Below are 57,671 nucleotides of genomic sequence, written 5' to 3'. Positions count from 1 at the left end.
AATCCGCGTTCATCTAACTGAACACCAGCCTCTTGTAAGCCAAGCCCCTCCGTATACGGAGAACGTCCAGTAGCAATAAGCACAACATCAGCCTCTAAAGTTTCAGCTGCACCACCTTTTACGGCTTCAAAAGTCACCCGAGCAGTTGAGCCAGATTGTGTAACAGCTGTTACTTTTGTTCCCGTCTTATATTCTATCCCCTGTTTTTCCATTAATTTCTGAAATTGCCGTGAAACCTCACCATCCATGGAGCCCAAAACTTTATTAAGATACTCAATAATGGTAACTTTAGCACCTAAACGGCTCCAAACTGATCCAAGTTCTGAACCAATAACACCAGCACCTACTACAATCATATGCTCTGGTACTTTTTCAAGTGAAAGGGCTCCCGTAGAAGAAACAATAGTCTTTTCATCAATTTCAACATTCACCCCTGGAATGCCTGAACTCTCTGAGCCCGTAGCAATGATAATATTTTTTGTTTCAATTGTTTTTTTATTACCATCTCTGGCAATAACTTCCACATGACCCGCACTCAAAATTTTGGCTGTCCCTAAAAAAGTATCAACTTTATTTTTTTTCATCAAAAAAGAAACGCCACTTGTATTGGCTGTCACCACAGCTTTCTTATGAACCATCATTTGTTCAAGATTAAGCTTAGATTTACCAATAGAAATACCAAGCGTTTCAAAACCATGCTGGGTTTCAGAAAACACTTCTGAAGCATACAACAATGCTTTAGAAGGAATACAACCAACGTTGAGACATGTTCCTCCTAATGTTGTACGCTTTTCAATAATCGCTACTTTAAGCCCCAGTTGTGCAGCCTTTATTGCTGCTACATAACCTCCTGGACCTGCTCCGATCACAGCCACATCATAAGACATCCGTTTCTCCTTTCATCCTGAAAACTGTATTTTACAAATCAAGAACAAGGCGTTCCGGATCTTCTAAGCTTTCCTTAACACGCACAAGGAAAGTTACAGCTTCTTGCCCATCCACAATACGATGATCATAAGAAAGCGCTAAATACATCATGGGGCGGATCACAACTTGGCCCTCAACAACCATTGCTCGCTCTTTAATCGCATGCATTCCCAAAATACCAGACTGTGGTGCATTTAAAATCGGTGTTGACATCAACGATCCATACACACCACCATTGGTAATGGTAAAAGTTCCGCCTTGCATATCAGAAACGGCTAATTTTCCATCACGCGCAAGACGCCCCAAACGACCAATCTCTTTTTCAATCTCTGCCAATGACATTTGATCTGCATCTCGCACTACTGGAACAACAAGCCCTTTATCCGTTCCAACAGCAATTCCAACATTGACATAGTTTTTGTAAACAATATCTGTCCCATCAATCTCGGCATTAACAGCAGGAAGTTCTTTTAATGCATGACAAACAGCTTTGGTAAAAAAGCCCATAAAACCAAGTTTAACACCATGTTTCTTTTCAAAAAGGTCCTTATAACGCTTGCGCAAATCCATCACCGCTGACATATCAACCTCATTAAATGTGGTTAACATTGCTGCTACATTTTGTGCATCTTTAAGACGGCGAGCAATTGTTTGACGCAATTTCGTCATACGAACCCGCTCTTCACGTGTTTCTTGGACAGGAGCTGCCGAAGAACTCGTCGCAGAAGAAGAGGGTGTAGAGGCATTTGTACTTTGTTTTAATCCACCAAGAACATCTTCTTTAAGAATTTGTCCACGTTTTCCAGAACCTGAAATATCGCTTTTTGCAACATTATTTTCAGCCATCAATTTTGCTGCTGAAGGAGAAGGAGGCATTGTACTGCTCGAAGCAGGCTTCTCTGATTCAGATGAAGCCGCTGGAACAAGTGTAGCAGAAGGTGAAGATGATTGGGAGACACCAGCTTCTCCAGCTTCCACCACTCCTAAAAGAGCATTTACTTCAACCGTATCGCCTTCTTTCGCAATGACTTCAGATAATTTCCCCGCAACAGGAGAAGGAACTTCAACTGTTACCTTATCAGTTTCTAATTCAACCAAAGGCTCATCCATAGCGACAGCTTCGCCAAGTTTTTTAAACCATTTTCCAACCGTTGCTTCGGTAACCGATTCGCCCAAAGTAGGAACACGAATTTCAGTAGTCATAATATTTTTCCATACATCAGAGTAGTAATAAATTAAGAACCTAACGCGTCTTTAAGAAACGCAGCCAGTTGTTCAAGGTGTTTCACCATTAACCCAGAGGCCGGTGACGCACTCGCAGGACGTCCTGCATAACGAGCACGTGAATATTGCGCATTAATATGCGTCAAAACCCATTCCAAATAAGGCTCAATAAATGACCAAGCCCCCATGTTTTTTGGTTCCTCTTGGCACCAAAAAACTTCCGCCTGCAAAAAGCGCGACAACACATTCACCAAAACTTTAGCAGGGAAAGGATAAAGTTGTTCAACACGAAGGAGGTAAACATCATCAATACCCTTTTTTTCACGTTCTTCATAAAGGTCGTAATAAACCTTACCAGTACAAAGAACGACACGGCGAATTTTATTATCTTTCTGCAACTTAATGACAGAATCTTTGAGACATTCTGCATCATCAAGCAACACACGACAGAAACTTGTTTCCGGCCCCATTTCATTGAGAAGAGAAACAGCTCGCTTATGACGCAAAAGTGATTTCGGTGTCATCAAAATCAATGGCTTACGGAAATCACGCTTAATTTGTCGACGCAAAATATGAAAATAATTTGCAGGGGTTGTACAATTAGCAACCTGCATATTATCTTCCGCACAAAGTTGAAGAAACCGTTCTAAACGTGCAGAAGAATGCTCCGGCCCTTGCCCTTCAAAACCATGAGGCAATAAACACACAAGACCAGACATACGAAGCCACTTACGCTCCGCGGATGAAATAAATTGATCAAAAATGACCTGTGCACCATTAGAGAAATCACCAAATTGTGCTTCCCAAAGTGTTAATCCTCGTGGTTCAGCAAGAGAATATCCATATTCAAAACCAAGAACAGCTTCTTCAGAAAGCATAGAATTAACAACTTCATAAAGCGCTTGCCCTTTTTGTAAATGATTCAAAGGAATATAACGCGCCTCATTTTCTTGGTCATAAAGAACTGAATGACGTTGTGAAAAAGTTCCCCGTTCAACATCCTCACCGGAAAGACGAACTGGTGCTCCTTCCAAACAAAGTGAACCAAAAGCTAGAGCTTCAGCGGTTGCCCAGTCAACACCCTCACCGGTTTCAAAAATTTTAGCACGATTATTTAAAAAACGTTGAATGGTTTTGTGAACGTGAAAATCTGCCGGAATTTCGACAATTTTCTGACCAATTTCCTTTAAAATTTTTAATTCAACACCGGTTGTTCTAGAATGTTGTTCATCAGAACTACTAAAAGCTTTGAGTCCCGTCCAGCTTCCATCAAGCCAATCAGCCTTATTAGGCTTATAAGAAGCACTTGCTTCAAATTCACCTTCAAGCTTATCGCGCCATAATTTTTTTTGTTGCTCAATCTCTTCTAAAGAAATCACCCCTTCTGCTACCAATTGATCACTATAAAGTTGAAGTGTTGTTTTATGATTACGAATTGCCTTATACATAAGCGGCTGCGTAAAGGAAGGCTCATCACCTTCATTATGCCCATAACGGCGATAACAAAACATATCAATAACCACTGGTTTATGGAAAATTTGGCGAAACTCTGTTGCTATTTTGGCAACAAAAACAACCGCTTCAGGATCATCACCATTCACATGGAAAATTGGTGCATCAATCATTTTTGCAACATCTGATGGATAAGGCGAAGAACGTGAAAAACGTGGAGATGTTGTAAAACCAATCTGATTATTGATAATAACATGAAGTGAGCCTGCAACACGATAACCCTTAAGACCTGAAAGACCAAAAGTTTCTTGGATAACGCCTTGTCCTGCAAAAGCAGCATCACCATGAATAAGCAATGGCATCACTTTTGAACGCTCACTTAATGAGAGTAAATCAGTATGCGCAGGTCCCATAAGTTGATCTTGTTTAGCACGTGCTTTTCCCACAACAACCGGATCAACAATCTCAAGATGAGATGGATTGGCCAACAGCGATAAATGAACTTTTTTACCATCAAATTCAAGATCAGCTGAAGTTCCCAAATGATATTTGACATCACCGGATCCCTCCACATCATCAGGCTTATAAGATCCCCCTTTGAATTCATGAAAGATAGCCCTATGCGGCTTGGCAAGAACTTGTGAAAGAACGTTTAAACGACCACGATGTGCCATTCCTAAAATAACTTCCTGCACCCCTAAAGCACTACCACATTTGATAATCTGTTCAAGAGCGGGAATCAGCGCTTCACCACCATCGAGTCCAAAACGCTTTGTACCTTTATATTTAGTGTCTAAAAACTGTTCGAAACCTTCCGCCTGAATAAGCTTATTAAGGATAGCTTTCTTGTCTTGTTGTGTGAAAGAAATTTTTTCATCTCGCCCTTCAATGCGTTCTTGAAGCCATGCTTTCTGAACCGGATCAGAAACATGCATATATTCCACACCGATTGTTGAACAATAAGTACGGTTGAGAATTTCAAGCATTTGTGGAATAGTTGCATATTCCAACCCTAAAACATTATCAATAAAAATGGGACGCTCATAATCAGCTGGAGTAAAACCATAAGCCTCTGGAGAAAGTTCCTTATAATCTTCTTGTTTTTCGGCCAATTGAAGAGGATCAAGCCGCGCACGAAGATGCCCCCGTGCTCGAAACGCACGAATCATCATAATTGCATGAACGGAATCACGTGTTGCACGAATAATATCTTGCTCACTGGAAGTTTTTCCCTTTTGTGCAGCACCTGTTATTGCTTTTTCCTTTAATTTATCACCAAGATATTTTTCAAGAGAAGACCAATCACCATCAAGAGCGGAAACCAATTCTCCATTTGCCTTTACTGGCCAATGATCACTTTGCCATGTTGCCCCTTCAGCATTTCTGAGAACATCTTCCTTTTTATCATGAAGTCCTTCAAAAAAAGCACGCCACTGTGAATCAACACTGGTAGGATCTTTTTCATATTGAGCATAAAGTTGATCTATATAATCCGCATTGCCACCATAAAGAAATGATGTCTGTGCAAAAAGGCTATTTATTTCGTCCTGCCTTGCCATATACCTCTCCGGAACATCTATTCCGTCTCCTTATATCTCTTTTCGACCTTTAAATGCTTACAAAACAAGCAATGATTCGAACATTCAAAAAATTTACCTTTTTATACTCAAGTTTTTTCACCTGAATCTAAGAACTTTTTCTTATTCAAGTGAAATTTTCTTTTAGCCTTTCAAAACTGACATCAAAGTCTTACCTATCTGTGATGGTGAAGGAGACACTCGAATCCCTGCTGATTCCATTGCCGCAATTTTATCTTCTGCTCCACCTTTACCACCAGAAATAACAGCACCAGCATGCCCCATTGTACGTCCTGGAGGAGCTGTACGGCCAGCAATAAAGCCAACAACTGGTTTTTTACGACCTTTTCTTGCTTCATCTTGCAGAAACTGTGCTGCTTCTTCTTCAGCAGAACCACCAATCTCCCCAATCATAACAATAGACTGAGTTTCATCATCTGCTAAAAACATTTCCAACACATCAATAAATTCAGTGCCCTTAACAGGGTCGCCACCAATCCCTATCGCAGTTGTTTGCCCGAGACCTTCCTGACTCGTTTGAAAAACGGCTTCATAAGTTAAAGTTCCCGACCTCGAGACAACCCCAACAGAACCTTTTCTAAAAATAGAACCAGGCATAATACCAATTTTACATTCATTTGGTGTAAGAATACCGGGACAATTAGGACCAATAAGACGAGACTTTGAGTTTTCTAATCGCGCCTTCACTTTAACCATATCCATAACGGGAATACCTTCCGTAATACAGATAATTAAACGAACTTCAGCTTCAATAGCCTCTATAATAGCTGCCGCAGCCCCTGCAGGAGGAACATAAATAACAGAAGCATCTGCGCCTGTTTTTTCCTTTGCTTCTGCAACATTAGCAAAAATAGGAAGAGTTTCACCTTTTGAACCTTCCCATGTTTCTCCACCCTTTTTAGGATTAACACCCCCAACCATTTGCGTACCATGATAAGCAAGCGCCTGTTCTGTATGAAATGTTCCTGTTTTTCCTGTAAGCCCTTGAACTAGAACTTTTGTCTCTTTATTCACAAGAATCGACATAGCTTAAGCTCCCTTCACGGCTGCAACAATTTTTTGGGCAGCATCATCTAAATCATCAGCAGGAATAACATTCAAACCACTTTCATTGATAATTGCTTTACCCTGCTCAACATTAGTGCCTTCAAGACGAACAACCAAGGGAACCTTTAAACCAACCTCACGAACAGCAGCAACCACACCTTCAGCAATGACATCACAACGCATAATACCACCAAAAATGTTAACCAAAATGCCCTTAACATTTGGATCGGCCGTAATAATTTTAAAAGCAGCTGTCACCTTTTCTTTTGACGCTCCACCACCAACGTCAAGAAAATTTGCAGGTTCAGCTCCATAGAGTTTGATAATATCCATTGTTGCCATAGCAAGACCCGCACCATTAACCATGCAACCAATCGTACCCTCAAGAGCAACATAAGCAAGATCATGCTTTGATGCTTCAATTTCTTTTGGATCCTCTTCTGAAAGATCGCGTAATTCTAAAATATCTGGATGACGAAATAGAGCATTATTATCAAAAGAAACTTTTGCATCAAGAACACGCAAGTGACCATCTTTCATCACAATAAGCGGGTTGATTTCTAAAAGGCTCATATCTTTTTCACAAAATGCCTTATAGAGAATTGGAAAAAGCTTTTCACCATCTTCTCGCCCACTACTTTGTAGTTTCAACGCATCACAAAGTCTTGCACAATCAACCGAAGTAACACCCTCTACAGCATCAATGGGAAGCGTGAATATTTTTTCTGGTGTCTCTTCAGCAACCGTTTCAATATCCATTCCACCTTCTGTTGAAACAACAAAAGCAATTCGACCAACGCTACGATCAACCAAAAGTGAAAGATAAAGCTCCCTTTCAATATCAGCACCATCCTCAATGTAAAGACGATTGACCTGCTTACCCTCTGGACCCGTTTGTTTGGTTACCAAAGTTTTACCAAGCATTTCTTGAACATTTGCAATAACTTCTTCAACAGATTTTGCAAGCCGAACACCACCCTTTGCATCAGGACCAAGTTCTTTAAACTTACCCTTACCACGACCACCAGCGTGTATCTGACTTTTAACCACATAGAGAGGTCCGGGCAATTTTTCCGCCCATTTTTCAGCTTGCTCAACAGAATAAACAGCAACACCATTTGCAATTGGTGCTCCATATTCATGAAGCAGACGTTTGGCCTGATACTCATGGATATTCATGCATTTGTCCTTTTCTTTTATGGATCATTATTAATCCTAAAGTTTTAATATTCTAAATACTTAGTTTTAATGAATTAAATCTTGTTCAATTTACTTGAGACTAGGCACAAGAGCAATACAAGCTTCACAAAGCTTTTTAACTGCATTTACTGAATGATCAAAAGCATCTCTTTCTTCTTTATCAAAATCAATTTCAATGACTCGTTCAACACCACCTGCACCAATTACAACAGGAACACCAACGTAGGTATCATTAACCCCATATTCTCCTGAAAGATAAGCTGCAACAGGCACAACACGCTTAGTATCCTTTAAATAGGCCTCAGCCATAGAAACAGCAGAAGCTGCTGGTGCATAATAAGCAGAACCTGTTTTTAACAAACCAACAATTTCTGCACCGCCATCACGGGTGCGCTGGATAATTTGATCAATTCTTTCCTGTGTTGTCCAGCCCATCTTTACAAGATCAGGCAAAGAAATACCACCAACCGTTGAATAACGCACGAGAGGAACCATTGAATCACCGTGCCCACCTAAAACAAATGCCGTCACATCTTTAACAGAGACCTTAAATTCCTCAGATAAGAAATGACGAAAACGTGCTGAATCAAGAACACCAGCCATACCAACCACTTTATGTGTAGGGAGACCTGAAAATTTCTGCAATGCCCACACCATCGCATCAAGGGGATTGGTAATACAAATAACAAATGCTGAAGGCGCGTATTTTTTAATTCCAGCTCCAACTTGTTCCATCACCTTTAAATTAATTCCCAAAAGATCATCTCGGCTCATACCAGGTTTTCGCGCAACGCCTGCTGTTACAATAACAACATCAGCGCCTTCAATTGCCTCATAAGCATTAGCACCTTTTAGACTGATATCAAAACCGTCAACGGGAGAAGATTCGGCGATATCTAGAGCCTTACCTTGTGGCACACCTTCCGCAATATCAAATAAAACAACATCACCAAGTTCTTTAAGCCCAATAATATGTGCTAAAGTACCACCAATCATACCTGAACCAATGAGAGCTATTTTTTTTCGTGCCATTTTATTTTTTCCTAACTTTTAGATAATTCAGCGCACACCCATCAGCGTCCGTATACTGAATATTTTTGACTTCAACCATATTCAAACAATATCATAAAAAGGAGTAAAGAAATGAAATTTACAAATTTTTCTCCTTACAGAAACAACAACCCTCCGCTGAAACAACTATTAGAAAATTATCACGATGTATCGATAAAGTGAATTTTAAAAAAATACAACAGAATTATTACATTTCTTTAATTTCAAAGAGTTATTGTTTTTACAGTTTACGTAAAGGTAAAAGTATAATCAATGCTTCTTCTTCAAAAGAAAATGTTCTTCCCAAAGTTTTAAATAATCGTGGCTTTGCATTTCAAAAAGACGTGACTGTGTTCTTTGAAATTCAAATGTTTCCGTAATCTGCGCATGCCCTTTATACAAATCCCCCACCTCTGCCGCAGCCGACATAAATAACCGTATGTGGCGCTCATAAAGAATATCAATAAGCAAAATAAACCGTTTTGTTTCATTGCGACATGTATCATCCATGACCGGTACATTATCAATAAAAATCGTATGATAACGCTCCCCTAATACCAAATACTCAGCCGCTGCCAAAGGCTTTGCACATAAATCTCTATAATCAAAGCGTGCACATCCTGCACCAACACGCGGAATAGGAATAAGGCGCCCTTTTATAGAAAGCTCATCAGATATCTCCTTTTGTCCTTGCAATACAAGTGCCCATGCTTGATCCATGCATTCATCTGCTTTTTTCCCTAAAGGTGCTACATACACAGGCTGTAGATTTGATTTTTCAAGACGATAATCTGTTTTTGCATCAAGATTAACAACACGAACATATGCTTTCAAAACTTGAATAAAAGGCAAAAAGAGTTCACGATTTAAACCGTTATAATAAAGGTTATCCGGCGCCACATTTGAAGTCGCAATAAAAAAAATTCCTTTATCAAACAAAGCAGAAATAAGCCGCCCCAATACCATAGCATCAGCAATATCTGTTACACTAAACTCATCAAAACAAAGTACCTTTGCTTCTCGTGCAAGATCTTCAGCAACAGCTAAAATAGGATTATCTTGTTTAAACTTTTCACCCCCAGATGCTTGACGATAAAAATTAATACGCTCATGCACATCAGTCATAAAATCATTAAAATGAGCACGCTTTTTATGACCTTTAGGCAAACAAGAAAAGAACAAATCCATCAGCATGGTTTTGCCCCGTCCTACTTCACCAAAAACATACAATCCCTGAAAAGAGCCTTTTTCATCCCCTTTTTTTACAACACAAGAGATATTTTGTTTTTTCCTCTTAAATATTCTATTAAAGAAAGAGCAAAATATCCAAGTCCAAGGACGAGAGATGTTTTGTTCCGCAATTTTTTTTAATAAATGATCAAAATATTCTGTTATAGCTAATTGAGCGGGATCAAAACAAACCTCCCCTTTAGAGACAAGCTCTTTATAACGTGTTGAAACGAGAATCATCCAAATAACCTTTTCAAACCGTTCTCAATGAAAAATACAAATACTTTTCACAAATCTGCCCGTCTAGCTTAGTTTTTCATAAACGATCAAAAATGATTTAACGACTTAAAACAACGGGATGATCATCAAGTGTACGTCCCTCAAAACGATCAACATTTGAAGAGTAGAGAGCAAGGATAACACGTCCAGAGTTATTATAAAAATATAATCTTTTTCCTTTAACAGCCCACGATCTCACTTGGGAAGCAATTCCTGGACAGTGTAAAGGACCAGCACGGTACCCTTGTCCAAACTTTGTTTGCGGCGTTGCGATCCGGCAAACTTTACCCCCTATAGAAAGATTCCATACACCAGCAACACTTGCAGGAAATAAATCAGTAGCATTACTTGGCAATTCGAGACTAGCCATTCGTCCATCACTCTGAGAATCTCCTTTTTCATACATCGAAGCGTTTGCTGCCTCAGATATCGACGAAGAAGTAGATGACAGATCAGACACTTCCAATGTTGTCATTTGTTGAGATGGATAAAAAACTTCTAATGCGTTACTACCGTCATTACTGTCAAACCGTGTTGTTGAACATCCCCCTAAAAGCATTACAGTTGATAGTGCAACGAAAAACGAAATTTTTGAAAACGACATATCTGTACTCTCTCCCACGACAATAAATAAGTTCACAAAAAAATTAAGTGAATATTTGTTATAGTTACAAAGATAAATTAACAAATTAAAAAAAACAGGTTAAAATCACTTATTTTAAACGAAATAATTTATGTACCCAATTTTATATTTATTAAACACTAGAAATTTATAAGATTTTCAGTCATATATCTCTTTATAAGTAATTATTAGAAATAGAGAAGTTTCATGAAAACGCCATTTAGCAAAATGGACGGTCTTGGAAATCAAATTATTGTTGTTGATATGCGTGAAAGCACTCATGCTCTTACACCACAAGCAATCCTCGCTTTGTCGGCAGATCCCGAAATGCATTTTGATCAAATCATGGCTATCCACACACCAACCCAGAAAAAAGCCGACTTCCGCATCGAAATATGGAATGCCGACGGATCAATGGCTAAAGCTTGTGGCAATGGTACCCGCTGTGTCGTTGCATGGCTTAAAGATCATAATTTTGGTGAAAAATTTTGTTTAGAAACTCCCGCTAGAATTATTGAAGGAAAATATCAAACCGATAATCTCATTTCTGTCGATATGGGATGCCCAAATTTCAATGCAAAAGAGATGCCTGTTTCACGTGAAATAGTTGATACCAATCACGTAGAAATTACGACTGGTCCACTAAAAGATGCTTGTCTCATATCCATTGGCAATCTCCATGCTATCTTTTTTGTTGAAAATGATATTCAACATATTCCATTAGAAAAATATGGGCCAAAACTTGAACATGATCCTCTATTTCCCGAACAGTGCAATATTTCCATTGCTTGCATAACGTCAAAGAAAAGTCTAAATTTACGGACATGGGAGCGAGGAGCAGGATTAACACAAGCATGTGGGAGTGCTGCCTGTGCAAGTGCAGTGGCTGCTTATCGTCGTGGTCTTACACAACGCCATATTGATGTAAACTTACCAAAGGGAACACTTAATATTTTTTACCGAGAAGACGATCACGTTATTATGACAGGACCAATAAAATATCAATTTAGTGGTTTTTTAAGCCCTTTAACAGGGTGCTACAAAAAGGATCACTCCTGATGGCAATAGAAATTGTAACTTTTGGTTGTCGACTTAATAGCTACGAATCGGAAATCATTCGCAAAGAAAGTACTTCTTCAGGGCTAGATCAGCTTAAAGATGGTGCTATTATCTTTAATACCTGTGCTGTCACTGCCGAAGCCGTCCGACAAGCAAAACAAGCTATCCGCAAAGCACGACGTGAAAATCCTCACGCACGTATCATTGTAACAGGGTGTGCAGCCCAAACAGAAGCACAAAATTTTGCCTCAATGACAGAAGTGGATCTCGTTTTAGGAAACGAAGATAAACTTCACGCCCATTCTTATCGTCAACTTCCTGATTTTGGTATTAACCATTCCGAAAAGGTGCGTATCAATGACATTATGGAAGTACAAAAAATTGCTCCACATATGGTCAGTGCAATACAAGAGCGCACTCGCGCTTTTGTACAGGTACAAAATGGATGTGATCATCGCTGTACATTTTGCATTATTCCTTATGGACGAGGACCATCTCGCTCAGTTCCCATGGGGGCTGTCATAGAACAAATTAAAAAACTGATAGGTGAGGGTATCCAAGAAGTGGTCCTTACAGGTGTTGACCTTACAAGTTATGGCCACGATCTTCCTGGAAAAGCTACTCTAGGAAAATTAACTTCAGCAATTTTGCATCATGTCCCTGACTTAGCGCGATTACGCCTCTCATCTATTGACTCTATTGAAGTAGACGAAGAACTCATCAATCTTTTAGCTTATGAAACAAGGATCATGCCCCATTTGCATTTATCTTTGCAAGCAGGTGATAATATGATTTTAAAACGGATGAAACGGCGACACTTACGCGAACATGCCATTCAATTTTGCCAAGAATTGCGTGCCAAACGTCCTACAATGGTTTATGGTGCCGACTTAATTGCTGGTTTTCCTACAGAAACAGAAGAGATGTTTCAAAACAGTCTTGTTTTAATCAAAGATTGTAATTTAACCCATCTCCATGTCTTCCCCTTTAGTCCAAGAGAAGGAACACCTGCCGCACGTATGCCACAAATCAACCGTAAAATAGTTAAGATGCGTGCTGAAAAATTACGTAAAGCAGGTGAGGAGGCTTACCAAAAGCATCTTGCTCATTTGCAAAACAGTCTACAAACAGTTCTCATTGAAAAAGATGAAATCGGACGAACAGAAGATTATACTCTTGTACAAGTTAAAGGTGCAAAAGTAGGAACAATTGTTCAAGCCCTTATCGTTGATCATGATGGCGATAAATTGATTGCTGTCCTTCCAAAATTAAACGCTGCTTGAGCAGGAAAATTCTTATGACGAAATCTTTTATAAAAAAAATATTCTCTTTTAATAAATCTCAAGAGCAGGAAATGGAACAACAGATTTCTATTCCTGATAAAAGCGATATAATGGAAGAAAATAAAGACAAAAATGAAAGGACAAAAAATAACCAAATCTCTATAGACACAGAAAAAGAAGAACAAACAAAAAATCGAGAGTCAACACTTACAAAATATGATGAAAAATCTCCATTTCTAGAATCCCATTCTGATAAAATTCCTCTTTCTGGTAAAATTATTGTCACAGACGACATCCGTGAAAAAAAGAATGAAGAAATTTTATCTGAACCTTTTGTTGAACAAAAAAAGATAGCGTGGTTTGGGCGCCTTAAAAAAAGTCTATCTCTTTCTTCACAACGCCTGAGCGGATCAATTGGCGACCTCTTTGTTAAAAGAAAACTTGATGAAGATACATTGCAAGAGCTCGAAGATATCCTTATCCAAGCTGATCTTGGAGTAGAAACGGCGACACGCATCACAAATACTTTAGCTTCCAGTCGTTACGGAAAAGATCTTTCCCCAGACGATATTCATACTATTGTAGCTGATGAGGTCAAAAAAGTTCTGGAACCTGTTGCAATTCCATTAGAACTTGATCTCAGCTATAAACCTCATGTTATTTTGCTGGTAGGTGTAAATGGAACTGGAAAAACGACAACAATAGGAAAACTTGCAGCAAAATTAACAGCAGGGGGATTAAAAGTTATGCTTGCAGCTGGTGATACTTTCCGAGCCGCAGCTATTGAGCAATTGCATATTTGGGGTAAACGTACTGATTCTCCTGTTATTTCGACAAAATTGGGTGCAGATGCCGCCAGCTTAGCCTTTGATGCTTATGAAAAAGCAAAAAAAGCAAACAGCGATGTATTAATTATTGATACAGCAGGGCGTTTACAAAATAAATCTGAATTGATGGATGAGTTGGCAAAAATTATTCGTGTTTTAAAAAAACACACTCCCCAAGCACCCCATACAATCCTTCAAACGCTTGATGCAACTACCGGACAAAATGCACTCAACCAAGTGGAAATTTTCCGTGATATTGCTGGTGTTAATGGTTTAGTCATGACAAAGCTGGATGGGACCGCACGAGGAGGAATTCTTGTCGCTATAGCAGCAAAATATAAATTACCCGTTTATTTTATCGGTATAGGAGAAAATATTGAAGACCTTCAACCTTTTTCTGCTTCTGACTTTGCCGAAACTATCGCAGGAAAACATACATGAAACAGCCTTTATCTAACTCTAATTCACACAATAATTCTGAAAAAAATATAAATAACAATAAGAAAATCCCTCTCTCACCAACCATAAAATTTTTCTTGGAAATGGGGCCGTTAGTCGTCTTTTTTCTGGCCAATTATAAGGGCGAATGGTTGATAAAAAACATTGGATTTTTTCAAAATTTTAGTAAACCTATTTTCCCTGCAACAGCTATTTTTATGATAGCGATTATTATTTCTCTAAGCTTATCATGGATTCTTGCACGAAAAATTCCCATAATGCCTCTTATTTCAGGGATATTTGTTCTCGTCTTTGGATTTTTAACTCTTTGGCTTCATAATGATACTTTTATCAAAATGAAGCCGACAATCATTAACATTTTATTTGCTATTATTCTATTTGGTGGCATGTTTTTTAAAAAACCACTTTTACGTTATGCTCTTGATTCTACTTTAAAAATTGATGATTTAGGATGGAAAAAACTTACCTATCGCTGGGCATTATTTTTCGTTTTTCTTGCTCTTTTAAATGAAGTTGTTTGGCGTAATTTTAGCGACAATTTTTGGACCAGCTTTAAAGTATTTGGTGTTATGCCCCTAACGGTCCTCTTCATGCTTACCCAAATGCCCCTTATCCTTAAGCACTCGCAAAGACTTTTAACAGAAGAGGATAAATCTGATTCTTAAAAAAATTCACCGCTATATATTATTCTATAGATTCATCACCAAACACTGTTCAGGAGAAAAATATGTTGATTGAACAGTTTATTTGTCGAAAAAATAACTTTGGTGTACTCATTCATGATGAAAAAAGTGACCTCACAGCCGCAATTGATGCACCTGAAAGCAAAGCGATTCATAGGGTCCTCAAACGCCATAATTGGACACTTCAGACTATTTTTGTGACTCACCATCATCAGGATCACGTAGAAGCGCTAGCGGAGTTAAAGCAAGTTTACAAAACCTTGGTTGTTGGACCAGAAACAGAAAAAGAAAAGATTCGTTATCTTGACCAAACACTTCAACCCGATGAAAGCTTTTTCTTTGGAACACATCCGCTTTTAGCGCTTTCAACACCTGGTCATACTTTAGGCGCATTATCTTACTATTTTCCCGAAGAGAATTTACTCTTTGCTGGAGATACACTTTTCTCACTCGGCTGTGGACGTCTTTTCGAAGGAACACCGGCTCAAATGCTGAACTCTTTAAAAAAACTTCGTCAGCTTCCCGATGAAACACTCCTTTATTGTGGTCATGAATATACCAAGAGCAACGCTCTTTTTGCATTGACACTTGATCCACATAATCAAAAACTTCATAAAAGAGTAGAAGATGTTTTTTTATTACGCGCAAAAAACGCTATGACTTTACCTGTAACCTTAGGAGAAGAAAAAGCTATCAATCCTTTCCTTCGCTGGGATGATAGTACGTTACGAAGAAACCTTGCAATGGAAAAAGAAACAGACGAAGAAGTCTTTTCTGAAATCCGAAGAAGAAAGGATGAATTTTAACCATGTTTAAGCTTGTCTTGCGTTTGTTTTTCCTTTTTATTTTTGTAACATATGCTCAAGTAACAATGGCAAAAAAAACAGGCAATCAATTTGATTTCCCATATATCATTGCAAATTACTCCTTAACAGAAGATTTTCTTTCAAAAATAGAAGAAATTGGAAAAGAATGTGATAAAGACTTACTACCATCTCAAAAACCATATAATACTAAATATGACAATAGTATTGAAGGATTGATAGCTTCTATTTCGGCTAAACCAAAACTAAAGGATCTTTTAAGAAAACATAATCTTTCACCTAAAGAGTTTGTTATTGGTCTTACAGCACTTCAAGTAACATTAATAATACTTACCGATGGTATTGAGAATTTAAAAAAAGAAGGCTTTTCTTTTGATAAAAAAAATACTGTAGTTTCAGATAATTTGGAGTTTGGTAAAAAACATACCTATAGAATACTTAAAGTTCTTAGCAGCAGTTGTAAATAGAATCTGTGTTATTTTGAACAATTAATTAATTTTTCAGACGAAGAAGAAAGGATGAATTTTAGCCATGTTTAAACTTGTCTTGCGTTTATTTCTCTTTTTCTTTTTATAACATATATTCAAATAACAATGGCAAAGGGAACAGATAATCAATTTGTTTTGTCACCTAGAAGCAATCAAAATATCGTTGCAAATTATCCTTTAACAGAAGATTTCCTCTCAAAAAGAGAACAACTAAAAAGAGAAATTGAAGACTTACTTCCAGAGCCAGGGGCATCCAATACCAGAAATGATAACAGTATTGAAGGACTCACTGCCTCTATTTCGGCTATACTAAAACTAATGGATCTTTTAAGAAAACATAATCTCTCACCTAAAGATCAGGTTATCGGTCTCATAGCTCTTCAAGCAACTTTAGCTAATAATAGCCTTTGAAGATAAAAATTTTTCTTCAATGAAAAAAATACTATATCTTTAGATAATTTAAAGTTCGGTCAAAAATATATCAATAGAATTCATACTATTTTAGACAATTAATTAATTTTGCAAACGCCGGCAAATATCATCCAATTGTTCTAGTGAAGAGTAGCGTATTTTTAAATCACCACCTTTTTTGCCATGCCGAATAGTCACTTTCATTCCGATCACGTCTGCAAGTAATTTTTCTAAAGATTTTGTTTCTGTATCTTTCTCAACAACAGTTCGTTTTTTTACTTTTGGATTTGCCTGTTCATACGCAAGTATTTCCGTTTGGCGCACAGAAAGCCCTTCGCGAATAATTTTTTCGGCTAAATCCTGTGGATTCTCAACAGTGATAAGACAGCGTGCATGACCAGCGGAGAGCTGCCCATCGGTTAAGAATTGTTGTACTTTTGGTGGAAGTTTTAACAAACGAAGCGTATTAGCAACATGACTGCGACTTTTTCCAATAACTTGCGCTAAATCTGCCTGCGTATATCCATGTTCATTCAACAAAATTTCATATCCCATTGCTTCTTCGATAGGATTAAGATCGGCACGTTGAACATTTTCAATAATTGCTAATTCCAAAGCCGTTTTATCATCTACATCGCGAACAATAACCGGTAATTTATTTAAATTAGCTAGCTGTGCAGCACGCCAACGCCGTTCGCCAGCAATTAATTCAAACCGATGAGGATGATCACGTGATGGTCTTACAATAACAGGTTGAACAACACCGTGCTGGCGAATTGATTGTGCTAAATTATCAAGTTCTGAATCGGTAAAATGGCGTCGCGGATTATGTGGATTGCACGAAATAGATTCAAGTGGAACAAATCGTTCAGAAACAGGAGAAACTGTATTGGACTCTGTAAATTTTTCAGTATTTGATGAACGTGTAAGATCGCTGTTTAAACTAATATCCCCAATTAATGCCGCTAATCCACGACCCAGTCTTTTTTTTGATTGATCATCATTCATAATTTTGCTCTTTAAATTTTTAGTTGATTTCTTTAAGCAGCAGCACGTGCTTGTTTTTCACGTTGAATCATTTCTGATGCTAGACGCAAATAAGCTTGGCTCCCAGCACATTTGAGATCATAAAGCAATACAGGTTTGCCAAAAGAGGGTGCTTCTGATACCCTTACATTTCGTGGAATAACAGTACGATAAACCTTATCTCCCATAAAAGAACGTACATCTTCAACAACTTGATTTGAAAGATTATTACGTCCATCATACATTGTTAGAACTATACCTTGAATTTCTAAAGATGGATTAAGTACGGATCGCACTTGTTTTACTGTTTCAAGTAACTGACTTAAACCTTCAAGTGCTAAAAATTCACACTGCATAGGCACTAAAACAGAATCCGCAGCCCCCATAGCATTAAGTGTTAAAAGATTAAGGGAGGGAGGACAATCAATTAAAATATAATTGAATTTTTTTTCCATTTCCGGATCATCATAGAGAGCTTTACGTAAGCGTTGTATGCGATCTTGTGATGAAGAAATTTCCATTTCCACACCCAAAAGATCAAGTGTAGAGGGAACTATATAAAGATTTGGTACTGCTGTTTTTAAAGCTGCTTGTGTAATTGAGATTCCCGAAACCAAAACATCATAAGAAGATAAAGGACGGTTATTACGATCAATCCCTAAACCTGTACTAGCATTACCTTGTGGATCAACATCCATAATAAGGACATTTTCACCAATAGCCGCTAAAGCTGTTGCAAGATTAATTGCTGTGGTTGTTTTTCCGACTCCACCCTTTTGGTTTGCAATAGCGATAATTCGTGTTTCGCTCATTTTGCTCTACCCTCTATATGATCGAATATGAGAAATTTCCAAAATAACAGAATTTTCATCAACTTTACTTTTATGTTTTAACAGATCAAAGTGCCAATTGGCAGAGGCATTTTTTATTTCTGTAGCGTAATCCCGACCTTTTTGCAAAAGAGCTATTGTTTTTTCTGTTAATAAAGGAAAAATAAGCTGTAAAAGAGTATTGAGCGGTGCTAATCCGCGTGCCGTTATAATATCAGATATGGGAATTTTTTGATATACATCTTCAATTCTAGCGTGATAAACTGTTGCTGGAAGATTAAGTTGAGCAATAACTGTTCGCAAAAAAGAAACTTTTTTCCCATTACTTTCAACAAGATTAATATGTCCTACTTTTTTTTCTTTCAAAAAGATAGCAATCACAATTGCAGGAAAACCTCCTCCTGATCCTAAATCACACCAATGTAAAGAATGAGCATACAAAGGAAAAATTTGTGCTGAATCTAGAATATGCCGTGTCCATAGATCTGGTATTGTTGTAGAAGATATCAAATTAATATGTGCATTCCATTGAAGTATTAAAGACTCAAACTGTATTAAATTTTCCATCGTTTCACGTGAAACAGAAGGAACAATATTTAATAATTGTTGATATTTTTTTTCTGTAGAAAAATCCATTAAGCTGTTTTAGCCTTTTCACGTCGTTGACGTTGAATATATGTAATAATAAGCGATAACGCGGCGGGTGTCATGCCATCAATTTTTTGTGCATCAGCAATTGAACGCGGCGACACTTCTTGAATTTTTGATTTAAGTTCATTTGAAAGACCTGAAATTGCCTGAATATCAAGAGAAGAAGGAATTTCTAAACGCTCATCTCTTTGAAGAGAGGCAATATCTTGTGCTTGTTTATCTAAATAAACCGCATATTGTGCTTCAATTTCTAAAGATTCTGCTGTTTTAGAATCAATCGTTTGTAATTGTGGCCAAAAATCTGAAAGACGCTCTAAAGTCATATGAGGATATGCAAGAAAATCATAAGCAGAACGCCGAATTCCATCATGATTAACGTGTAATCCATGAGCAGAAGCTTCATTGGGTGTTAAAAAAAGATTTTGACATATTGATCGTGCTTGATCAAGGCGTTCTTGTTTTTTCTGATAACATTCCCAACGTATTTCACTCACAATACCCCATTTTTGTGCCAAAGGTGTTAAACGCGTATCAGCATTATCAGATCGTAAAGATAAACGAAATTCAGCACGTGATGTAAACATCCTATAAGGTTCACAAACACCACGTGAAACCAAATCATCAACCATAACACCAATATAAGCGGTAGAACGACTTATAAGTATTTCATCTAATTTACCTACTTTACGTGCCGCATTTAATCCAGCTAAAAGTCCTTGTGCTGCTGCTTCCTCATATCCTGTTGTACCATTAATTTGGCCTGCTAAGAACAAACCAGGTAAAGAACGTAATTCTAAGCTTCTCTTTAATTGTTGTGGATTAACAAAATCATATTCAATAGCATAACCAGGTTGCAAAACTATAGCATTTTCCAACCCTTCAATGGTTTTCAATAGAGAAATTTGTACATCTTCAGGAAGAGAAGTAGAAAGACCATTTGGATAAACAGTATCATCATTTAATCCTTCTGGTTCTAGAAAGATCTGATGTCCATCACGTTCTCCAAATTTCACAATTTTATCTTCAACAGAAGGACAATAACGTGGTCCTAACCCTTCAATATTTCCAGAATATAAAGCAGAACGATAAATATTTTCGCGAATAATTTGATGTGTTCTCTCATTTGTACGTGTTATTGCACATTCAATTTGTGGTTGTTCAATTTTCTCTGTTAAAAGAGAAAAGGGAATAGGGTTTTCATCTGCTTGTTGTTTTAGAAGATGATCCCAAGCAATCGTTTTTTTACTCAAACGAGCAGGGGTTCCCGTTTTTAATCGACCAAGTTTTATATGATAATTTTTTAAACGTTTAGCAAGTTGCACACTTGACTGATCTCCCATACGTCCAGCAGCCCATTTTTTATCACCAATATGAATAAAGCCATTTAAAAATGTCCCTGTTGTTAAAACAACAGCACCAGATAAAATTGTTCCTTGTTTTTTTAAAATAACACCTGATACACAATTATCTTTAACAACCAGATCAATAACTTCATCCTCAATAAGAGTAAGATTTTCTTGTTCTTTTAATAATTTTTGAATTGCTTTTTTATAAAGTTGTCTATCCGCCTGTGTCCGTGGTCCTCTTACTGCCGGTCCTTTACGTCTATTAAGTAGTCTAAACTGAATTCCAGCTGCATCTGCTGCTCTTCCCATGAGACCATCTAACGCATCTATTTCACGAACTAGATGCCCTTTTCCAAGTCCACCAATAGCAGGATTACACGACATTGTTCCCAGTACTGATATTTTATGTGTAACAAGCGCTGTTTTGGCTCCTACACGCGCTGAAGCTGAAGCCGCTTCACAGCCAGCATGACCACCACCAACAATAACAACATCATATGATTGCATTTTATTCATTCCGTAGAAAATATTCTAAGGTTTCACGTGAAACAGAATATAAATTACATAATCTTTATAATCTGTCTATGAAATAATCAATGTTTCACGTGAATCATTATTTACCAACACAAAACTCTGAAAAAATAATATCAAGCAAATCTTCAACATCAATATCTCCCGTAATTTTTCCAAGAAAATCACTTGCACAACGGAGATGTTCTGCACGTAAACTGAGATCAAGAGAATGATAATTAAGAGAATATTCAATCTCTTTAACAGCCTCCTTTAATAATTGAAGTTGTCTTTTACGCGCCGGAACAATATTTCCAATTTCAGAAGCACGATGATGACAAAATGATTCAAGTTCTTTTATAAAATAATCAAAATTTAAACCAGTTAATGCGGAAAATTGTATAGACCAATGCTGATCATTTTTTTCATAAAGATCAAGCTTATTGCCAACACACCATATTTCAGCCGATGTTTCTGGTAAATCAACTTGCTTAGGATTTCCTATATCATAAACCAAAATAACTAAATCAGCTTCCCTAACATGCTGTTTAGCAACTTCTATTCCCATTTGTTCTATTTTATTTTCTGTTTTTCTAAAACCAGCAGTATCCGTTAAAAAAATAGGTAAACCACCAAGAATAATTCTCATTTCTAAAGCATCACGGGTTGTTCCTGCTTCTTCCGTTACAATAGCAACAGATCTTCCTGAAAGACGATTCATAATGCTTGATTTTCCAGAATTTGGAGCACCAGCAATAACAATTTTTAATCCATCACGTAAAATACTAGCACGCTCTCCTTCAGTAATATATTCACGAATAGAAGTACAAAGATCCTCAACATCTTTCCAAACTTTATCAGATATTGCGTTGGGAATATCTGCTTCATCAACAAAATCAAGTTCTGCCTCAATAAAAGCACGCGCCTTCATAAGCTTATGACGCCAATCACGATAAAGTGTCGTTAAATGTCCACTTGTACCCATAACAGCTAAACGCCGTTGGCTTTCCGTTTCTGCTTCTATTAAATCAGCAAGACCTTCTGCTTGAACAAGATCTAATTTTCCTTCTATAAAAGCACGACGTGAAAATTCACCTGCTTCTGCAATACGGCATCCAGAAAATGTCGACAATTCATCGAGAAAACGACTAACAACGGCTTTTCCTCCATGTAAATGGAATTCTGCACAATCTTCCCCCGTAAAACTATGAGGAGCAGGAAAAAAAACAGTTAAACCAGAATCTAAAAAGCTCCCATCACGAGCAGTAAGATTTCCATAATGCATAAAACGTGCTTTAGGTAAACGACCACAAAGCGTTTTAACTATATCCACAACATGGGGACCAGAAAGCCGAATGACTGCAACCCCTGAAGGTAACAATCCACTCGAAACAGCAAAGATTGTATCCACAGGTTTTATCCTAATAAAAACTTTAATGACTCTACGTATTCATTGAATCAAAAAATTCACTATTGTTTTTTGTTTGCTTTAATTTATCAATCAAAAATTCAATTGCATCTGTTACATTCATAGATGCTAAAATACGACGAAGAACAAAAATTTTGTGCAAATCTTGTCGTTCTACTAGAAGTTCTTCCTTACGCGTTCCTGACTTTAAAATATCCATAGCAGGGAAAATACGCTTATCAGCAACTTTTCGATCAAGAACAATTTCCGAATTACCTGTTCCTTTAAATTCTTCAAAAATAACCTCATCCATACGACTTCCTGTATCAATCAAAGCCGTTGCAATAATGGTTAAAGATCCACCTTCTTCAATATTACGTGCTGCACCAAAAAAACGTTTTGGACGCTGGAGAGCATTTGCATCCACACCACCTGTTAAAACTTTACCCGAAGAAGGAACAACTGTATTATATGCACGCCCAAGACGTGTAATAGAATCAAGAAGAATAACAACATCGCGTCCATATTCAACGAGGCGTTTGGCTTTTTCAATGACCATTTCTGCCACTTGTACGTGACGTATTGCAGGTTCATCAAAAGTAGAAGAAACCACTTCTCCTTTTACTGAACGCTGCATATCTGTAACTTCTTCTGGTCGTTCATCAATTAAAAGAACAATAAGATAACATTCAGGATGATTAGTAGTAATAGAATGAGCAATATTTTGAAGTAAAACTGTTTTTCCTGTCCGAGGAGGAGCGACAATTAACCCTCTTTGTCCTTTTCCCAATGGAGATATCAAATCAATCACGCGTGATGACATATCTTTCTCTGTAGGATCTTGTATTTCCATTTGGAAACGCTCATTTGAATAAAGAGGTGTAAGATTATCAAAGTGAATTTTATAACGAATCTTTTCAGGTTTTTCGAAATTAATTGTATTAATTTTAAGGAGAGCAAAATAACGTTCTCCCTCTTTTGGACTGCGTATAGGACCTTCAATGGTATCGCCTGTTTTTAAAGAAAATGACTGTATTTGTGCTGGTGAAAGATAAATATCATCAGGACCAGGAAGATAATTAGCGTCAGCAGATCTTAAAAAACCAAATCCGTCTTGTAAAACTTCAACAACACCCTCTCCTATAATTTCTACATCTTGTAGAGCAAGTTTTTTCAAGATGGCAAACATTAATTCTTGTTTGCGCATAAGAGAGGCATTTTCAACTTCTAATGTTTCAGCAAAAGAAACAAGTTCAACGGGATTTTTGCTTTTAAGTTCTTGTAGTTTCATTTTTTGCATGAAATATGCTCTTTGTAATTAAGGAGAAGATTATCTTAAATAATTTATGGAAATTTATGAATGAAATATTCTTAAGAAGAAAAATATTTTACACTCAATTTTTTTAATCTGCAAGTACCATTTATATGAAATTTATCCCTGTAATATTAAGTAATTATATGAAAAACTTGAAAAAATATAAAAATACAAATAGTGTTTAATTTATTTTATAACAAAAATATGAGTTAGAGTTATAGCATTAATTAAATGCTATTCAAAAGTATTTTTTACAGAAATTTATATTAATAAATTTATATTAAAGAAGGGATTCTTCTTATTTATAACTGTGTTTAGTGTGGATTATTATTTATCCTCAATTTTATCCACAAAAGGGACTAAAAAAAAGAATAAAAATAACACTATCTTAAAGATATTATCCCCTCTTTTTTATAAGAGGTATAAAATTATCATAAGCATTTAATTTGTGTATAAAAACGAATAATTTTTCCTAAATTTTAGTTTTATAAAAAACGGTAAAGATATATACACATATCTTAACAAGGAGTTAAAATTTCTGTGACAAAAGAAAAAAAATTCTTTCATTTACACATGCTTTCTGATGCAACGGGAGAAACATTAATCTCTGTTGGAAGAGCTGTAGCATCGCAGTATACAATGAGTCAGGCAACAGAGCATATCTACCCTATGATTCGTAATAAAATACAGTTACAAAAAGCTCTTGATGAAATACAACAAGAGCCAGGTATTGTTCTTTACACAATGATTGATGAAGAATTTAAACTTCTCCTTCAAAAAAGGTGTAAAAAAATAAAAGTTCCTTGTATTGATATATTGCATCCTGTTTTAAATGCTTTTCAGTCTTACCTTGGAATGCCAACACATTTACGTGCGAGCGCACAACATGATCTTAATGCAGATTATTTTCGCCGTATTGAAGCACTGGATTTTACAATAGAACATGATGATGGACAGTCTTCCAGTAGCTTATCCGAAGCAGATGTAATCCTTGTTGGAATTTCAAGAACCTCTAAAACGCCAACAAGTATCTATTTAGCAAATCGCGGAATAAAAACGGCTAATGTTCCTCTTATTCCTAATATTGATTTGCCAGAATCCCTTTTAGAGGCAAAAAATTCTTTAATTATTGGTTTAATTGCTTCAGCTGAAAGAATCTCACATATTCGTCAAAATCGAGATTTGGGAGAAGGTTTTGCTCTTGATAGTTATACAAATCGTATCAACATAGCTGAAGAATTAATCTATGCAAAACGCATTTGCGAACGTTTTGGTTGGCCTATTATTGATGTCACAAGACGCTCTATTGAAGAAACTGCTGCTGCAATATTTGAACTTTTATCACGATTTCGTGAAGGAAAATGAGAGAAAATTCTCATGAACGCAGATACGTTAATATTAGCATCTCTTAGTTTTTATCGTGCAAAATTATTAAAAAAAGCAGGTTTAAATTTTTTCATTGAAGGAGCTTCTTTTGATGAAAGAGAAGTAGAAAAAAAAGCAAAAGAAAAAACACCTAAAGAACTCAGCTGTTTTCTTGCGGGTGCAAAAGCAAAAAATGTTTCAGATCGTTTTCCTGATGCTTTCGTTATTGGTTGTGATCAAGTGCTTGATTTGGAAGGTAAAGTTTTTCACAAAGCAACAAATATTAAGGAAGCACATCAACGTTTATGTGAGTTATCAGGAAAAACCCATTCTCTTCATAGTGCGGTAGCTTTATTTAAAAATGGTCAAAAAATTTGGGTTGAAGCTTTTAGTGCACATATGTCCGTCCGTTTGCTTTCATCAGAATTTATTGAACATTATTTAGCACGCGTAGGAAAAGAAGTTCTAAATAGCGTGGGAGTATATCAAATTGAAGGGGAAGGGATTCATCTCTTTGAAAAAATTGAAGGAGATTTTTTTACCATTGTTGGTTTACCTTTGCTGCCTCTACTCATAAAACTGCGTCATTTAGGAATTATTGATGGTTGACTTAACAATAAAAAAAATAAATTATCCGCGCGCTTTTGTTGTTGGTTCTCCAATTCATCATTCAAAATCGCCCAAAATTCACAATTTTTGGCTTAAACAATATGGTTTACAAGGAGAATATCTTGCACAAGAAGTAACATCTGAAGAATTCAGTCATTTTATTGCGTCTTTACAAAAAATAGGCTTTTGTGGAGGAAATGTTACTTTGCCTTACAAACAGGAAGCTTTTCGTTTAGCAGATTATAAAGATGAGAGAGCAACAATGATTGGTGCTGTTAATACACTTTGGTATGAAGGAAATAAGCTTTGTGCCACGAATAGCGATGCCTATGGTTTTAGCGCTAATCTTGATGATTTTGCATCTGATTGGGGAGGGGAAACAGCTCTTGTTTTTGGAGCAGGTGGTGCCGCACGCGCTATCATATATGCCTTAAAAAAACGCGGATTTGAACAGATTTATTTGGTTAACCGTACAAAACAACGCGCCGATAATTTAGCTAAGCATTTTGGAAAAACCATTAAAGTTTACGATTGGCATAAAATCCATGAAATACTCCATCAAGCTGATTTGATTGTTAATACAACCTCTATTGGTATAAAAAATCCAGAAGAAAAAAGTGATTCTTTTTTTTGTGATTTTCATAAAGCAAAAAAAACGGCGTTAGTAACAGATATTATTTATACACCTTTGATAACTCCTTTTTTACAACAGGCAAAGGCTTGTGATCTCAAGACGGTTGATGGGCTTGGGATGCTTCTACATCAGGCTGTTATAGGGTTTGAACAGTGGTTTGGAATAAGACCACAGGTAACAAAAGCGTTACGAACAGCCATTTTAGAGGATATGAGTGAAAAAATAGAATGAAGATCATAGGATTAACAGGATCAATTGCTATGGGAAAATCAACAGTTGCTGATTTTTTCAAGCAAGCGGGTATTTCTGTTTTTAGTGCTGATGAAGCAGTACAACAGCTTTATAAAAGTGAGCCAGCTTTGTCATTCATAGAGCGTATTTTTCCAGGTGTTGTTGAAAACGGTGAAGTTAACCGTTTGAAACTTTCTAAAATTTTGATTGATGATAAGGAAAAATTACAAACATTAGAAAAAATAATTCATCCTTTGGTGCAAGAAAAAGAAAGGGAATTTATTAATATAGCCCGTGAACAAGGGAAAAAATTAGTTATTCTTGATATTCCACTTCTATTTGAAAAAAATGGTGAAAGTCGTGTGGATAGCGTTATTGTTGTTTCTGCCCCACCAGAAATACAAAAAGAACGTGTAATGATTCGCAAAGGTATGAATGAAAAAAAATTTATCTTTATCAATGCTCAACAAATGCCGGATGAAAAAAAACGAGAACGTGCTGATTTTATTATTTATACAGGGAAAGATTTAGAGAATACACGTCAACAGGTTTTTGATGTGATAAAAAAATTAAAGAATTGAAGTCATGCGGGAAATTATTTTTGATACAGAAACAACAGGTTTAGATAAAGAAAAAGATCGCATAATCGAAATTGGTTGTGTAGAAATGGTTGATCGTTATCTTACGGGGCGCCAATTTCATGTTTATTTAAACCCTGAAGGCGTTATTATTCCTGATGAAGTTGTAGCAATTCACGGATTAACTAATGAACGCCTAAAAAACGAGAAAAGTTTTAGTGATATTGTTGATGAATTTTTGGAATTTATCAAAGGCGCGACAATGGTTGCGCATAATGCGAGTTTTGATATTGGTTTTATTAATGCAGAATTAAAACGCGTCAATAAACCGCTCATCAGTGTTGATAATATTCTTGATACGCTAGCTATGGCACGGCGTAAATTTCCTATGGGTCCTAATTCTCTTGATATTTTATGCAAACGTTTTGGAATTGATAATAGCCATCGTGTTCTTCATGGTGCTTTGCTTGATGCAGAGATTCTAGCCGATGTTTATATTGAACTGATCGGTGGAAAGCAAGGTGTATTGGGTTTTGATAATAGAAGGGGTGTTGATGAACATATCCAGAATGGTAAAGATACATTTTATGCAGTTAAAATTCGCCCACAGGCTTTACCTTCAAGATTGAGTACGCAAGAAAAAAGGTTGCACGCTGATTTTATCAACAAGATGGGTGAAAAAGCTCTGTGGAATAACTTCAAAATTCATGAATAACATCATCTTTTCTCTAAAAAAGTCACCATTTAAATCAAAGAATATAGATGTCAAAAAAAACGGTCGTTGTGGGGAGGGGAACACCACAACGACCCTGTCGCTACATCGTACCTCAGCTATCATAGGAGGAGCAAAATGAAAGCTATTAATCCTGTAACAGCAAAGAAAAGCTCTAGGTACTTAATATAAAGTGCAACGACTTCATGTATTATGAAAAGAAAAAATGGCTTTTTAGAGGCAAAGTGAAAAAATATATAAGGGTAATTTGCTTTTTTAACTGAAATGGAGAAATAAAATTGTCATGAAAGCAACAGATCATCTTTTTTTGGTTGACGGATCAGGCTATGTTTTTCGTGCTTATTATGCTTTGCCGCCTTTAAAACGTAAAAAGGATGGACTTCCTGTAGGAGCAGTAGCTGGTTTTTGCAATATGTTATGGAAATTACTTTGTGATGCTCGTAATACAGCGACTGGTATTGTTCCAACACATTTTGCTGTTATTTTTGATTATTCATCTGATACTTTTCGGAAACAAATTTATCCTAAATATAAAGCGAATCGCGCTGAACCTCCTGAAGATCTAATTCCTCAGTTCGCGCTAATACGCCAAGCAACGAAGGCTTTTAATTTGCCTTGTATTGAAAAGGAAGGCTTTGAAGCGGATGATTTGATTGCTACCTATGCAAAATTGGCAACAAAGGTTGGGGCAAAAACAACCATTATTTCTTCTGATAAGGATCTTATGCAACTCGTAAATACGCATGTATCTTTGTATGACGGAATGAAAGACAAGCATATAGGTATTTCAGAAGTTATAGAAAAATGGGGTGTTGCACCTGAAAAAATGATTGATTTACAAGCATTAATTGGAGATTCAACGGATAATGTACCGGGTATTCCAGGCATTGGTCCAAAAACTGCAGCTCAGTTGTTAGATCAGTTTGATTCTCTTGATCTTTTGTTGCAAAACGTAACAGAAATTAAACAAAAAAAACGACGTGAAAACATTCAAGCTTATAGAGAACAAGTTAAAATTTCTCGTGAACTTGTTAGGCTTAAAACAGATGTTCCTATAGATAATGATTTAGATGATTTTATTTTGGAGCCACAAGATGGTCCACGTTTAATTGCTTTTTTGAAAGCGATGGAATTTTCAACATTAACACGTCGCGTGGCAGAGGCAACGTCATGCGATGCAGCTGTTATTGATGCACTTGATATAGATGTTGAATGGGAAAAACTGAGCCATGGGCATAATTCTAATATCAATAATACTGAGCGCGCATCTCTTCATAATTTTTTTGAAAATTCTCCACAAGTTTTTGCGCAAAAACGTAAAGATCAAGCGCTGACTCAAAAAATTACAAGAGACGCTTATACAACAATTCTTGATGAGGAAATTTTAAAAGATTGGTTATCACAAGCACAAGAGCAGGGTTTTTTCGCTTTTAATACTGAAACAACATCTCTTAATCCGATGCAAGCAAAGCTTGTTGGCTTTTCACTCGCATTACAGCCAGAAAAAGCAGCTTATATACCTCTTGAACATTTTTATGAAGGAGAAGAGGACCTTTTGAGGGGCGGGCGCATTGCCTCGCAGATTGATACCCGAAAAGCTTTAGCACTTTTAAAACCGATATTAGAAGATTCATCGGTGTTAAAAATTGGTCAGAATATAAAATATGATTGGTTGGTGATAAAGCAATACGACATTATTATAAGCTCTTTTGATGATACCATGCTTTTATCATATGCTTTTGATGCTGGAACGTTAACCCATAATATGGATGATTTGTCTGAACGTTGGCTTGGGCATAAACCAATTTCCTATAAAGATTTAACGCATAACGGAAAAAAAATTACTTCTTTTTCACAAGTAGATTTAAAACAAGCAACCCTTTATGCGGCGGAATTTGCTGATATAACGATACGCCTTTGGCAAGTATTAAAACCGCAACTTGTTGCTCGTGGAATGACAAAAATTTATGAACGTCTTGATCGACCCCTTGTAGAAGTTCTTGCAAGAATGGAAGAACGTGGGATTCTTATTGATCGGCAGATTTTATTGCGTCTTTCAGGAGAATTGGCACAAGCTGCTTTGATTTTAGAAGAGGAAATTTACAAACAAGCTGATGAAAAGTTTAATCTTGCTTCGCCAAAGCAATTAGGGGATATCCTTTTTGGAAAAATGGGATTACCTGGAGGCGCTAAAACTAAGAGTGGACAATGGTCAACTTCTGTACAGACCTTAGAAGAGTTGGCTGCTGAAGGTCATGTTTTACCGCGTAAAATTATTGAGTGGCGTCAACTTGCAAAGCTAAAATCTACCTATACAGATGCCTTGCCTTCTTATATTTTTTCAAAAACAGGGCGAGTTCACACGAATTATTCTTTGGCAATAACATCAACAGGACGGTTATCATCATCAGAGCCAAATTTGCAAAATATTCCAGTGCGGACTGCTGAAGGACGTAAAATTCGAACAGCTTTTATTGCTCCCAAAGGACATGTGTTACTTTCTGCTGATTATAGTCAGATTGAGTTGCGCATTCTTGCACATATTGCGGATATAAAAGCATTAAAAGAAGCTTTTGCTAAAGGGCATGATATTCACGCTATAACGGCATCACAAATGTTTGGTGTTGCGATAGAAGGAATGCATTCAGATATACGACGGCGTGCAAAAGCGATTAATTTTGGTATTATTTATGGTATTTCAGCTTTTGGATTAGCCAATCAATTGGGAATTTCACGCCAAGAAGCGGGTCGTTATATTCAACTGTATTTTGAAAGATTTCCAGGAATTAAAGATTATATGGAGAAGACCAAAATCTTTGCACGTGAAAATGGTTATGTGGAAACAATTTTTGGACGTCGTATCCATTATCCAGAAATAAAAGCAAAGAATGTAAAAATTCGTTCTCTTAATGAGCGAGCAGCTATCAATGCTCCAATTCAAGGTTCTGCGGCTGATATTATTCGCCGCGCTATGATACAGATGGAAGATGCTTTAAAAGAAGAAAAACTATCAGCAAAAATGTTGCTGCAAGTGCATGATGAACTGATTTTTGAAGTACCAGAGGAAGAGAGTAAAAAAACCATGGCTGTTGTTAAAAATGTTATGGAAAATGCTACAATGCCGATTTTATCTTTATCTGTACCGCTTGAAGTAAAAGTCATGACGGCTCAAAATTGGGATGAGGCACATTAATTTTTTTATTTGTTTTTAAGAATGTTGATTGCGTTGGAAAGATTAAGATAGGCTTTGATAGGCAAATGATCTGAAGCAATGCGTGCAAGCGGTGAATGATGATTTTCAATACTTGTTACCAATTGGTGGGGAAAAGAAAAAACTCTATCAAGGGCTAAAAAAGGAAAACGAGAGGGAAAACTTGGTACAGCTTCAAAAGTGCTATCAAAATAGGGAGAAAAATGATTTAAAGATGAGCCTTTTCCCATCCGCCATTCATTAAAATCTCCTATGAGGAGTGTAGGCATAAGGGAGCGTTTTTGGAAAATTTCAAGGAGCATTTTTGTTTGTTGTTTACGAGAGTAACGTAATAAGCCAAAATGAGCCGCAATAATACGGATAGGGCCTGCTGCCATTTCCAACTCTACAATTACAGCCCCACGTGGTTCAATACTAGGCAGAGTGACTTGTAAAGTATCACGTACATATCCCTTTCGCAAAAAAAGAGCATTCCCATGCCAACCGTGTCCATGAGGTGACATAGTATTAAGAGGTACAGGAATCAAACCGGTTTCAGCTTTTAATAGCTGAAGATTAATCAAACCGATGCGTTCTCCAAAACGTCTATCTGCTTCTTGAAGAGCAAGGATATCGACTTGTAATTCAGTAATAACACGGACAATTCTTGTAGGATTAAAAATTTTATCAACACCTACACATTTATGCACATTATAGGAAGCAACGGTCAGATCATAATTACTATTTTGATTGATGATGTTTGATTGATGATGAGAACGGCTGTGAATTGCATTTAAAAGAGAGCTATGGAGTTTTTGTTGGATAAAACCGGTAAACCAAGGGAATTTTTGCTTATAAGGTATTTTTGTCATTTTGCGAAAAGAATAGTCCCTAAGAGGCAAAGGGTAAAGACTTACACTAAAAACAAAAGAACCTTGTCTCTTTTAGAAACAAGGTTCTTTAATTAAGTTATGATTTTTGCAATCAATCACGGTTTGAGCCAAGAAATTGTAGCAAGAAGACAAACATATTGATGAAATCAAGATAAAGATTCAACGCGCCCATAATAACTTTACGTCCTCTAGTGTCGCTTTCATCTCCTTCATAATACATCAACTTAATGCTTTGGGTATCGTAGGCTGTTAAACCAGCAAAGATAAAAACACCAATTACAGAGATAGCAAATTGCAAAGCGCTTGATCCAAGAAAAATGTTCACAATCATGGAAAGCAACAAGCCGATCAATCCGATGAATAGGAATGAACCGATTGCTGTGAGATCACGCTTTGTTGTGTATCCATAAAGTGAAAGAGCTCCAAAAGTTGCGGCGGAAATGACAAAGGTTTGCACAACACTTTCTGTCGTATAGCGCAAAACGATAGAAGACAGTGAAAGACCAACCAGAGCAGCATAACCAAAAAAGAGGCTACGAGCAGCATTTGTGCTCAATGTATTAATTTTGAAACTGAGGAATAAAACCGCTATGAGTGGTGCAAACATAACAATGTAAGAGAATGGCGATGTATAAAATGTTACTCCAAATGATGTTAAATAAACACTGCTATTGATTTGAGCTGCTGCTTGGCCCATATCTGTTGTCGTTGCTAATGATACAATTGCGTAAGCAGCAGCAGCTGTAATAAGCAAACCAATGGCCATTGTATTATAGACACCCAACATATAGTCGCGCAATCCCTGATCAATTGATGCATCGGCATGAGAAGTAGGTGCCGAACGTAAATTTTTAAAATTAGCCATAATATAAAATCCTTTAGCATATGTCCCGTCAGATATAGGGCTTTAAAAGTGTCTCTGTCATTACACAGATAAGCTTGGCATAAGCCTTAATTGGGCAAATACAAAAACCCTTAAGAATCACTGACAGAATTCCAGCATATTTGCTCTTATTATGGAGATTTATTTAAAAATTACAAGAGATTTATATGAAGAAGGAACCTTACAAATTGGTAAGGAAATGGTTCATTTTAATAAAAAATATTTCCATTTTTCGCCATATTTTTACAAGATAAAAAGACTAAACTAAAAAAATTTATTATTCACAGAAACTATGTAATACAATCCTTTATAAAATATCCACTATTTTTGCATTTTTAAGAAGAGAGGCAAGTATCTATAATACTATTTTTCAACCTTCAATATTGCACCTGTTTTGCACGGTTAGAAGAGCTATTGAATTGGATTTATATAACATATTGATATATAAGGATAAAATATCTTTTTGTATGCTAAATGATATTCCGAATATCGTAAGATTCTCTGGTTGCAAATCTGTTTATATTAAATCAATTAAGATTATTGATTTGCTTGTGTCTTGCAAGAGACATGCTTTTGATGGATTCAACATGAACAGATTCCAAATAAAAGAGATTTAGGCTATTAAGGGCTTTTATTCAAAATAAAAAAGGTAATTTATATTTATAATCAATAGGTTGCTTTAACAAGACACCATTGAAAATAGTTGAAAAAATGTTTTTTATTAAACAATATACAAAACAAAAAAGGAGAGTTTTTTAACGAAGCGCTTAAGAAAGGCTCTGTAAAAAAACAATACCTGTAAAAACTAAAAAACATATGAAAAGCAAATAATAGAACTTTAAATGCTGTAAAATATTTTCTCTCTATTTGAGTTCATTTCTTTTGCATTGACCAAGTGTAGAAGTGTAAAGTTGAAAAATAAGATTTTATAATTTTATGAAAAGAAACACGAAAAACAATTAGCTGCAAGAATTATCCAAGAAAAATCAATATATAATCAGGCTTATGATGGTTAATAATCTCTGTTTTCTAAGAAAATGAGCATATCAATGAGAAGATGTACTGTTAGAATGACGTTTTGCTTTCATCCAAGTGCGCAATTCTTCAATAAGGATGGCAATAACACCGAGAGTGATAAAACTATCTGCAAGGTTGAAAATAGCAAAATAAAAAATATCATCAATATGAAAGAGTATATAATCAGTGACATGATGAAAGCGAATACGATCAATGAGATTGCCCACGGCTCCCCCAATAATAAGAATAAGGCCAATGCGCATTAAAGACTTATTATGTTCAGTATTTTTCCATAGCCATAGAAGGAAGATAATCACAATGATTGTGATGGCGATGATTCCCCAGTGAGAAAAGGAAGAAAAAAACGAAAATGCAATGCCAGAATTACGCACATGATAAAGGGAAAGAAAAGGAATAAGCGAAATTTCTGTTCCTAAAGGCATATTGTGCATAACCCAGTATTTGACAGCTTGATCAAGTACTACTGTAAAAGCCAAGCCCAAGAGAAGAAAAGGGAGTGATTTACGCATCATGTTTTTCCTCACATGGTTCCAGTATTAAATAGGGGCGACGGATTTCATAAAGCATAACAGCTGTTGCTACAGCTAGATTAAGCGAGTCTGCACGTCCGCTTTGTGGAATACGCGCAAGTTTATCGCACCGATTTGTAAGAAGATCTGATAAACCCTGTTTTTCATTTCCCATTAAAAGGATAATAGGGCCATTTTTGAAATCAAGAGTGCGATAATCCAGAGATCCTTTGAGATGTGTTCCAACGATCATACCTTTAAAGTGAGCAGACCAGTTTAAAAAGGCGCTTTCATCAAGACGATAAAGTGGTACAGAGAAAATAGATCCCATGGTTGCACGGACCGTTTCAGGCGAGAAAGGGTCTGTTGTTTCGCCAATTAAAATAACACCTTTAGCACCTACAGCATCAGCAGTTCGAATAATGGTACCAAGATTTCCAGGATCACGTACACGATCAAGCGCGATGTAAACATCTTTAATCTGTTCTTTTATCATTTCAAGAGAGTGCCATTTTTGCTTGAAAATACCAATAACTGTTTGTGGATTATCGCGTCTGGTAAGTGATTCCATAACTTTTTGTGAGGCTTTAATAACAAAACCACCGTTGGCTACAGCACGTGCGGCAGTATTTTCGATAGCAGTATTACCGGTTTTACTTTTAGAAAAAATAAGCGTCTGTATTGTCCAGCCGAGATTGAGAGCATCAATGACCAATTTCAATCCTTCTGCCATGAAAAGGCCTTCTCTATTACGGTTTTTCTTTTGGCTAAGTGCTTTAAGATCTTTTATGATGGGGTTGCTAAGAGAGGTAATTTCTTTCACTCTACCAGTTTTGGGTCTACACATGTTCAAGCAATCCAACGGCTAAAAAGAGAAGTAGAAAGGGCACGTTCTGCAACTTCTTCACGCAAAATGAGTTCTCCTGATTCGACCGTACCACCAAGATTTACAAATGCATCACGCATTAAAGCATGAAGAGCAAAGAAGGAAGCACGAATAGAATAAGCTGTAAGGACAACAGAGAGCGGTTTATCAGAGAGAAGTTTACGACAATTTGTGATCATAGCGGGTAAATGATCAAACAGTTGCCAAATTTCACCATGGGGTCCACGCCCATAAGCAGGGGGATCAAGAAGAATCATATCATAGCTTTTCTTACGACGCAGTTCACGCTCGACAAATTTCATAGCATCATCGCAAATCCAGCGAATAGAATGATCTGGTAATCCTGCTTTTTCTTGATTAGCTTTTGCCCACGCAATGGCTTTTTTAGAAGCATCAACATGGGTAACATTCGCACCCGCTCGTGCCCCAATCAAAGAGGCAATACCTGTATAGCCAAAAAGATTCAACAATTTTATAGGACGCTCGGCTTTAACAATTTGCTCTTCCATAGAGCGCCAATGAGCATCTTGTTCAGGAAAAACCCCCACATGACGAAAGGAAGTAAAACGGCCTAGAAAAAACAATCCATTCCAAGAAAGAGTCCATGTTTCATCAAGTGGCTTTTTAGGAAAATGCCAACGACCAACCCCTTCTTCATCACGGTTTCCTGTGAAAACAGCATCAACATCAGCCCATTCTTTTCGTGGTAAAGCAGGTTTCCATAGTGCTTGACCTTCTGGTCGAATAATGCGGTAAGCTCCATAACGTTCTAGTTTTTGTCCATGACCAGAATCAATGAGAGCATAGTTTTCACTTATACCTGTTTCTAAAATAAGTGGTAACTTTTCCTGCGGATATCTATTGTTATGGGAGGGTTGAAAGCATTGTGCGGGCATGTTTTGTATCACGGTATATGAGGTATGAAAATATATTATAAAGCTCTTAAGTGTTTCGTAAAAGTGCAAAAGAGCTAAAGCCAATTAAAACATGTATGAAAAAAAGAAAAGAGCACTTTAAACTCTGTACTGAATATAAAATACAGAGAGAAAAGATTTAATTAAAATACCATTACACCAGATTTGTGATAGACGTTTTCAATTTCTCGATCTCTGCTTTACTTTTTTTGAGAGCTTTTTTGTATTTGTGATAGGAAAACCAACTGATCAGATTCCCTAATAAAATACCAAAACCAAAGGAAATAAAGAGCCATATAAAGAGGGGAGCATGATAAGTAAAACTTTCAGAATCTGCTCGAAAAGGATCAAGGGTTAACGGAACCATTTGACGATTAGCCACGATAAAAACAATCAAAAACGCTGCGAGAATCACACCGATACTTGTTAGAAGAATACGTTTAATTATCATAAGTTTCTCACTGATTAAGACGGTCGCGTAAATCCTTGCCAGTTTTAAAAAAAGGAATCCACTTTTCTTCAACAGAAACAGCTTCACCTGTTCGTGGATTACGTCCATTACGGGCTGAACGGCTTTTTACAGAAAAAGCTCCAAATCCACGAAGTTCAACGCGATTGCCATTTGCAAGTGCTGTTGAAATTTCCTCAAAAATAGCGTTTACAATATTCTCCACATCCCGTTGAAAAAGATGCGGGTTATGACGAGCGATAATTTGCACAAGCTCTGATTTTACCACAATAGCCTCACTTTCACACAAAAATTTTTTTGTAATTGTGCACTTCATGCATATTACAATATATAAACGGATAAAAGCAAAATAAAACCAAGAAAAAACAAATTGCAAGAAACAAAATTTGAAAATACCTTCTATAAAGGTTATACAGATTAAAAATGCGGAGTATTTAAGAGATTAGGAGAGTATGTCCGTACACAATAATTATGAAGCCTTTTCAACGCAATCATCTTTTGGAGATGTTTTTAAAAAAGCATCCCGTCATTCGCGTCGCATTAGCATATTAAAAATTTTTTTACCTCTCTTAGCGTTGATTTCAGCGCTGGTTTTTTGCTGGTTTACGTTTTTCTTGGTTCCCGTTACTTCTGATTCTATGCCTTTGAATAATGAAGAGAGTGGCGTGGTGAATTTGACGATGCTCAATCCAAAGTTAGAAGGGTATACGCGTGCTCATGAACCTTATTGGCTTAAAGCAGAAAAGGCATTTCAAGACCATACACACTCTGGAATGATTGGGTTGCAAAACATTACAGCTAAAGCATTTATGGGCCAACAAAAACAGGTTTTTCTCGCAGCACAAGGGGGGATTTACGATAACATTAATGGTTTTTTACAGTTGGACAAGCCATTCACCATTACGACGAATGATGGGATGATGGCACAATTTATGTCAGCAAGTATTAACTTATCCGAGGGACAGTTAAAAACAGATCAACGTGTTAATATTCAGCAAGCGGGTTTGCATCTTGCCGCAAATGCCTTACAAATTCGAGAAAAAGGAAAAAACATGTATTTCCATGGTGGTGTGCATTTAGTGCTTCAAAAGCAATGACGCAAGATCAATACGAATCTTCAAAGGATATTTATAAAGAGAAGTATGTGTATATACAAACAGAAGAATTGAAATAATGAAATCGTACAAAAGATGGATAGGTGTGACCTTGGCTTTTAGCATGGGAATATTAGGAGGAGGAGCAGTTTTAGGATATGCTGAAGTGGCCCATTTTGGAATAAGTTTATCAAGCGACAAAGAACCGGTAGAACTTCATGCAGATTCTTTGGAAATACGTGATAAAGAAGGGATAGCGCTTTTTAAAGGTGATGTTTCAGTGGTGCAAGGTGAACGTCTTTTAAGAACGGCAAAATTAGTTGTTTACTACGATAAAGCATATAAAGAAATTGATAAAAACAAGGAAGATACAAAGGCATCATCTGTTTCTTTATTTGGTTCGTCGGGTATACAAAAAATGGAAGCTTTAGGAAAAGTTTATATAAAAATTGCTACGCAAATTGCTACGGGTGATAAAGGCGTTTTTGATGGAAAGTCAAAAATGATGAGTTTGACAGGGAGTCATGTTGTGTTAACTGATGGTGACAATGTGGCCACGGGGTGCAAACTAACGGCAAATATGGAAAGCGGAAAGGCTTTTTTAGAAGGTTGTGAGACGCCTAAGAAAAAAGGTCGTGTTTCTATTATTTTAAAACAAAATCAAAAGAATGGCCGTTAAGATTTCATGTTTGGAATCAAAAGAAAAAAACAGACCGATAGGTATAATCTTGAAAGTGAAGCTTCAAAAAATCCCTTAAAAGGGACCTTGATTGCTAGTAACTTGATTAAAGTTTATCGAGGAAGACGAACTGTTAATGGTGTTTCTTTTGGCATTCGTACGGGAGAAGCCGTTGGCATTTTGGGGCCCAATGGGGCAGGTAAAACAACTTGTTTTTATATGGTTACGGGGCTCATAAAATCTGATGGAGGATCCATTAAAATTGATGGATTTGATATTACGCATCTTCCGATGTATCGACGTGCACGTTTAGGTATTGGATATCTTCCACAGGAGGCTTCTATTTTTCGTGGTCTTTCAGTAGAAAATAACATTAAAGCTGTTTTAGAGGTCGTTGAAAAAGATCGCCTTAAACAACGTGAAGAGTTAGATAGCCTTTTACATGAATTTAAAATTGATCATTTACGTAAAATGTCTGCACTTTCGTTATCTGGAGGTGAACGTCGGCGACTTGAAATTGCGCGCGCTTTAGCTTCTCGTCCCCATTTTATGTTACTTGATGAACCATTTGCAGGAATTGATCCTATCGCTATTTTCGATATTCAACAACTTATTCGTCATTTAACTAGGCGTGGCATTGGTGTTCTAATAACGGATCATAATGTACGTGAGACATTAGGGCTTGTCGATCGCGCTTATATTATTCATACAGGGCGGGTGTTAGTTCACGGTTGTCCTAATGATATTATCAACAACGTTGATGTACGCAGAATTTATTTGGGAAATCAGTTTTCTCTTTGATTTTACAACTTTCACGAGTTTTCATTTAAGTTTAACCAAACATTATTACTGAAAATCTCCTTATTTATGCCAAAACTTCTTTTATGACTATAACCTTAATGCTGTTATTGAGTGGTGAAAAAGGCTTCATCATTAGAGGGTTAGTTTGTTGTTTTATAAGTTTAGCTTGCTCATGATTGTATTATAGAAAGATATCACTAGATTAACTTGATAATGAGTGATAAACGAAGCTCTCAATAAATGCGTGCGTTATTGAAAGGTAAGAGATATTTATCATATTTTTCTCTGTCGAATCAAATAATATATCGATGATGCTGTTTTAGGTATTTTGATGGGAGCACTGGTTATATATTGCGGTTATTCAATAGGAGTTGTCGTATTTTATTGGTTTATATGGCCTATTTGAAAATAGGAGCTCGGCTAAAGATATCAGGATAAATCTATAAATCTCTAAAAACCTTTATATTCTTGTTATAAGGCGATGTTCAAGCTATACAGTAATTTTCAAAGTAAAGGTCCATTTTGCTCAGTATGCTTTTCATCTTAATTTAAGGGCTCATTTTTAAAGAAAGAAAAACTCTGATGGCGAATTATACATCAACTCTTATGACAAGTTTAATAAATTTATGAATAATGACCTTTTCTAGAGTCGTAAGGAAATTAACTTTATGAACAACTTCATTTCTTTGGTTTCTCATGCCGTTAATGATGATCCGAATACTATTTATTGTTGTGTTAGAAGTGATATGAGATGTATTGAGCCATCATCCATTATAAATTGAAAAGTAAAAACACATGCGATGTTGCGAAAAGTGAAAGAACATTAAGTATCTATACCATTTATAGGTTTATTGATGAGCATTTTAGCGTGTAAGAGGAAGATTAAAGTATGAATTTGAGTGAGTTAATAGCACCGGAAGCGATCATTCCGGCTCTTAAGGCTAATTCGAAAAAACAGGTTCTACAAATTTTAGCCGAAAAAGCTTCCAAGCTAACAGGTCTTAGTGAGCATGTGATTTTTGATGTTGTTTTACAGCGCGAGAAGCTTGGTTCAACGGGTTTGGGTGGAGGTATTGCGATTCCTCATGGAAAATTACCTGATATTAATCGGATCATTGGTATATTTGCACGTCTTGAAAGTCCTGTTGATTTTGAAGCTCTTGATGACGAACCTATAGATCTCGTTTTTCTCCTTTTAGCACCTGAAAATGCTGGTGCAGATCACTTAAAAGCTTTATCACAGATCGCACGTGTTTTGCGTCACACTGATGTTGTGCAAAAATTGCGCAATACGCATAATGCTAATGCGCTTTATACTTTACTGATTCAAACTTCAGAATCAAATGCAGCTTAGAAGATATTATGAGTGTATAAGTGGCAAAGTGTACACCACGGAACGTAGAAAATAATATAATTTTTATTTTAAAATACTGATAACAAAAGGTTATGTCGTGCAATTTTGAGAAATCGTTTCTAAGCGAACCTTCTTTTTAAAGAGCAAGTAACAAAAACGAAGTACTTGTCTTTTCTTGTTCTTGTATATTAAGGATCTAATCATTATGCTTCGTGGGTTCATTTATTCTGTTATACTGTAAAAAGCCATCATTTGAGGTGTGTAGAGATAAGGCATGTAAGTTTTCTTAATACATTAAATGCTTTTAGAATGTATGGTAAATATTCTTAAGCAGGACTTGTTTGGAGAGCTTTTGGTTAAGTAAATCACATAAGTGGGAAGACAAGAGGAGACCGCTCGACAAGAATCCAAACTTTTTCAGTCCAGATTGGATTAAGAATCTTCGTCCTTTGAAAGCGGGAAAGAAATCAACAGGAAAGCTTATTTGTGCATTGAATTTTTTCGTAAGTTGAGTTTGAGTGTTTAGGGATAATATTTTAATGCTCAAGAAGAAATAAGAGATATATTGTATTATCAGTATAGCAAGATATTGATTTATAAATATAATTCACTATTTCTCATGTTGGATGAGAGATGCGAATATTGTAAAATTCTCTCATTCCAAACTTGTTTATGTTGAATCAATCAAAACCATTTGCTTGCACGTTATAAACGGAATTAGCGTGTGGATAAAAACTGTACAAGAAAGGGGTAAAATGCCTCCTATGAATCGTCTCAAGTATCGAGGGTTGTAGCAAAACATTGGGAGCTGGAAAATAGTGTTATGGTACCGGTTTGCTTCTTCACAAGTGGAGAGATCAACTATTTTATAGGTATGATTTAGATGTCAGCTGTTGTATAGAGCTCATGCTAAAAAAACAATTTTGTACGGTAAAAATGAAAATTATAGCTTTAGGTTGGGTGAAAGAGCTTTGTGCATGGGAAGATTTATTCAGATCCACTTTAATTGATTAAAATGTTGTTAAAAAACGATAAGGTTAGAATTGCTGTAGAAAAAGGTTTTATATTTTTGTTTATAAATTACTTAGAAATAAGATAAGGAAACTTTCCAAAAGAATTCTTAAGAAGTTTTTTATAACAGAAAGAAAAATATCATCTAATACATTAAAATAATATGATTAATCTATAATAAGCTACTAAAATCATTTTAGAAATTAATAATTGGAGATGAAATATATGGGGAAATAAGATCAAAAGAAACAAAGTTGTAAGTGATTATTGAGATAGAATCTAAACTCTTTATGTTTTATTATTTTTACAAGATATTTAAAGATTGAGAAAAAGTGTTGTCGGGACGATATTGAATACGAAGTATGAATTCACTATAATAGGTGAAAGATGGAGTATTTTGCGAACATAAATGTATTGAATGCATAAAGCCGAGAAGTGATATTCGTAAGGCGGTTAAGCTTTTTTGCGGGGAGTACGGGGTGTATTTTCAAAATTTTGCATCAGATTGCTTGTGATATAAAGAGTATGGTTTATTTCTTAACAGAGTGATGGTATATTTTCATCTCGTTTTGAAGTTCTATAGCTTAAAGAAATCGTTTTTTATACAAAAACGAAATGAGTAGCGTAAAATGAAGATGTTATTTTTTAATGTGGTTATTGAATAAGAGGTTTATGTTTTTGTAACGATTAAAAGGTCACAATGAAACGTAGAAATCTATTCTGGTTAGTGTGAAAATATTTCGCTTATTGAAGGAATTAAGACAATAACACATGAATATCGAGGAGTTTTTGTTGAATTTTTCCAATGAAGAAAATCTTGTTAGAGACTAAAGAAGTGAGCTAAATGAAGATGTTTGAAAAGACTGTTATTGCTGTATCTGTAATGGTTCTTGTTACAGCGGGAGTTGCATATGCACAAACGCCAAGCCGTTTAAATCAATTTGAAGCGTGGGGAGCCTATTCTTATAAATCGCCCAAAAATACGATTTGCTATGTGTTATCGGTACCTTTGAAGGCTCTTCCAACGACAGTTAATCATGGTGATAACTTTTTCTTGGTTACCAAGCGTTCTCATTCACCTATTTCGTTTGAACCGCAGTTTATGGCTGGTTATACCCTTCAAGAAGGGTCGAGAGTGACAGTGACCATTGGAGGTAAGGACTTTGATTTTTTCACGAAAGATTCCTCAGCTTGGTTGGCTTCATCAGAGCTAGAAAAGCAGCTTGTTTCTGCTATGCGTGCAGGAAGCAATATGACAGTGAAAGCGATATCAAAACGAGGAACGCATACCACTTATACTTATTCCTTAAAAGGGGTCACTGCTGCATTAAATGCAGCTCAAAAGTGCCATTAAGGTTTTGATAATTTCTAAAATAGTGATGTGAATTGGAAAGCAATGGCCATTTCCTATGACCTTAGACCAATTGGTTCATGTTTTGCGCGAGAAACAGATAATGTGGTCGTGAAGGAGAGTTCTAAGCTCTCTTTAATTGGTTTGTCGCAAGATGAGATGGTGCAAGCTTTAAAGACAGTTGGTGTACCAGAGCATCAAACGCGTATGCGTGTGCGTCAGCTTTGGCATTGGCTTTATGTGCGTGGTGTTTCAAATTTTGATGAGATGCTGAATATTTCTAAAGCAATGCAAGAAACACTTAAGTGTCATTTCTCCATTGCGCGCCCAGAAATTGTTGGAGAACAAATATCAAAAGATGGTACGCGTAAATGGCTCTTACGTTTTCCTGCACGTGGAGCTGGAAGGCCTGTTGAAATTGAAACGGTTTATATCCCTGAAGAAGGACGTGGTACTTTATGTCTTTCATCGCAAGTAGGGTGTACGTTAACTTGCTCTTTTTGCCATACGGGAACGCAGATGCTTGTTCGCAATCTGACCGCGGAAGAAATTTTGGCACAATTATTGGTTGCACGTGATTGTTTGGGTGATTTTCCTGATAAAAATACCCCTGATGGGGCAATAGTTCCCATTGAAGGTCGCAAAATTACCAATATTGTTATGATGGGGATGGGAGAACCTCTTTATAATTTTGAAGCTGTTAAAAAAGCTTTATTGATTGCTTCTGATGGCGATGGGCTTTCTTTATCAAAACGTCGGATTACGCTTTCAACCAGTGGGGTTGTTCCTGGAATTATCCGAACCGGAGAAGAAATTGGTGTTATGTTGGCGATTTCACTCCACGCAGTACACGATACATTAAGGGATATGCTTGTTCCCATTAATAAAAAATATCCGCTTGCCTTACTAATGGAGGCTTGCCGTAATTATCCTGGTCTTTCTAATGCAAAACGAATCACTTTTGAATATGTTATGCTGAAAGATATCAATGATAGTTTAGATGATGCTAAGCGATTGATTAAGTTATTGAAAGGGATTCCTGCTAAGATCAATTTAATCCCTTTTAATCCGTGGCCAGGGAGCAATTATCAGTGTTCTGATTGGGAGCAAATCGAGCGTTTTGCTGATGTCGTTAATCAAGCGGGCTATGCTTCTCCTATTCGGATACCACGTGGACGCGATATTTTAGCGGCATGTGGACAACTTAAATCAGCTTCAGAGCGTTTACGGAAATCTGAACGTTTGCGACTTGAAAATTCTATTGGTCATTAGTTAATGCAACTTTTTGCGATATTAAAGCCTATGCTTTTTTTCAGTAAATCAGCATATAATAGCATGTGTGAGACAGAGATTAAGATGGATCAGTGCTAGACGAACAGTTTCAGCTTTTATATGCTCAATGGGGGGAAATATTGTATATAGCAGTCTGTTTGCGTAATCTCTAAAATGAGGAGGAAACCTCATTTAGAGGCAATATGAAGTCTTAAGGGTCTTAACTAATTTCCATATTATTATCATACCTTTTAATTCTATTTTATGACTTTTAAAAGCATCTACGGTAATATCTTTTAAAAAGTGGAGATTGTATATTGCCTCACTCTTTTGTTTATTACGTTCTTTAAAAAGATTTCGCTTCACACACGAAAACTCCCGATTCGCTTATAACGTACAAGGGAAAGATATTGTTTGATTCAAAATAAACAGGTTTGAAATGAGAGAATCCTACAATATTTTGGTTCTCATTTAAATTAAAAACGATAAATTACATTTATAAATCAATTTTTGTAACTATAAGGAGATGGAGGGCAAAGCTGGTAAAAGTACCAGCAATAAGCCAGTCAAGAAAGCGAATATAAAGAGGATTTTTCTTGAGAATTTTGGTAAGTTTATGTGCTGTAAAAACGATAGAAATTGTGATGGGAAAAGAAATAGGAATATAGGAGAGTCCTAAAAAGAGTAGCTTTTGTGTTGCCATAGGATCATCCGCATTGATAAATTGTGGTAAGAATGTTGCGTTAAAGAGTATAACTTTAGGATTTAAAAGATTGATTCCAATACCAGCAAGATAGTTACGTTTAGCGCTTTGAGATTTAGAAGATGTTGGTTCAAAGGAAAATGTCGGATTTCTCCGTAACATTTGAAAGGAAAACCATAAAAGATAAAAGGCGCCAACAATTTTTAGAAGAATAAAAGTGTGTGGCGCAGCAAAAATAAGCGCTGATAAGCCAAGTGCTACAGCGGTAACCTGAATGGCAAATCCTGTTGCACTACCCAAGGCGCACATAATTCCAGCTTTTTTGCTTTGTGTAATGGTTCGTCCTACAGAAAGCATCATATCAGGTCCTGGAATAAGTGCTAAAATCAACGATGCTAAAGCAAATTGTACAACAATAGACCACTCCGGTAGAAATGACACGTAAATCTCCTTTTATTTTTAAGCAGTATTCATTATTTACACTCTAAAGCGTTTTTATTTACGTTTTTTGCGTCTTTTTAATGTTGCTTAAAGAGAATTTATTTTTATATTTGTTGCATTGTTTTGATTTCTAGGTAGAAATAAAATAGCAGCTCATATAGAACTTTGACATGAAGAAGTGGCAAAATATTAGAAAAGTTGTTTTGGCTTATTCAGGGGGATTGGATACGTCAATTATTCTCAAATGGTTGCAAAATACGTTAGGCGTTGAAGTTGTAACTTTTACAGCGGATTTTGGGCAGGGGGAAGAGCTAGAATTTGCTCGTCGTAAAGCTGAAATGTTAGGTGTTAAAGAAATCTATATTGAAGATTTGCGCGAAGAATTTGTGCGTGATTTTGTTTTTCCAATGTTTCGAGCCAATACCGTTTATGAGGGAACTTATCTTTTAGGAACATCAATTGCACGCCCACTTATTTCAAAACGCCTTGTTGAAATTGCTAAGGAAACAGGAGCAGATGCAATTGCTCATGGGGCAACGGGCAAAGGCAATGATCAGGTACGCTTTGAGCTTTCCGCTTATGCTCTTAACCCTGATATAAAGATTATTGCTCCATGGCGTGATTGGGATTTTAAGAGTCGGACAGATCTGTTTGAATTTGCTCGTACACATCAAATTCCTGTAGAAAAGGATAAGCAAGGCGAAGCACCTTTTTCAGTGGATGCAAATTTATTGCATTCTTCATCAGAAGGAAAGATTTTAGAAGATCCAGCACTTCCTGCTCCTGAATATGTCCATATGCGTACTCTTTCGGTGGAAGATGCCCCAGATCAAGCAACTAGAATCACCCTTGGCTTTAAAAAAGGTGATGCTGTGTCAATCAATGGAAAAAATTTATCTCCTGCAACTTTACTTGCAGAATTAAATCATTATGGGCGCGATAATGGTATTGGTCGGTTAGATTTAGTAGAAAATCGCTTTGTGGGTATGAAATCGCGGGGTATTTATGAAACACCAGGGGGAACCATTCTTTTAACAGCTCACAGAGCTATAGAATCTTTAACGCTAGATCGTGGTGCAGCTCATTTGAAAGATGAATTGATGCCACGTTATGCAGAACTCATTTATTATGGATTTTGGTTTTCACCGGAACGTAAGATGCTGCAGGCAGCTATTGATTTATCTCAAGAACATGTTGAAGGTGAAGTCACGTTAAAACTCTATAAAGGAAACGTTATTGTTGAAGGGCGCCAAAGTAAAAAATCACTTTATTCGAGTGAGTTGGTAACTTTCGAGGATGATCAAGGTACTTATGATCAAAGAGATGCAACTGGTTTTATTAAATTAAATGCTTTACGTTTGCGTACATTAGCAATGCGTCATCAAGGTGACAAAATAAAGAAATAGAAAATTACGGTGACAAGTGTAAAGTAGGGGGGAGTGCTTTTGTATGGAATGCCTAAATTAAGCATTTTTATCTGTTGGTTTTTGCAGTCCTTTCATTCAATGTTAGAGGCTTCGCTTTTGTACTAAATCAGTATAATAAGCAAAATTCATGATAATAATAGCAATGAAGGCTCCGATAATCAAAACAAGTCAATTTTTCTTTATAATATTGAATGTTTTTGATTTTTATCAGAACAAAATATGTTTATAGCGAGGGCGGTTTTTGTATTGTGACTTAAGAGTATAAAGAAATTTTCATCTTTTTGCTTGCTATTATTGACGAATAAATTCAAGAACCATACACCCTATTTTGAAAGAGTGTAATTTTTAGGATAAATAATAATGCGTGATCAGTGTGATACCCTTAACCTTACGCCTGAATTAAAAGATGCGGCTTCTCAATCGAGAACTTGGCCATTTGAAGAAGCACGTAAGATTATCAAACGGTATGAAAAGACGGGTTATCCAGACAGTGTGATATTTGAAACAGGTTATGGACCTTCTGGTTTACCGCATATTGGTACTTTTGGGGAAGTTGCACGTACAACCATGGTGCGTCATGCATTTCATATTCTTACGGAGAATAAAGTAAAAACAAAATTGCTTTGTTTTTCTGATGATATGGACGGTTTGCGCAAGGTTCCTGAGAATGTGCCTGATCGCGAGAGGATGGAACATTATCTTGGTCAACCGTTGAGCCGTGTACCCGACCCTTTTGGAGATGACTATCCTTCTTTTGGGGCAGCAAATAATGCGCGGCTACGGGCTTTCCTTGATCGTTTTGGTTTTGATTATGAATTTGCAAGTGCTACGGATTATTACAATTCTGGTCGTTTTGATGAAACACTTTTGAAAATCCTTGCCTGTTATGACAAGGTTATGGCAATTATTTTACCAACATTGGGTGCTGAACGGCAAGCGACCTATTCGCTCTTTTTACCAATTTCTCCCTTTTCTGGAAAAGTATTACAGGTACCGATGATTGAGCGTAATGTTGAAAAAGGTACAGTTACTTATATCGAACCAGAAACAGGAGAAACCATAGAAACAGAGGTTACGGGGGGCAAGGTTAAGTGTCAGTGGAAAGTGGATTGGGCAATGCGTTGGACAGCGCTTGGCATTGATTATGAAATGGCAGGAAAGGACCTTATCGATTCCACAAATCTTTCTTCTAAAATTTGTAAAGTATTAGGTGGGAAGTCCCCAGAAGGATTCAACTATGAGCTCTTTTTAGATGAGAAAGGGCAGAAAATTTCCAAATCCAAGGGAAATGGCTTAACCATTGATGAATGGCTTACTTATGCCCCAACAGAGAGTTTAGGGCTTTATATGTTTTCAAAGCCTAAAACGGCAAAAAGGCTTTATTTTGATGTTATTCCAAAAGCTGTGGATGAATATTATGCGCATCTTTCAGCCTATGGTCGCCAAGAATGGAAAGAGCGGCTGAATAACCCTGTATGGCATATTCATAATGGTTGCCCTCCGCAAGTTGATTTGCCTGTTTCCTTTGCGATGCTTTTAAATTTGGTAAGTGCTTCAAATGCGGAGAATGCAGAAGTTCTTTGGGGTTTTATTTCTCGTTACGCTAAAGGAGCAAATGCACAAACTTATCCAGAACTTGATCAATTGGTGAAGTTTGCTATTAAATATTTTGATGTTTTTGTTAAACCAAACAAAAAATTCAGGCTCCCTGATGATAGCGAACGAGCAACATTAGCACAAATTGATGAAAAATTAGCTAATTTACCTGAAACTGTTGATGGCAACATGCTACAAAATATGCTTCTTGACGTTGCACGGTTAACGGAACGCTATCAAGATCATAGCAAAAAAAGCCCTGAAGGTGGGCCTGGTATTTCCAATGTTTTTTTTCAAATGTTGTATGAAGTGCTTCTGGGACAAGAGCGAGGTCCACGATGGGGATCATTTATAGCGCTTTATGGGATTAATGAAATGCGTGCACTGATTGCTGAAACACTTGCACGTCCTGCGGAGGAATAATGGAAAAGAGAGTGCAGGAAGTAAAGCGACGCCGTACATTTGCAATTATTGCTCACCCAGATGCTGGGAAAACAACATTGACAGAAAAGCTTTTATTGTTTGGTGGTGCTATTCAACTTGCAGGAGAAGTAAAAGCCAAAAAAGATCGTATTCAAACCCGTTCTGATTGGATGAATATTGAGCGTGATCGTGGTATTTCCGTTGTGACTTCGGTGATGACGTTTGAATATGAAAATCATATTTTTAATCTCCTAGATACTCCAGGGCATGAGGATTTTGCAGACGATACCTATCGCACCCTCACAGCTGTTGATAGTGCTGTCATGGTGTTGGATGCAGCACGGGGAATTGAGCCTAGAACATTAAAATTGTTTGAAGTGTGTCGGATGCGGGATATTCCTATTGTTACTTTTATCAATAAAATGGATCGTGAGGCACGTGATCCTATAGAGCTTTTAGATGAAATTGAAGAAAAGCTTGCTCTTGATACTGCGCCTATAACATGGCCAATTGGTACGGGTAAAGATTTTGTTGGTACCTATGACCTTCATTATAATCGTTTTCGTCAAAAAGATGATGAGATAACACAGCGGATAGTTTCAAATCCCAGAGAGGTTGTTCATTTACTTCCTGAATATCAACGTTCAACTTTTATTGAAGGGGTAGAAATCGCTCAAAGTGTTTGCAAGAATTTTGATCTTCAAGCTTTCCGTGAAGGTCATATGACTCCGGTTTATTTTGGTTCAGCTTTGCGAAATTTTGGTGTTCGTGATTTGATCAATGCGCTTATTGATTTTGGTCAAAGTCCTCGTGACCAAAGTGCAGATCAGCGCAATGTCATAGCAACTGAACCTAAAATGACGGGATTTGTTTTTAAAATTCAAGCGAATATGGATCCTAATCATCGTGATCGTATTGCATTTTTTCGGGTATGTTCGGGAACACTTGAACGTGGTATGAAGACAAAGTTGGTTCGAACAGGAAAACCAATGACACTTTCGGCTCCACAATTTTTCTTTGCACGTTCACGCCAAATTGCAGATCAAGCCTATGCTGGTGATATCGTAGGGATTCCTAATCATGGAACATTGCGTATAGGTGATACTTTGACTGAAGGAGAAGATATCCTCTTTAAGGGAGTACCAAATTTTGCACCAGAGATTTTGCGTCGTGTTTGTTTAGGCGATCCAATGAAAGCAAAAAAACTCAAAGAAGCTTTGCAACAGATGGCTGAAGAAGGGGTTGTACAATTGTTTATTCCTGATGATGGGTCTCCTTCTCTCATTGGTGTTATTGGTGCTTTGCAAATTGATGTTTTAAAAGAACGATTAAAAATAGAATATTCTTTGCCAGTGAATTTTGAGTCTGCGCGCTTTAATTTATGCCGTTGGATTTCAGCGCAGAGCAAAGATGAGTTGCAAAAGTTTCTCAGCAATCACCGCTCTGCTATTGCGTATGATTTAGAAGGTGATCCAGTTTTTTTAGCGGAGAACCATTTTTCATTGAATTATGAGGCAGAAAGAGCTCCTAAAATAAAATTTTCTGCTTTTAAAGATTACCAAGTACGCTCTTAAAATAAAGAAAAATCTTTTCTACAATAATTTGATTTATAGTAATAATTTATCGTTTTTTATATTGGGTCAAAAATCTGAATATTGTAAGTTTCTTATATTGAAACAATCAAAATCATTTGTTTGCACGTCATAAGTAGGATTGATGTGTGCGTAAAACACTTGAAGCAATAAATACAATGCCTCTAATAAATCTTCTCTATAGCCAAGAGCTTTCAAAATATTGGGTGAGGGTAAAAAATGATGATGGTGGTTATAGCGTTATGATGTAATAATGGTGGTGTGTGATATATCTCATCCCATTCACGGAAGTTTACGTTATACTATTCATTTATATTATTTACGGGATGACATGACGAGGTAAGATCAAGAACAATGAAAAATGTCCCTTTAAAACAAACATATAAAATTGCAACATAATGATATTTTTGGGCATTCTATTTTGCATAAGGGATGTAATCCTAGCAAGATAGAGGCTTGCACGATAAACTTTTGCAAAACTCTCTCCCTCAAAGTAATCTGTTTTTGCTGTGAAATGTGGAAATATTATTATTTTTTTCTGAAAGTGATGGAGTATGTAAAGGATATTTTCAGATTGCACTGTATAAAGAATACGGTAAATTTATTTATTATATTCAAAGAGCTACAGCGTATTAGTACCCCTAGAACCTTTTAAAACTTTAATATTTATTTTTATATTACCTATTTGAGTTAGAGAATAAACTGTAGCCAATTCTACGTTGAAAAATATTAGAAAAATTTTATATATTTTTTCGCGATGACCTAAGACATATAATTTATTTCAATATTTTTTTAAATCTAAACTAAAAAATCTGCTGTATAAACATAGCTTTTCAGTTTTTCCTTGTATAAATATTGTATACAGTCAAAATAATACAAATAATCAATAAGCTAAAATTTGTTATCCCAAATATGAGATCATATGACCTATAAACCGCATGTTTTTTCTATTTCTCCGGGAACTGCTTTTTTGCCTCACTTTGTTGATGCACTAGTATCTGGTAGCCTTATTGATAATTTCGCTTCCAGTGGAGATATTCAAACTGCCCTTGCCGATAGCCTTATTTATGTTCCAACACGTCGTGCTGCTCGCGCTTTGCGTTTAGCCTTTGTTGAAAGAAGCAATACACAAACAACATTCTTGCCAACCATTCGTGCTCTAGGAGATGTAGATGAAGACAGTTTCCTTTTTGTTGAAAACCATACCAGCGCTCTGAATCCGCCTATTGGAGAAAGCGAACGTCTTTTACTTTTAGCACGCCTTATTCGTCCATGGCGTGAAAATTTACCTGCGCATCTGCGTGCCATGTTTGGCACAGAAGATGTGCTTATTCCGGCTCATAGTGCTGATGCGATTTGGCTTGCGCAAGATTTAGCACACTTGATGGACGAAATTGAAACAGAAGGAGCAGACTGGTCCAAACTTAAAAATATTGCATCTGATATGGTCGCTGAATGGTGGCAAATAACGCTCGATTTCTTGACTATTGTTACGCAAAATTGGCCAAAAATTTTGACAGAAAGACAACGAAGTAATCCCGCTGAATGGCGTAATCAAGTACTCACAATGCATGCAGAGACTTTACGACGTATGCCACCTGATAAACCGGTTATTGCAGCTGGTGTGTCAGGTTCTATGCCCGCAGTTTCTCATCTTTTAAAGGTTATAGCTTCTCTGCCAAAAGGGGCTGTTGTTCTTCCTGGCCTTGATCTTCATATGGATGAAGAACAATGGAATGCACTAAGCACAAGCAATAAAGAAAAAACAGCTTGTGATTTTTTTGATCCTGCAGAAAATGTTTTTAGCCATCCTCAATATCATTTAAAAAAACTTCTAACTCTCATGGAGTGTCAACGTCATCATGTTTGCGAAATTGGCCAACAAAGTATAACAAAGAAAAGACGAATGGCTCTTTTATCAGAAGCACTCCGACCAGCTTCTACAACAGATAAATGGATACAAATTATCCGTAATGATTATGAAAATCTTTGTGCAGATTGGTCATTTATTGAAGCTATAAATGAACGTGAAGAAGCTCTCGCTATAGCTGTTACCTTACGCAAAGCTATTGAAGAACCCCAAAAAACTGCGGCCCTTATTACAAATGACCGTAATTTAGCACGCCGTGTTGCTGTGGAATTACAGCGATTTGGAATTGAAGCAAATGATTCAGGCGGAATACCACTTGCACAAACATTGCCTGTAACTCTCTTACGACTTATCTTAGAAAATGTGTTGCAACCCGATGATCCCATTGCTTTTCTTTCTCTTCTTAAACATCCACTGACAACACTCCAACAAAACCGTCATCGTTTACGCGAAATGGCAGAAAATTTTGAACTTTTTATTCTTCGAGGGAATACAGGGCGCATCAATCTTTGCGAATGTGATCAATTTCTTGAAAAGTGGATTGAAACATACTTTCATAATAGTTCTGAAATCAACGCTCTTGATCAGCAGAAATGTGAAGAAGCACGTTTTCTTTGTCATCTTTTGAGGAAAGCTGTTGAACCTTTAACATCTCTTATGAAAAAAGAGAAAGAATGCACCATCACCGAAGCTGCGATAGCAACTGTTGAGGTTTTTGAAAATTTCGGTCGCAATGAGGATAATTCTCTTGCACATCTTTATCAACATGAAGCGGGACAAGCCCTATCAAAATTTTTACGTGAATTGGTTAGTGATCAATCCGGATTAACATTTCATCTTTGCGAATGGCCCGCTATGTTTTCTGCCATAATAGCAACCCGTTCCGTCACACCTTCGCCTGGAGGACATCCACGTTTATTCATCTGGGGGACTTTGGAATCACGTTTGCAAACAGTTGATACAGTGGTCATCGGCGGTCTTAATGAAGGGTCATGGCCGATATCAACGCGAAATGATGCTTTTTTATCGCGACCGATGAAAATGATGTTAACTCTGGAACCACCAGAGCAGCGTATTGGTCTTTCCGCGCATGATTTTCAATGGGCAATGGGAATGGATAAAGTGGTGATGAGTCGCGCATTGCGCGTTAATCATACGCCTTCCATTCCATCACGCTGGCTACAACGCATGGAAACAGTTGTAGGAAAACAGGTTTGGAAAAAAATCCGTGAACGAGGTGAAATACTACGCCATTGGGCAAAGATGCTTGATCATACAAGCATAACTTCTGAGGTGGAACGTCCTTGCCCTTCTCCACCTCTTAATATACGCCCGCGCCATTTTTCAGTCACTGAAATAGAAATATTGCGATATGATCCTTATGCTATTTATGCCAAAAAAATCTTAAGGCTCAAACCACTTAAAGAACTTATTCATGATCCTAGCGTTTCAGAACGTGGAACACTTTATCACGCTATTCTTGCGGCTTTTTGTACACAAATGAAAAATCCAAATGATGCAAATGCACTCAACGTACTGCTTTCTATTGGACGTAAAGAATTTGATAAATTCAATTTTCCACCTGATATTGAAGTAATTTGGTGGAATAGTTTTGAAAATCTTGCTCCACGCTTTATTCAATGGGAACAAAGTTTAGGACTGCGAGAGCGATATTCGGAAGTGGTATCACAAAAAATCCCTATAGGAACAACAGGGGTAACCCTTTCAGGACGTGCTGATCGTCTTGATGTTTTGCCAGATAAAACGGTTGAAATTCTAGATTTCAAAACCGGAACGCCTCCTTTATCAAAACAAGTTCGTGAATTATTATTTCCGCAATTGGCTTTAGAAACAGCTTTACTCATACAAGGGGGCTTCCCAGATTTTCAAGATTTTACACCCTCAAATTTATTTTACATTCCCCTTAACAAAAAAGGTGAAATTAAATCCCAATCAATTCTTTTAAAGAAAAAAGACGGAAAAACTTATCTAAGTGCTGTTGATCTTGCTGAAAATGCATGGGAAAATCTTATCGCACTCATAACTTATTATCAAAATCCACAACAAGGCTATCTCTCACATGCTATCCCCATGTCAAAACGATATGAAGGTGACTACGACCATTTGGCTCGGTTGTGGGAATGGTCAAGTGGTTTTCATAAAGAAGAGTAATCATGACGTTTTTTTCTATTCCTGAAGCCGCTCTTGATGCACAAGCAACAGCAACACATCCCCAAAAAAACGTGTGGGTTTCTGCAAATGCTGGATCTGGAAAAACCCACGTTTTAAGTGAACGTGTTATCCGTTTGCTTTTAAACGGTACGCCTCCAGCACGTATTTTATGCCTTACTTATACAAGAGCTGCTGCTGCTGTTATGCAATCACGAATTTTTCGCACGCTTTCCAGTTGGAATGAGCTCGATGATGCACAGCTGCAAGAAACCTTAACACGGTTTGAAAAAAAAACTGTTAATGCGCAAAAACTAACTTATGCACGGCAACTCTTTGCGCGTGCCCTCGAAACGCCTGGTGGCTTAAAAATCCAAACGATTCATGCTTTTTGTGAATCTCTCTTGCATCAATTTATGTTAGAAGCCAATATTGCAGGGCATTTTGAACTTCCCGATGATATCAGTCGAAAAAAATTACGACAAGAATCCCGTCGTCAACTTTTAGCTCGTCGTGATGTACAACCTGCTTTGCAACAGTTACTTCAAGTTATTAGCGAACATACTTTTAACCAATTGCTCTATGAGGCAGTTGAAAAGCAACATAAATTGTCTGATTTTTTATCTTCTCTTTTATCTGAAAATGGAGAAGAAAAATTGCGCACGCTTTTTAACTTAGCGCCCAATGAAACAAATCAATATCTTCTGGAACAAATTAAACAAACAGCGCGCCTTCCTCTTTATGCTCTTAACCATTGTGAAACCAATGGCAGTCAAAGCTGCAAGGATATGGTGGAAAAACTTTCCCAATTAGAAAAGGTGCATGATGAGACAAATATTCTCAATATTATTTCTGATATTTATTTTACAATAAAAGGTGAGCCGCGTAAGTTTTCACATTTATCTCGTAAAAAAACAGACCAAATTTGGCCTTTTATTCAACAAATGCTTGAAGATAAAAAAAACAAGCTTTCTGTTCTTTTAGAGAAATATCAATGCGCAAAAGTTGCTACTCTCAATATGGCTGCTTTTCAGTTATGTGCTGTTTATCTCAAAATTTATACGAATCTAAAAAAGGCTAATGGCTTCTTAGACTTTGACGATCTTATTGAGCGTACACTTCATTTGTTACAGCGTAAAGGTGCAAGCCAATGGGTGCATTATAAACTTGATCGTGGGCTTGATCACATTCTACTTGATGAAGCACAAGACACTAATCCTGAGCAATGGCAAATTATTCAACTGTTGGCACAAGAGTTTTTCTCAGGTTATAGCCAACGAACAAATATACGGACTCTTTTTGCTGTTGGAGATGAAAAGCAATCTATTTATTCTTTTCAAGGTGCAGCTCCAGAAAATTTTGCTGAAAATGGAAGAATCATTCAAAAAAAAGTGCAGCAAACAAATCAGCAATTTGAAAAAATACAACTGCATTACTCTTTTCGCTCTACAGCGGATGTTCTTAAAAGTGTTGATATTGTTTTTGAAACACCAGAAAACTATAAAGGACTTTTGGCAGAAAATACAAAAACGGTGCATGAAGCTATTCGGGTTCATAGTCCGGGTGAAGTTGTTATATGGGATGCCATTTCAAAAGAAACGAGTGAGTTTCCTCAAGATTGGCATGCAACTGTTAATCATTTAGATACACCTGAAGTCCGTTTAGCAGAAAAAATTGCTGAAACGATTGCCGACTGGTTACAAAAAGGCGAAATGCTTCCAGCAAAAGGACGCTTAATACGGGCAAGTGATATTATGATCTTGGTTCGTAAACGTGATCAATTTGTCTCAGCTCTTTCCCGTGCTCTTAAACACCGTAATATTCCCGTAGCAGGGGCTGATCGTTTACAGCTTACCAAACATATTAGTATCCGTGATTTAATGGCGCTTGCGCGTTTTGTTTTGCAGCCACAAGATGATCTTTCTCTTGCTTGTGTTTTAAAAAGCCCACTTTTTGCTCTTAGTGAAGAGGAACTCTATCAGCTTGCCGCACACCGCACCGGCTCTCTTTGGCAAAGTCTGTGCGCGCATACATCATCGCAGGTATCTTTTAAAGATGCTTTTGAAAAGCTGAACCATTATCGTGCTTTAGTGGATCAAATACCGGTTTTTGAATTCTATAGCTATATTCTGAACAATGATAAGGGACGACAAAAAATTCTGTCTCGTTTAGGATTTGAAGCAAATGATGTGCTCGATGCTTTTATGGATTATACGCTCACTATTCAAAAAACAGGATTACCAGGATTACAAGCTTTTTTAGAAACATTAAGTGCAAGCGAACCAGAAATTAAACGTGAATTTGAACAAAATAATGAAGAAATTCGTATCATGACTGTTCACGCCGCAAAAGGACTGGAGGCTGCTGTTGTATTTTTAGTTGATCCCGGTAGTGCGATTTGGCATCCTCAGCATGCTCCTCACTTGCTTAAAGTTCCTTTAAACAAGGCACAAGTGAATGGACAACAAGCCTTTATTTGGCGCCCCAATGAAAAGTTTGATACAAAACTTTCTAAACAAGCAATTTCACACTTAAAAGAGCGTGCAGAAGAAGAATATAGGCGCCTTCTTTATGTAGGAATGACACGCGCTGAAGATCGCTTGTTTATTTGTGGGTATAAAGGTCCGAAAACGCCATCTCATACATGGTTACAACTGGTAAAAAAAGCCCTCGAACCGCATGCCCTTGCTATAAAAGATTCTTCGGAAGATATTGCAGCTTGGCGTTATTGCATTACACCTGCTTCTTCTGCTTCTATAAACCAAAAAAATTCTTCCGCTGAATGCCAAACCTTACCACTTTTGCCTGCTTTTTTCTCTCATAAAGTACCAGCAGAACCAGTGTTACCAAAACCGTTAAAACCGTCAGTGGCGAGCCTTTCCATTGAAGCGGATACAGAGCTGTCCTCAAGTCCAAAACAGCTTACCACTTCACCTGTTTTAGGAGCCATGAACACAAACAGAGCTTTTTCCATTGAATATGGTAATCTCGTTCACCGATTGTTACAATATTTACCCGATTGTCCCCCACAAAAACGTCGAGATTATGCTCGAAACTATCTCAATACCAAAGCCTCTCATTGGGATGAAAGCCAAAGAGAAGATGCTCTTCGCCATGTTTGGAAAATATTAGATCATGTTTATCTCAAGCCCCTTTTCTCTGAGCATTCACGTGCTGAGGTCTCCTTAATGGGTATTGTGAAAATTC

46 protein-coding genes (2 of these 46 running past the window's edge) are annotated in these 57,671 nt (G+C 36.8%); 24 read left to right on the top strand and 22 right to left on the bottom strand.

Annotated elements, in window-relative coordinates:
* The 8 genes from lpdA to ACFIKO_RS00805 all read right to left on the bottom strand — a co-directional run.
* Nucleotides 1-887: the 5' portion of a dihydrolipoyl dehydrogenase gene (lpdA, locus tag ACFIKO_RS00840; protein WP_375619172.1), read on the bottom strand. The gene continues 520 nt to the left of window position 1, outside the view; only the first 887 of its 1,407 coding nucleotides appear in the window; its start codon is at nt 885-887; the stop codon falls past the left edge of the window.
* A 31-nt stretch (nt 888-918) separates the two neighbouring features.
* Nucleotides 919-2,130 (bottom strand): 2-oxoglutarate dehydrogenase complex dihydrolipoyllysine-residue succinyltransferase, encoded by a 1,212-nt coding sequence (odhB, locus tag ACFIKO_RS00835; RefSeq protein ID WP_375619173.1) that lies wholly within the window; start codon nt 2,128-2,130, stop codon nt 919-921.
* A 32-nt stretch (nt 2,131-2,162) separates the two neighbouring features.
* Complete coding sequence (locus ACFIKO_RS00830) at nt 2,163-5,162, bottom strand: 2-oxoglutarate dehydrogenase E1 component (protein ID WP_375673068.1); 3,000 nt, start codon at nt 5,160-5,162, stop codon at nt 2,163-2,165.
* Nucleotides 5,163-5,324: 162 nt separating this feature from the next.
* The gene (gene sucD, locus ACFIKO_RS00825) at nt 5,325-6,227 is read right to left on the bottom strand and encodes a succinate--CoA ligase subunit alpha (RefSeq protein ID WP_375615683.1); all 903 of its coding nucleotides are present in this window, start codon (nt 6,225-6,227) and stop codon (nt 5,325-5,327) included.
* A gap of 3 nt (nt 6,228-6,230) precedes the next feature.
* Complete coding sequence (gene sucC / locus ACFIKO_RS00820) at nt 6,231-7,427, bottom strand: ADP-forming succinate--CoA ligase subunit beta (RefSeq protein ID WP_375619175.1); 1,197 nt, start codon at nt 7,425-7,427, stop codon at nt 6,231-6,233.
* 90 nt (nt 7,428-7,517) lie between these two features.
* Complete coding sequence (gene mdh / locus ACFIKO_RS00815; RefSeq protein ID WP_375619176.1) at nt 7,518-8,480, bottom strand: malate dehydrogenase; 963 nt, start codon at nt 8,478-8,480, stop codon at nt 7,518-7,520.
* Between the two features lie 288 nt (nt 8,481-8,768).
* Entirely contained in the window at nt 8,769-9,968 is a 1,200-nt protein-coding gene (gene zapE / locus ACFIKO_RS00810; protein WP_375619177.1) for a cell division protein ZapE, read from the bottom strand.
* A gap of 97 nt (nt 9,969-10,065) precedes the next feature.
* Complete coding sequence (locus ACFIKO_RS00805) at nt 10,066-10,611, bottom strand: AprI/Inh family metalloprotease inhibitor (protein ID WP_273787556.1); 546 nt, start codon at nt 10,609-10,611, stop codon at nt 10,066-10,068.
* Between the two features lie 225 nt (nt 10,612-10,836).
* On the opposite strand from ACFIKO_RS00805, the gene dapF reads away from it, so the two are divergent.
* The 7 genes from dapF to ACFIKO_RS00770 all read left to right on the top strand — a co-directional run bounded on the left by dapF (nt 10,837) and on the right by ACFIKO_RS00770 (nt 16,663).
* On the top strand, nt 10,837-11,688 hold the full coding sequence (gene dapF, locus ACFIKO_RS00800; protein ID WP_375619178.1) for a diaminopimelate epimerase: 852 nt from the start codon (nt 10,837-10,839) through the stop codon (nt 11,686-11,688).
* Nucleotides 11,688-12,971, top strand: a complete 1,284-nt coding sequence (gene mtaB / locus ACFIKO_RS00795) for a tRNA (N(6)-L-threonylcarbamoyladenosine(37)-C(2))-methylthiotransferase MtaB (RefSeq protein WP_375673067.1) — start codon at nt 11,688-11,690, stop codon at nt 12,969-12,971. The genes dapF and mtaB overlap by 1 nt, the downstream gene beginning before the upstream one ends.
* 14 nt (nt 12,972-12,985) lie before the next feature.
* On the top strand, nt 12,986-14,239 hold the full coding sequence (gene ftsY / locus ACFIKO_RS00790; RefSeq protein WP_375619179.1) for a signal recognition particle-docking protein FtsY: 1,254 nt from the start codon (nt 12,986-12,988) through the stop codon (nt 14,237-14,239).
* Nucleotides 14,236-14,922, top strand: coding sequence for a septation protein A (locus ACFIKO_RS00785; protein ID WP_375673066.1), 687 nt, complete (start codon nt 14,236-14,238; stop codon nt 14,920-14,922). Before ftsY ends, ACFIKO_RS00785 begins: the two co-directional genes overlap by 4 nt.
* Before the next feature lie 62 nt (nt 14,923-14,984).
* Nucleotides 14,985-15,746 (top strand): hydroxyacylglutathione hydrolase, encoded by a 762-nt coding sequence (gene gloB / locus ACFIKO_RS00780; protein ID WP_375673065.1) that lies wholly within the window; start codon nt 14,985-14,987, stop codon nt 15,744-15,746.
* A 2-nt stretch (nt 15,747-15,748) separates the two neighbouring features.
* Nucleotides 15,749-16,231 (top strand): hypothetical protein, encoded by a 483-nt coding sequence (locus tag ACFIKO_RS00775; RefSeq protein ID WP_375619182.1) that lies wholly within the window; start codon nt 15,749-15,751, stop codon nt 16,229-16,231.
* Between the two features lie 126 nt (nt 16,232-16,357).
* Nucleotides 16,358-16,663, top strand: coding sequence for a hypothetical protein (locus ACFIKO_RS00770; protein WP_375619183.1), 306 nt, complete (start codon nt 16,358-16,360; stop codon nt 16,661-16,663).
* A gap of 102 nt (nt 16,664-16,765) precedes the next feature.
* On the opposite strand, the gene ACFIKO_RS00765 is transcribed toward ACFIKO_RS00770, so the two are convergent.
* The 6 genes from ACFIKO_RS00765 to rho all read right to left on the bottom strand — a co-directional run bounded on the left by ACFIKO_RS00765 (nt 16,766) and on the right by rho (nt 23,734).
* Entirely contained in the window at nt 16,766-17,671 is a 906-nt protein-coding gene (locus tag ACFIKO_RS00765; RefSeq protein ID WP_375619184.1) for a ParB/RepB/Spo0J family partition protein, read from the bottom strand.
* Nucleotides 17,672-17,703: 32 nt separating this feature from the next.
* Nucleotides 17,704-18,501, bottom strand: coding sequence for a ParA family protein (locus ACFIKO_RS00760; RefSeq protein ID WP_375619185.1), 798 nt, complete (start codon nt 18,499-18,501; stop codon nt 17,704-17,706).
* A 6-nt stretch (nt 18,502-18,507) separates the two neighbouring features.
* Nucleotides 18,508-19,155 (bottom strand): 16S rRNA (guanine(527)-N(7))-methyltransferase RsmG, encoded by a 648-nt coding sequence (gene rsmG, locus ACFIKO_RS00755; RefSeq protein ID WP_375619186.1) that lies wholly within the window; start codon nt 19,153-19,155, stop codon nt 18,508-18,510.
* Entirely contained in the window at nt 19,155-21,023 is a 1,869-nt protein-coding gene (gene mnmG / locus ACFIKO_RS00750; protein WP_375673064.1) for a tRNA uridine-5-carboxymethylaminomethyl(34) synthesis enzyme MnmG, read from the bottom strand. Before mnmG ends, rsmG begins: the two co-directional genes overlap by 1 nt.
* A 106-nt stretch (nt 21,024-21,129) precedes the next feature.
* Complete coding sequence (gene mnmE, locus ACFIKO_RS00745) at nt 21,130-22,437, bottom strand: tRNA uridine-5-carboxymethylaminomethyl(34) synthesis GTPase MnmE (RefSeq protein WP_375673063.1); 1,308 nt, start codon at nt 22,435-22,437, stop codon at nt 21,130-21,132.
* 31 nt (nt 22,438-22,468) lie between these two features.
* Nucleotides 22,469-23,734 (bottom strand): transcription termination factor Rho, encoded by a 1,266-nt coding sequence (gene rho, locus ACFIKO_RS00740; protein ID WP_015857121.1) that lies wholly within the window; start codon nt 23,732-23,734, stop codon nt 22,469-22,471.
* A gap of 555 nt (nt 23,735-24,289) precedes the next feature.
* On the opposite strand from rho, the gene ACFIKO_RS00735 reads away from it, so the two are divergent.
* From ACFIKO_RS00735 to polA, 6 genes are all read left to right on the top strand, one after another.
* Nucleotides 24,290-25,114 (top strand): pyruvate, water dikinase regulatory protein, encoded by an 825-nt coding sequence (locus tag ACFIKO_RS00735; protein ID WP_012754433.1) that lies wholly within the window; start codon nt 24,290-24,292, stop codon nt 25,112-25,114.
* Nucleotides 25,115-25,126: 12 nt separating this feature from the next.
* On the top strand, nt 25,127-25,723 hold the full coding sequence (locus tag ACFIKO_RS00730) for a Maf family nucleotide pyrophosphatase (RefSeq protein WP_375619189.1): 597 nt from the start codon (nt 25,127-25,129) through the stop codon (nt 25,721-25,723).
* On the top strand, nt 25,716-26,588 hold the full coding sequence (locus ACFIKO_RS00725; protein WP_375619190.1) for a shikimate dehydrogenase: 873 nt from the start codon (nt 25,716-25,718) through the stop codon (nt 26,586-26,588). The genes ACFIKO_RS00730 and ACFIKO_RS00725 overlap by 8 nt, the downstream gene beginning before the upstream one ends.
* Nucleotides 26,585-27,169, top strand: coding sequence for a dephospho-CoA kinase (gene coaE, locus ACFIKO_RS00720; protein ID WP_375619191.1), 585 nt, complete (start codon nt 26,585-26,587; stop codon nt 27,167-27,169). The genes ACFIKO_RS00725 and coaE overlap by 4 nt, the downstream gene beginning before the upstream one ends.
* Before the next feature lie 4 nt (nt 27,170-27,173).
* Nucleotides 27,174-27,881 (top strand): DNA polymerase III subunit epsilon, encoded by a 708-nt coding sequence (gene dnaQ, locus ACFIKO_RS00715; RefSeq protein ID WP_375673062.1) that lies wholly within the window; start codon nt 27,174-27,176, stop codon nt 27,879-27,881.
* 301 nt (nt 27,882-28,182) lie between these two features.
* A complete protein-coding gene (gene polA / locus ACFIKO_RS00710; protein ID WP_375673061.1) occupies nt 28,183-31,092 on the top strand; it encodes a DNA polymerase I in 2,910 nt (969 codons plus the stop codon).
* A 5-nt stretch (nt 31,093-31,097) separates the two neighbouring features.
* Here polA and ACFIKO_RS00705 read toward each other — a convergent pair whose 3' ends face one another.
* From ACFIKO_RS00705 to ihfB, 7 genes are all read right to left on the bottom strand, one after another.
* Complete coding sequence (locus tag ACFIKO_RS00705) at nt 31,098-31,961, bottom strand: endonuclease/exonuclease/phosphatase family protein (RefSeq protein ID WP_375619194.1); 864 nt, start codon at nt 31,959-31,961, stop codon at nt 31,098-31,100.
* 112 nt (nt 31,962-32,073) lie between these two features.
* Entirely contained in the window at nt 32,074-32,847 is a 774-nt protein-coding gene (locus tag ACFIKO_RS00700) for a Bax inhibitor-1/YccA family protein (RefSeq protein ID WP_375673060.1), read from the bottom strand.
* A 1,064-nt stretch (nt 32,848-33,911) separates the two neighbouring features.
* Nucleotides 33,912-34,415 (bottom strand): signal peptidase II, encoded by a 504-nt coding sequence (gene lspA / locus ACFIKO_RS00695; RefSeq protein ID WP_375673059.1) that lies wholly within the window; start codon nt 34,413-34,415, stop codon nt 33,912-33,914.
* On the bottom strand, nt 34,405-35,259 hold the full coding sequence (locus tag ACFIKO_RS00690) for a TrmH family RNA methyltransferase (RefSeq protein WP_375673058.1): 855 nt from the start codon (nt 35,257-35,259) through the stop codon (nt 34,405-34,407). The genes lspA and ACFIKO_RS00690 overlap by 11 nt, the downstream gene beginning before the upstream one ends.
* A gap of 2 nt (nt 35,260-35,261) precedes the next feature.
* Entirely contained in the window at nt 35,262-36,194 is a 933-nt protein-coding gene (locus tag ACFIKO_RS00685) for a class I SAM-dependent methyltransferase (RefSeq protein ID WP_375619198.1), read from the bottom strand.
* 172 nt (nt 36,195-36,366) lie between these two features.
* Nucleotides 36,367-36,663: a lipopolysaccharide assembly protein LapA domain-containing protein gene (locus ACFIKO_RS00680; RefSeq protein WP_375619199.1), complete on the bottom strand. Its 297-nt coding sequence runs from the start codon at nt 36,661-36,663 to the stop codon at nt 36,367-36,369.
* Nucleotides 36,664-36,670: 7 nt separating this feature from the next.
* Nucleotides 36,671-36,949, bottom strand: coding sequence for an integration host factor subunit beta (gene ihfB, locus ACFIKO_RS00675; RefSeq protein WP_012754445.1), 279 nt, complete (start codon nt 36,947-36,949; stop codon nt 36,671-36,673).
* Nucleotides 36,950-37,133: 184 nt separating this feature from the next.
* Here ihfB and lptC point away from each other — a divergent pair, with 184 nt between their 5' ends.
* The 6 genes from lptC to rlmN all read left to right on the top strand — a co-directional run bounded on the left by lptC (nt 37,134) and on the right by rlmN (nt 44,243).
* Nucleotides 37,134-37,778 (top strand): LPS export ABC transporter periplasmic protein LptC, encoded by a 645-nt coding sequence (gene lptC / locus ACFIKO_RS00670; RefSeq protein ID WP_375628028.1) that lies wholly within the window; start codon nt 37,134-37,136, stop codon nt 37,776-37,778.
* Nucleotides 37,779-37,854: 76 nt separating this feature from the next.
* Nucleotides 37,855-38,454, top strand: a complete 600-nt coding sequence (locus tag ACFIKO_RS00665) for an LptA/OstA family protein (RefSeq protein ID WP_375619201.1) — start codon at nt 37,855-37,857, stop codon at nt 38,452-38,454.
* 6 nt (nt 38,455-38,460) lie between these two features.
* Complete coding sequence (gene lptB / locus ACFIKO_RS00660; protein ID WP_012754448.1) at nt 38,461-39,255, top strand: LPS export ABC transporter ATP-binding protein; 795 nt, start codon at nt 38,461-38,463, stop codon at nt 39,253-39,255.
* Between the two features lie 889 nt (nt 39,256-40,144).
* Nucleotides 40,145-40,609 carry a PTS IIA-like nitrogen regulatory protein PtsN gene (gene ptsN / locus ACFIKO_RS00655; protein WP_375619203.1) on the top strand — a complete coding sequence of 155 codons (465 nt, stop codon included), beginning with the start codon at nt 40,145-40,147 and terminating at the stop codon, nt 40,607-40,609.
* A 1,861-nt stretch (nt 40,610-42,470) separates the two neighbouring features.
* Nucleotides 42,471-42,974 (top strand): invasion associated locus B family protein, encoded by a 504-nt coding sequence (locus ACFIKO_RS00650; protein WP_375619304.1) that lies wholly within the window; start codon nt 42,471-42,473, stop codon nt 42,972-42,974.
* Between the two features lie 42 nt (nt 42,975-43,016).
* Nucleotides 43,017-44,243, top strand: coding sequence for a 23S rRNA (adenine(2503)-C(2))-methyltransferase RlmN (gene rlmN, locus ACFIKO_RS00645; RefSeq protein ID WP_375619204.1), 1,227 nt, complete (start codon nt 43,017-43,019; stop codon nt 44,241-44,243).
* A gap of 496 nt (nt 44,244-44,739) precedes the next feature.
* Here rlmN and ACFIKO_RS00640 read toward each other — a convergent pair whose 3' ends face one another.
* Nucleotides 44,740-45,387, bottom strand: a complete 648-nt coding sequence (locus tag ACFIKO_RS00640) for a LysE family translocator (RefSeq protein WP_375619205.1) — start codon at nt 45,385-45,387, stop codon at nt 44,740-44,742.
* 170 nt (nt 45,388-45,557) lie between these two features.
* Between ACFIKO_RS00640 and ACFIKO_RS00635 the strand changes: the two genes are divergently transcribed.
* The 5 genes from ACFIKO_RS00635 to addA all read left to right on the top strand — a co-directional run.
* Nucleotides 45,558-46,793 (top strand): argininosuccinate synthase, encoded by a 1,236-nt coding sequence (locus ACFIKO_RS00635; RefSeq protein ID WP_375673057.1) that lies wholly within the window; start codon nt 45,558-45,560, stop codon nt 46,791-46,793.
* 378 nt (nt 46,794-47,171) lie between these two features.
* The gene (locus tag ACFIKO_RS00630) at nt 47,172-48,833 is read left to right on the top strand and encodes a lysine--tRNA ligase (RefSeq protein WP_375619305.1); all 1,662 of its coding nucleotides are present in this window, start codon (nt 47,172-47,174) and stop codon (nt 48,831-48,833) included.
* Complete coding sequence (locus ACFIKO_RS00625; RefSeq protein WP_375673056.1) at nt 48,833-50,407, top strand: peptide chain release factor 3; 1,575 nt, start codon at nt 48,833-48,835, stop codon at nt 50,405-50,407. Before ACFIKO_RS00630 ends, ACFIKO_RS00625 begins: the two co-directional genes overlap by 1 nt.
* A 940-nt stretch (nt 50,408-51,347) precedes the next feature.
* Nucleotides 51,348-54,467: a double-strand break repair protein AddB gene (gene addB / locus ACFIKO_RS00620; protein ID WP_375619208.1), complete on the top strand. Its 3,120-nt coding sequence runs from the start codon at nt 51,348-51,350 to the stop codon at nt 54,465-54,467.
* Nucleotides 54,468-54,469: 2 nt separating this feature from the next.
* Nucleotides 54,470-57,671: the 5' portion of a double-strand break repair helicase AddA gene (gene addA / locus ACFIKO_RS00615; RefSeq protein ID WP_375673055.1), read on the top strand. The gene runs 275 nt beyond the window's last position; the window shows 3,202 of its 3,477 coding nt (coding positions 1-3,202); it begins with the start codon at nt 54,470-54,472; its stop codon lies beyond the right edge, outside the window.

It is taken from the genome of Bartonella sp. TS82HLJMH, assembly GCF_042193495.1.
Classification (GTDB): Bacteria; Pseudomonadota; Alphaproteobacteria; order Rhizobiales; family Rhizobiaceae; genus Bartonella; species Bartonella grahamii.
Note: the sequence above shows the minus strand (reverse complement) of the source record. Positions and strands in the feature narration are given on the sequence as shown.

Coding starts and splice junctions, on each gene's coding strand:
- ACFIKO_RS00625 (WP_375673056.1), top strand. CDS start 48,833: ATGGAAAAGAGAGTGCAGGAAGTAAAGCGACGCCGTACATTTGCAATT.
- sucD (WP_375615683.1), bottom strand. CDS start 6,227: ATGTCGATTCTTGTGAATAAAGAGACAAAAGTTCTAGTTCAAGGGCTT.
- ACFIKO_RS00765 (WP_375619184.1), bottom strand. CDS start 17,671: ATGAATGATGATCAATCAAAAAAAAGACTGGGTCGTGGATTAGCGGCA.
- dnaQ (WP_375673062.1), top strand. CDS start 27,174: ATGCGGGAAATTATTTTTGATACAGAAACAACAGGTTTAGATAAAGAA.
- ACFIKO_RS00685 (WP_375619198.1), bottom strand. CDS start 36,194: ATGCCCGCACAATGCTTTCAACCCTCCCATAACAATAGATATCCGCAG.
- mtaB (WP_375673067.1), top strand. CDS start 11,688: ATGGCAATAGAAATTGTAACTTTTGGTTGTCGACTTAATAGCTACGAA.
- polA (WP_375673061.1), top strand. CDS start 28,183: ATGAAAGCAACAGATCATCTTTTTTTGGTTGACGGATCAGGCTATGTT.
- odhB (WP_375619173.1), bottom strand. CDS start 2,130: ATGACTACTGAAATTCGTGTTCCTACTTTGGGCGAATCGGTTACCGAA.
- lspA (WP_375673059.1), bottom strand. CDS start 34,415: ATGATGCGTAAATCACTCCCTTTTCTTCTCTTGGGCTTGGCTTTTACA.
- ACFIKO_RS00775 (WP_375619182.1), top strand. CDS start 15,749: ATGTTTAAGCTTGTCTTGCGTTTGTTTTTCCTTTTTATTTTTGTAACA.
- ACFIKO_RS00700 (WP_375673060.1), bottom strand. CDS start 32,847: ATGGCTAATTTTAAAAATTTACGTTCGGCACCTACTTCTCATGCCGAT.
- zapE (WP_375619177.1), bottom strand. CDS start 9,968: ATGATTCTCGTTTCAACACGTTATAAAGAGCTTGTCTCTAAAGGGGAG.
- dapF (WP_375619178.1), top strand. CDS start 10,837: ATGAAAACGCCATTTAGCAAAATGGACGGTCTTGGAAATCAAATTATT.
- ACFIKO_RS00665 (WP_375619201.1), top strand. CDS start 37,855: ATGAAATCGTACAAAAGATGGATAGGTGTGACCTTGGCTTTTAGCATG.
- lptB (WP_012754448.1), top strand. CDS start 38,461: ATGTTTGGAATCAAAAGAAAAAAACAGACCGATAGGTATAATCTTGAA.
- rsmG (WP_375619186.1), bottom strand. CDS start 19,155: ATGGATTTTTCTACAGAAAAAAAATATCAACAATTATTAAATATTGTT.
- ACFIKO_RS00635 (WP_375673057.1), top strand. CDS start 45,558: ATGAAGAAGTGGCAAAATATTAGAAAAGTTGTTTTGGCTTATTCAGGG.
- ACFIKO_RS00705 (WP_375619194.1), bottom strand. CDS start 31,961: ATGACAAAAATACCTTATAAGCAAAAATTCCCTTGGTTTACCGGTTTT.
- ACFIKO_RS00680 (WP_375619199.1), bottom strand. CDS start 36,663: ATGATAATTAAACGTATTCTTCTAACAAGTATCGGTGTGATTCTCGCA.
- ptsN (WP_375619203.1), top strand. CDS start 40,145: ATGAATTTGAGTGAGTTAATAGCACCGGAAGCGATCATTCCGGCTCTT.
- ACFIKO_RS00650 (WP_375619304.1), top strand. CDS start 42,471: ATGTTTGAAAAGACTGTTATTGCTGTATCTGTAATGGTTCTTGTTACA.
- ACFIKO_RS00805 (WP_273787556.1), bottom strand. CDS start 10,611: ATGTCGTTTTCAAAAATTTCGTTTTTCGTTGCACTATCAACTGTAATG.
- ACFIKO_RS00770 (WP_375619183.1), top strand. CDS start 16,358: ATGGCAAAGGGAACAGATAATCAATTTGTTTTGTCACCTAGAAGCAAT.
- ACFIKO_RS00690 (WP_375673058.1), bottom strand. CDS start 35,259: ATGTGTAGACCCAAAACTGGTAGAGTGAAAGAAATTACCTCTCTTAGC.
- rho (WP_015857121.1), bottom strand. CDS start 23,734: ATGCAAAAAATGAAACTACAAGAACTTAAAAGCAAAAATCCCGTTGAA.
- ACFIKO_RS00830 (WP_375673068.1), bottom strand. CDS start 5,162: ATGGCAAGGCAGGACGAAATAAATAGCCTTTTTGCACAGACATCATTT.
- mnmG (WP_375673064.1), bottom strand. CDS start 21,023: ATGCAATCATATGATGTTGTTATTGTTGGTGGTGGTCATGCTGGCTGT.
- sucC (WP_375619175.1), bottom strand. CDS start 7,427: ATGAATATCCATGAGTATCAGGCCAAACGTCTGCTTCATGAATATGGA.
- gloB (WP_375673065.1), top strand. CDS start 14,985: ATGTTGATTGAACAGTTTATTTGTCGAAAAAATAACTTTGGTGTACTC.
- lptC (WP_375628028.1), top strand. CDS start 37,134: ATGTCCGTACACAATAATTATGAAGCCTTTTCAACGCAATCATCTTTT.
- ACFIKO_RS00760 (WP_375619185.1), bottom strand. CDS start 18,501: ATGAGCGAAACACGAATTATCGCTATTGCAAACCAAAAGGGTGGAGTC.
- mdh (WP_375619176.1), bottom strand. CDS start 8,480: ATGGCACGAAAAAAAATAGCTCTCATTGGTTCAGGTATGATTGGTGGT.
- ACFIKO_RS00785 (WP_375673066.1), top strand. CDS start 14,236: ATGAAACAGCCTTTATCTAACTCTAATTCACACAATAATTCTGAAAAA.
- ACFIKO_RS00730 (WP_375619189.1), top strand. CDS start 25,127: ATGAACGCAGATACGTTAATATTAGCATCTCTTAGTTTTTATCGTGCA.
- ftsY (WP_375619179.1), top strand. CDS start 12,986: ATGACGAAATCTTTTATAAAAAAAATATTCTCTTTTAATAAATCTCAA.
- ACFIKO_RS00725 (WP_375619190.1), top strand. CDS start 25,716: ATGGTTGACTTAACAATAAAAAAAATAAATTATCCGCGCGCTTTTGTT.
- addB (WP_375619208.1), top strand. CDS start 51,348: ATGACCTATAAACCGCATGTTTTTTCTATTTCTCCGGGAACTGCTTTT.
- rlmN (WP_375619204.1), top strand. CDS start 43,017: ATGGCCATTTCCTATGACCTTAGACCAATTGGTTCATGTTTTGCGCGA.
- coaE (WP_375619191.1), top strand. CDS start 26,585: ATGAAGATCATAGGATTAACAGGATCAATTGCTATGGGAAAATCAACA.